This window comes from Rhodanobacter aciditrophus (assembly GCF_050026795.1).
Classification (GTDB): Bacteria; Pseudomonadota; Gammaproteobacteria; order Xanthomonadales; family Rhodanobacteraceae; genus Rhodanobacter_A.
Map to the genome: position 1 here is coordinate 509124 of NZ_JALBWP010000012.1, position 55701 is coordinate 564824.

General features: G+C 67.5%; 49 protein-coding genes and 12 tRNA genes (2 of these 61 running past the window's edge). 13 read left to right on the forward strand and 48 right to left on the reverse strand.

Annotation, left to right across the window (positions count from 1 at the left end; translation table 11 throughout):
• The 7 genes from lepB to ACQGNW_RS15410 all read right to left on the reverse strand — a co-directional run.
• Positions 1–636: the 5' portion of a signal peptidase I gene (gene lepB, locus ACQGNW_RS15380; RefSeq protein ID WP_426664108.1), read on the reverse strand. It extends 279 nt beyond the left edge of the window; the window shows 636 of its 915 coding nt (coding positions 1–636); it begins with the start codon at positions 634–636; its stop codon lies off the left edge, out of view.
• 28 nt (positions 637–664) lie between these two features.
• Entirely contained in the window at positions 665–2455 is a 1791-nt protein-coding gene (gene lepA / locus ACQGNW_RS15385) for a translation elongation factor 4 (protein ID WP_426664109.1), read from the reverse strand.
• Positions 2456–2624: 169 nt separating this feature from the next.
• A complete protein-coding gene (locus tag ACQGNW_RS15390) occupies positions 2625–4103 on the reverse strand; it encodes a DegQ family serine endoprotease (protein ID WP_426664110.1) in 1479 nt (492 codons plus the stop codon).
• 123 nt (positions 4104–4226) lie between these two features.
• On the reverse strand, positions 4227–4904 hold the full coding sequence (locus ACQGNW_RS15395) for a sigma-E factor negative regulatory protein (protein ID WP_426664111.1): 678 nt from the start codon (positions 4902–4904) through the stop codon (positions 4227–4229).
• Positions 4901–5515, reverse strand: a complete 615-nt coding sequence (rpoE, locus tag ACQGNW_RS15400) for an RNA polymerase sigma factor RpoE (protein WP_426664112.1) — start codon at positions 5513–5515, stop codon at positions 4901–4903. Before rpoE ends, ACQGNW_RS15395 begins: the two co-directional genes overlap by 4 nt.
• 180 nt (positions 5516–5695) lie before the next feature.
• Positions 5696–7909 carry a putative bifunctional diguanylate cyclase/phosphodiesterase gene (locus tag ACQGNW_RS15405; protein ID WP_426664113.1) on the reverse strand — a complete coding sequence of 738 codons (2214 nt, stop codon included), beginning with the start codon at positions 7907–7909 and terminating at the stop codon, positions 5696–5698.
• A gap of 321 nt (positions 7910–8230) precedes the next feature.
• The gene (locus ACQGNW_RS15410; protein WP_426664114.1) at positions 8231–8725 is read right to left on the reverse strand and encodes a hypothetical protein; all 495 of its coding nucleotides are present in this window, start codon (positions 8723–8725) and stop codon (positions 8231–8233) included.
• Between the two features lie 253 nt (positions 8726–8978).
• Between ACQGNW_RS15410 and ACQGNW_RS15415 the strand changes: the two genes are divergently transcribed.
• Positions 8979–11042, forward strand: coding sequence for a 3-hydroxyacyl-CoA dehydrogenase NAD-binding domain-containing protein (locus tag ACQGNW_RS15415; protein ID WP_426664115.1), 2064 nt, complete (start codon positions 8979–8981; stop codon positions 11040–11042).
• A 75-nt stretch (positions 11043–11117) separates the two neighbouring features.
• Here ACQGNW_RS15415 and ACQGNW_RS15420 read toward each other — a convergent pair whose 3' ends face one another.
• From ACQGNW_RS15420 to ACQGNW_RS15440, 5 genes are all read right to left on the reverse strand, one after another.
• Complete coding sequence (locus tag ACQGNW_RS15420; RefSeq protein WP_426664116.1) at positions 11118–11672, reverse strand: DUF2058 domain-containing protein; 555 nt, start codon at positions 11670–11672, stop codon at positions 11118–11120.
• Positions 11673–11825: 153 nt separating this feature from the next.
• A complete protein-coding gene (locus ACQGNW_RS15425) occupies positions 11826–12038 on the reverse strand; it encodes a SlyX family protein (protein ID WP_426664117.1) in 213 nt (70 codons plus the stop codon).
• Complete coding sequence (locus tag ACQGNW_RS15430; protein ID WP_426664118.1) at positions 12038–13381, reverse strand: UDP-glucose dehydrogenase family protein; 1344 nt, start codon at positions 13379–13381, stop codon at positions 12038–12040. Before ACQGNW_RS15430 ends, ACQGNW_RS15425 begins: the two co-directional genes overlap by 1 nt.
• A gap of 123 nt (positions 13382–13504) precedes the next feature.
• Positions 13505–14257 (reverse strand): FKBP-type peptidyl-prolyl cis-trans isomerase N-terminal domain-containing protein, encoded by a 753-nt coding sequence (locus ACQGNW_RS15435; protein WP_426664119.1) that lies wholly within the window; start codon positions 14255–14257, stop codon positions 13505–13507.
• A 187-nt stretch (positions 14258–14444) separates the two neighbouring features.
• A complete protein-coding gene (locus ACQGNW_RS15440) occupies positions 14445–16214 on the reverse strand; it encodes a cation:proton antiporter (RefSeq protein ID WP_426664120.1) in 1770 nt (589 codons plus the stop codon).
• Positions 16215–16383: 169 nt separating this feature from the next.
• On the opposite strand from ACQGNW_RS15440, the gene ACQGNW_RS15445 reads away from it, so the two are divergent.
• From ACQGNW_RS15445 to ACQGNW_RS15455, 3 genes are all read left to right on the forward strand, one after another.
• Positions 16384–16459 (forward strand) — tRNA-Ala (locus ACQGNW_RS15445).
• Between the two features lie 9 nt (positions 16460–16468).
• A tRNA-Glu gene (locus ACQGNW_RS15450) sits at positions 16469–16544 on the forward strand.
• Between the two features lie 39 nt (positions 16545–16583).
• Positions 16584–16660 (forward strand) — tRNA-Asp (locus tag ACQGNW_RS15455).
• Between the two features lie 121 nt (positions 16661–16781).
• Here the strand turns inward: ACQGNW_RS15455 and ACQGNW_RS15460 are convergent.
• On the reverse strand, positions 16782–17255 hold the full coding sequence (locus ACQGNW_RS15460; protein ID WP_426664121.1) for a DUF1249 domain-containing protein: 474 nt from the start codon (positions 17253–17255) through the stop codon (positions 16782–16784).
• Between the two features lie 28 nt (positions 17256–17283).
• Positions 17284–18099, reverse strand: a complete 816-nt coding sequence (ppsR, locus tag ACQGNW_RS15465; RefSeq protein WP_426664122.1) for a posphoenolpyruvate synthetase regulatory kinase/phosphorylase PpsR — start codon at positions 18097–18099, stop codon at positions 17284–17286.
• 303 nt (positions 18100–18402) lie between these two features.
• On the opposite strand from ppsR, the gene ppsA reads away from it, so the two are divergent.
• The 4 genes from ppsA (at position 18403) to ACQGNW_RS15485 (ending at position 22914) form a co-directional block, all read left to right on the forward strand.
• Positions 18403–20790, forward strand: a complete 2388-nt coding sequence (ppsA, locus tag ACQGNW_RS15470; protein ID WP_426664123.1) for a phosphoenolpyruvate synthase — start codon at positions 18403–18405, stop codon at positions 20788–20790.
• 108 nt (positions 20791–20898) lie between these two features.
• Positions 20899–21744, forward strand: a complete 846-nt coding sequence (locus tag ACQGNW_RS15475; protein WP_426664124.1) for an endonuclease/exonuclease/phosphatase family protein — start codon at positions 20899–20901, stop codon at positions 21742–21744.
• A 76-nt stretch (positions 21745–21820) separates the two neighbouring features.
• Positions 21821–21910 (forward strand) — tRNA-Ser (locus ACQGNW_RS15480).
• Between the two features lie 302 nt (positions 21911–22212).
• Positions 22213–22914, forward strand: coding sequence for a PP2C family protein-serine/threonine phosphatase (locus ACQGNW_RS15485; RefSeq protein ID WP_426664125.1), 702 nt, complete (start codon positions 22213–22215; stop codon positions 22912–22914).
• Here ACQGNW_RS15485 and dnaQ read toward each other — a convergent pair.
• From dnaQ to ACQGNW_RS15500, 3 genes are read right to left on the reverse strand one after another with little or no spacing between them, the layout of a single operon-like run.
• Entirely contained in the window at positions 22906–23649 is a 744-nt protein-coding gene (dnaQ, locus tag ACQGNW_RS15490) for a DNA polymerase III subunit epsilon (protein ID WP_426664126.1), read from the reverse strand. The genes ACQGNW_RS15485 and dnaQ overlap by 9 nt on opposite strands.
• On the reverse strand, positions 23646–24095 hold the full coding sequence (gene rnhA / locus ACQGNW_RS15495) for a ribonuclease HI (RefSeq protein WP_426664127.1): 450 nt from the start codon (positions 24093–24095) through the stop codon (positions 23646–23648). The genes dnaQ and rnhA overlap by 4 nt, the downstream gene beginning before the upstream one ends.
• A gap of 11 nt (positions 24096–24106) precedes the next feature.
• Entirely contained in the window at positions 24107–24715 is a 609-nt protein-coding gene (locus ACQGNW_RS15500; RefSeq protein WP_426664128.1) for a methyltransferase domain-containing protein, read from the reverse strand.
• A 316-nt stretch (positions 24716–25031) separates the two neighbouring features.
• Between ACQGNW_RS15500 and gloB the strand changes: the two genes are divergently transcribed.
• Positions 25032–25799, forward strand: coding sequence for a hydroxyacylglutathione hydrolase (gene gloB, locus ACQGNW_RS15505; RefSeq protein WP_426664129.1), 768 nt, complete (start codon positions 25032–25034; stop codon positions 25797–25799).
• A complete protein-coding gene (locus ACQGNW_RS15510) occupies positions 25796–27043 on the forward strand; it encodes a LysM peptidoglycan-binding domain-containing protein (protein WP_426664130.1) in 1248 nt (415 codons plus the stop codon). The genes gloB and ACQGNW_RS15510 overlap by 4 nt, the downstream gene beginning before the upstream one ends.
• A 72-nt stretch (positions 27044–27115) precedes the next feature.
• On the opposite strand, the gene ACQGNW_RS15515 is transcribed toward ACQGNW_RS15510, so the two are convergent.
• The 16 genes from ACQGNW_RS15515 to rlmE form a co-directional block, all read right to left on the reverse strand.
• Positions 27116–29020, reverse strand: coding sequence for a SurA N-terminal domain-containing protein (locus tag ACQGNW_RS15515; protein WP_426664132.1), 1905 nt, complete (start codon positions 29018–29020; stop codon positions 27116–27118).
• Between the two features lie 135 nt (positions 29021–29155).
• Positions 29156–29232, reverse strand: a tRNA-Asp gene (locus tag ACQGNW_RS15520).
• 9 nt (positions 29233–29241) lie between these two features.
• Positions 29242–29316 (reverse strand) — tRNA-Val (locus ACQGNW_RS15525).
• A gap of 19 nt (positions 29317–29335) precedes the next feature.
• Positions 29336–29608, reverse strand: a complete 273-nt coding sequence (locus ACQGNW_RS15530) for an HU family DNA-binding protein (protein ID WP_077483600.1) — start codon at positions 29606–29608, stop codon at positions 29336–29338.
• 342 nt (positions 29609–29950) lie between these two features.
• The gene (gene lon / locus ACQGNW_RS15535) at positions 29951–32437 is read right to left on the reverse strand and encodes an endopeptidase La (RefSeq protein WP_426664133.1); all 2487 of its coding nucleotides are present in this window, start codon (positions 32435–32437) and stop codon (positions 29951–29953) included.
• A gap of 296 nt (positions 32438–32733) precedes the next feature.
• Complete coding sequence (gene clpX / locus ACQGNW_RS15540) at positions 32734–34026, reverse strand: ATP-dependent Clp protease ATP-binding subunit ClpX (protein ID WP_426664134.1); 1293 nt, start codon at positions 34024–34026, stop codon at positions 32734–32736.
• Between the two features lie 172 nt (positions 34027–34198).
• Positions 34199–34822, reverse strand: coding sequence for an ATP-dependent Clp endopeptidase proteolytic subunit ClpP (clpP, locus tag ACQGNW_RS15545; protein WP_426664135.1), 624 nt, complete (start codon positions 34820–34822; stop codon positions 34199–34201).
• Between the two features lie 82 nt (positions 34823–34904).
• Positions 34905–36197: a trigger factor gene (gene tig, locus ACQGNW_RS15550; protein WP_426664136.1), complete on the reverse strand. Its 1293-nt coding sequence runs from the start codon at positions 36195–36197 to the stop codon at positions 34905–34907.
• Positions 36198–36278: 81 nt separating this feature from the next.
• A tRNA-Leu gene (locus tag ACQGNW_RS15555) sits at positions 36279–36364 on the reverse strand.
• Positions 36365–36565: 201 nt separating this feature from the next.
• A tRNA-Lys gene (locus tag ACQGNW_RS15560) sits at positions 36566–36641 on the reverse strand.
• A 14-nt stretch (positions 36642–36655) separates the two neighbouring features.
• Positions 36656–36732 (reverse strand) — tRNA-His (locus ACQGNW_RS15565).
• Between the two features lie 16 nt (positions 36733–36748).
• Positions 36749–36825 (reverse strand) — tRNA-Arg (locus ACQGNW_RS15570).
• A 24-nt stretch (positions 36826–36849) separates the two neighbouring features.
• A tRNA-Pro gene (locus tag ACQGNW_RS15575) sits at positions 36850–36926 on the reverse strand.
• 174 nt (positions 36927–37100) lie between these two features.
• A tRNA-Arg gene (locus ACQGNW_RS15580) sits at positions 37101–37177 on the reverse strand.
• Between the two features lie 278 nt (positions 37178–37455).
• Positions 37456–39411: an ATP-dependent zinc metalloprotease FtsH gene (ftsH, locus tag ACQGNW_RS15585; RefSeq protein WP_426664137.1), complete on the reverse strand. Its 1956-nt coding sequence runs from the start codon at positions 39409–39411 to the stop codon at positions 37456–37458.
• Positions 39408–40058: a 23S rRNA (uridine(2552)-2'-O)-methyltransferase RlmE gene (gene rlmE / locus ACQGNW_RS15590; protein WP_426664138.1), complete on the reverse strand. Its 651-nt coding sequence runs from the start codon at positions 40056–40058 to the stop codon at positions 39408–39410. The genes ftsH and rlmE overlap by 4 nt, the downstream gene beginning before the upstream one ends.
• 76 nt (positions 40059–40134) lie before the next feature.
• Between rlmE and yhbY the strand changes: the two genes are divergently transcribed.
• Both yhbY and ACQGNW_RS15600 read left to right on the forward strand, forming a co-directional pair.
• Positions 40135–40431, forward strand: a complete 297-nt coding sequence (gene yhbY / locus ACQGNW_RS15595) for a ribosome assembly RNA-binding protein YhbY (RefSeq protein ID WP_426664139.1) — start codon at positions 40135–40137, stop codon at positions 40429–40431.
• Positions 40431–40805: an Mth938-like domain-containing protein gene (locus ACQGNW_RS15600; RefSeq protein ID WP_426664140.1), complete on the forward strand. Its 375-nt coding sequence runs from the start codon at positions 40431–40433 to the stop codon at positions 40803–40805. The genes yhbY and ACQGNW_RS15600 overlap by 1 nt, the downstream gene beginning before the upstream one ends.
• A gap of 167 nt (positions 40806–40972) precedes the next feature.
• Here ACQGNW_RS15600 and ACQGNW_RS15605 read toward each other — a convergent pair whose 3' ends face one another.
• From ACQGNW_RS15605 to surE, 4 genes are read right to left on the reverse strand one after another with little or no spacing between them, the layout of a single operon-like run.
• Entirely contained in the window at positions 40973–41959 is a 987-nt protein-coding gene (locus ACQGNW_RS15605) for a peptidoglycan DD-metalloendopeptidase family protein (RefSeq protein WP_426664780.1), read from the reverse strand.
• A gap of 41 nt (positions 41960–42000) precedes the next feature.
• Positions 42001–42609: a YqaA family protein gene (locus ACQGNW_RS15610; RefSeq protein ID WP_426664141.1), complete on the reverse strand. Its 609-nt coding sequence runs from the start codon at positions 42607–42609 to the stop codon at positions 42001–42003.
• A 26-nt stretch (positions 42610–42635) separates the two neighbouring features.
• Positions 42636–43331 carry a protein-L-isoaspartate(D-aspartate) O-methyltransferase gene (locus ACQGNW_RS15615; RefSeq protein WP_426664142.1) on the reverse strand — a complete coding sequence of 232 codons (696 nt, stop codon included), beginning with the start codon at positions 43329–43331 and terminating at the stop codon, positions 42636–42638.
• Between the two features lie 3 nt (positions 43332–43334).
• Entirely contained in the window at positions 43335–44123 is a 789-nt protein-coding gene (gene surE / locus ACQGNW_RS15620; protein ID WP_426664143.1) for a 5'/3'-nucleotidase SurE, read from the reverse strand.
• A gap of 140 nt (positions 44124–44263) precedes the next feature.
• Between surE and ACQGNW_RS15625 the strand changes: the two genes are divergently transcribed.
• Positions 44264–44815, forward strand: a complete 552-nt coding sequence (locus tag ACQGNW_RS15625) for a Smr/MutS family protein (protein WP_426664144.1) — start codon at positions 44264–44266, stop codon at positions 44813–44815.
• Here the strand turns inward: ACQGNW_RS15625 and truD are convergent.
• The 11 genes from truD to cyoA form a co-directional block, all read right to left on the reverse strand.
• Positions 44799–45824 carry a tRNA pseudouridine(13) synthase TruD gene (gene truD, locus ACQGNW_RS15630; RefSeq protein ID WP_426664145.1) on the reverse strand — a complete coding sequence of 342 codons (1026 nt, stop codon included), beginning with the start codon at positions 45822–45824 and terminating at the stop codon, positions 44799–44801. The genes ACQGNW_RS15625 and truD overlap by 17 nt on opposite strands.
• An 80-nt stretch (positions 45825–45904) precedes the next feature.
• Positions 45905–46384 (reverse strand): 2-C-methyl-D-erythritol 2,4-cyclodiphosphate synthase, encoded by a 480-nt coding sequence (ispF, locus tag ACQGNW_RS15635; RefSeq protein WP_426664146.1) that lies wholly within the window; start codon positions 46382–46384, stop codon positions 45905–45907.
• Positions 46381–47073, reverse strand: coding sequence for a 2-C-methyl-D-erythritol 4-phosphate cytidylyltransferase (gene ispD / locus ACQGNW_RS15640; protein ID WP_426664147.1), 693 nt, complete (start codon positions 47071–47073; stop codon positions 46381–46383). The genes ispF and ispD overlap by 4 nt, the downstream gene beginning before the upstream one ends.
• Positions 47070–47408: a cell division protein FtsB gene (gene ftsB / locus ACQGNW_RS15645; RefSeq protein ID WP_426664148.1), complete on the reverse strand. Its 339-nt coding sequence runs from the start codon at positions 47406–47408 to the stop codon at positions 47070–47072. The genes ispD and ftsB overlap by 4 nt, the downstream gene beginning before the upstream one ends.
• An 18-nt stretch (positions 47409–47426) precedes the next feature.
• On the reverse strand, positions 47427–48740 hold the full coding sequence (gene eno, locus ACQGNW_RS15650) for a phosphopyruvate hydratase (RefSeq protein WP_426664149.1): 1314 nt from the start codon (positions 48738–48740) through the stop codon (positions 47427–47429).
• A gap of 42 nt (positions 48741–48782) precedes the next feature.
• Positions 48783–49616 (reverse strand): 3-deoxy-8-phosphooctulonate synthase, encoded by an 834-nt coding sequence (kdsA, locus tag ACQGNW_RS15655; RefSeq protein ID WP_426664150.1) that lies wholly within the window; start codon positions 49614–49616, stop codon positions 48783–48785.
• Positions 49613–51283 carry a CTP synthase gene (locus ACQGNW_RS15660; protein WP_426664151.1) on the reverse strand — a complete coding sequence of 557 codons (1671 nt, stop codon included), beginning with the start codon at positions 51281–51283 and terminating at the stop codon, positions 49613–49615. The genes kdsA and ACQGNW_RS15660 overlap by 4 nt, the downstream gene beginning before the upstream one ends.
• Positions 51284–52308: 1025 nt before the next feature.
• Positions 52309–52656 (reverse strand): cytochrome o ubiquinol oxidase subunit IV, encoded by a 348-nt coding sequence (cyoD, locus tag ACQGNW_RS15665; protein ID WP_426664152.1) that lies wholly within the window; start codon positions 52654–52656, stop codon positions 52309–52311.
• Complete coding sequence (gene cyoC, locus ACQGNW_RS15670; RefSeq protein ID WP_426664153.1) at positions 52656–53276, reverse strand: cytochrome o ubiquinol oxidase subunit III; 621 nt, start codon at positions 53274–53276, stop codon at positions 52656–52658. The genes cyoD and cyoC overlap by 1 nt, the downstream gene beginning before the upstream one ends.
• A gap of 2 nt (positions 53277–53278) precedes the next feature.
• On the reverse strand, positions 53279–55294 hold the full coding sequence (cyoB, locus tag ACQGNW_RS15675; protein ID WP_426664154.1) for a cytochrome o ubiquinol oxidase subunit I: 2016 nt from the start codon (positions 55292–55294) through the stop codon (positions 53279–53281).
• A 3-nt stretch (positions 55295–55297) separates the two neighbouring features.
• A protein-coding gene (gene cyoA / locus ACQGNW_RS15680) for a ubiquinol oxidase subunit II (protein WP_426664781.1) crosses the window boundary here: on the reverse strand, positions 55298–55701 show its end. It continues 487 nt past the right edge of the window; only the last 404 of its 891 coding nucleotides appear in the window; its start codon lies off the right edge, out of view; its stop codon occupies positions 55298–55300.

Sequence of the window (55701 nt, forward strand, 5' to 3'; positions counted from 1 at the left end):
ATGCTCGGTCCACACGGTGGCCCCCATGTCCAGCATCAGGCGCTCTTCGTCGCGCTGCGGGTTGCCCACGTAGGGGCCGATCTCGTCGGCCTGCACGGGCTTGCCGTTGATCACCAGGTCGGAGCCCTGGATCTCCACCGTGTCGCCGGGCAGGCCGATCACGCGCTTGATCCAGTTCTGGCTCGGCACCGGCGCATGCGGATCGGCGCAGCTGATGTCGCCGCTGCGCACCAGCTTGCCGCTGGCGTCGCGGCACAGGAACCCTGGCCAGCGGAATACGACCACGTCGCCGCGTTTCGGCTCGCCGAGATCGAGGAACTTGGTGTTGAACGCCGGCAGGCGCAGCCCGTAGGCGAACTTGTTGACCAGGATGAAATCGCCCACGTCGAGCGTGGGCATCATCGAGCCGGACGGGATGCGGAACGGCTCGGCCACGAACGAGCGCAGCAGCAGCACCACCAGCACCACCGGGAACAGCGAGCGTGCCCAGTCCACCGGCGCCGGATCGCGGTACTCGCTGCCGGCCGCGTCGAGGCGCGCCTTGCGCTTCTTGTAGAAGAACAGCCGGTCCAGCCCCCACACCACGCCGAACAGCACGGTGAGGGCGAGGAGGATCGCGGAGAAATCGAATTCCATACGGATTCCTTGGAGGTGCGGGGCGCGCTTACTTGTCCACTTTCAACACGGCGAGGAAGGCTTCCTGCGGAATCTCCACCCGGCCAACCTGCTTCATGCGCTTCTTGCCTTCCTTCTGCTTTTCCAGAAGTTTCTTCTTGCGGCTGACGTCGCCGCCGTAGCACTTGGCCAGCACGTTCTTGCGCAGCGCCTTGACCGTGGAGCGCGCGATGATCTGCGCGCCGATCGCCGCCTGGATCGCCACGTCGAACTGCTGGCGCGGGATCAGGTCCTTCATGCGCTCGACCAGTTCGCGGCCACGCCGGTCCGCGTGCGAGCGGTGCACGATCAGGCTCAGCGCGTCCACGCGGTCGCCGTTGATCAGCACGTCCACGCGCACGAACGGGCCCGCCTCGAAGCGCTCGAAGTGGTAATCCATCGAGGCGTAGCCGCGCGACACCGACTTCAGGCGGTCGAAGAAGTCCAGCACCACCTCGGCCAGTGGCAACTCGTAGGTGATCTGCACCTGGCTGGCCAGGTACTGGATCGAGCGCTGCACGCCGCGCTTTTCCTCGCACAACGTGATGACGTTGCCGATGTAGTCCGGCGGGGTGAGGATGCTGGCCACGATGATGGGTTCGCGGATCTCCTCGATCTGCGGCACCGGCGGCAGCTTGGCCGGGTTGTCCAGCGGCAGCACCGTGCCGTCGGTCTTCAGCACCTCGTACACCACGGTCGGCGCGGTGGTGATGAGGTTGAGGTCGTACTCGCGCTCCAGCCGCTCCTGCACGATCTCCATGTGCAGCATGCCGAGGAAGCCGCAGCGGAAGCCGAAACCCATCGCCTCGGAGCTCTCCGGCTCGAAGAACAGCGCGGCGTCGTTGAGGCGCAGCTTGTCCAGCGCCTCGCGCATTGCCGGGAAATCGTCGGCGGATACCGGGAACAGGCCGGCGAACACGCGCGGCTGCATGGTCTGGAAGCCCGGCAGTGGCTCGGCGGCAGGTTTGCCTGCGTGGGTGAGCGTGTCGCCCACCGGCGCGCCGTGCACGTCCTTGATCGAGGCGTTGACCCAGCCCACCTCGCCCGCCGAGAGCTTTTCCAGCTTCTTGCGCTTGGGCGTGAACACGCCCACCTCGTCCACCTCGTGGGTGCGTCCAGTGGACATCACCAGCAGCTTGTCGCCGGGCTTGATCTCGCCCTGCATCACCCGCACCAGCGACACCACGCCGAGGTAGTTGTCGAACCAGGAGTCGATGATCAGCGCCTGCAGCCGGTCGGTGTCGCGCGGCTTCGGCGGTGGGATGCGCGCCACGATGGCTTCGAGCACCTCGACCACGTTCAGGCCGGTCTTCGCGCTGATCGCCACCGCGTCGGTGGCGTCGATGCCGATCACCGCCTCGATCTCGCCCTTCACCTTCTCGATATCGGCGGTGGGCAGGTCGATCTTGTTGAGCACCGGCACCACTTCCAGGCCCATCTCAACGGCCGTGTAGCAGTTGGCGACGGACTGCGCCTCCACGCCCTGGGCGGCATCCACCACCAGCAGCGCGCCCTCGCAGGCGGCCAGCGAGCGGCTGACTTCATAGGAGAAGTCCACGTGGCCGGGCGTGTCGATGAAGTTGAGCTGGTAGGTCTTGCCGTCGCGTGCCTTGTAAGGCAGCGACACCGACTGCGCCTTGATGGTGATGCCGCGCTCGCGCTCGATCGGATTGTTGTCCAGCACTTGCGCTTCCATCTCGCGCTCGGCCAGGCCGCCGCAGATCTGGATGATGCGGTCGGCCAGCGTGGACTTGCCGTGGTCGATGTGGGCGATGATGGAGAAGTTGCGGATCAGTTCCATGGAGCGCGGGGAGCCAGCCTTGCCTTGGGTATGCCGCCGGAGCGGCGACGCGAACCCCGTATTGTCGCATGGAACCGTGAACCGCGGGTCGCCGCCGCACGCCCTTCCCGAGGCCGCGCGCGCCCGCAGGCGACACGGAGGACGTCGCCGCCCTCCGTGTCGTCCGGCATCACTTGTCGGCCGGCACGGTCAGGCCGAAGAAGCGGTTCTGGCCGTTGCGGCGCACCAACAGCAGCACGGTGGAACCGGCCTTCACGTCCTTCGTCGCGGCCCGGAATGCCGCCACGCTGCCGACCGGCTGCTGGTCGACCATCAGGATCACGTCGCCCGGCTGCAGGCCGGCCTGGGCCGCCACGTCGCCGGTGATGTCGCCGATCAGCACCCCCTGCCCCGGCTTCAGGTCCATCTGCTTGCGGGTGGCGTTGTCCAGCGGCTGCACGGTGAGTCCCAGCGCGGCGCTGCCGCTGCTCGCGCCCGGCATCGCGCCGCCGTTGTCCACCGCGTTCTGATCGCGCGGCGCCGCACCGATGCTGACCTGCAGGGTCTGCTTCCTGCCGTGGCGCAGGATCTCCACCGGCACCCGCGTCCCGGGCTTGGTCAGGCCCACCAGCGGCGGCAGGTCCGCAGGGCTGCGGATCGCGTGGCCGTCGTAGTCGAGAATGATGTCGCCGGGCTGGAGGCCGGCCTTCTCCGCACCGCTGTCCGGAGTCACCTGGGCCACCGCCGCGCCGGAGGCGTCGGGCAGCTTGTAGGCCTTCTCCATGTCGTCGCTGACCTCCTGCACCACGACGCCCAGCTGGCCGCGCGTCACGTAGCCCTTGGTCTTCAGCTGCTCCACCGCGTTCATCGCCACGTCGATCGGGATCGAGAACGCCACGCCCTGGTAGCCGCCGGTGCTGGAATAGATCTGCGAGTTGATGCCCACCACCTGGCCCTGCAGGTTGAACAGCGGGCCACCGGAGTTGCCCTTGTTGATCGGCACGTCGGTCTGGATGAACGAGGTATAGGGCTGGTCCTGGCTGCCGAGGTTGCGGCCCACCGCGCTCACGATGCCCTGGGTCACGGTGTAGTCGAAGCCGAATGGCGAGCCCATCGCCAGCACCCATTGGCCGGGCTTGAGGTTGCCCGAGTCGCCGATGCTCACCGTGGGCAGGCTGCCGCCTGCGCTCACCTTGAGCAGCGCGATGTCGTAGGTGGGGTCGGTGCCTACCACCTTGGCGTCGAGGATGCGCCGGTCCTGCAGGCGCACTATCACCTTGTCCGCGTGATCGACCACATGGTTGTTGGTGAGGATGTAGCCGTCCGCCGAGATGATGAAACCCGAGCCCAGCGAGGTGTGCGCCTGCTCCGCCGGTGACGGCATCATCGGCATGCCGAAGAAGCGACGGAACAGCTCGGCCTGCGGATCATCCGGCACGCCGCCCGGCCCGGACAGGCTGCGCACGCGGGGCTTGCCGCCGCCGCTGTATTTCGCCTCCACTTGCACCACGGCGGGCGCGTTCTTCTGCACGATACCGGTGAAATCCGGCAGGGAAGCCGCAGCCGGCGCCGGCTGGGCCCGCACGTTCGGCACGGCCAGCACCGCACCGGCCAGGGCGCAGCACACCAGCAGACTCAGGCTCGAGCTGCGCAGGATGGACGATTTCATGACGCCTCCTATGTATCGTTTCGAACAAGGGAACGGACACGCGTCGCCCGCGGCCGGGACGGACCGGGTGCGAGCTGGACTGATGGGGAATGGCGGACCGCGGAGCGCGCACGCGGCCCGATCTCACTGGGCGCTGGCGGCGCCCTGGCGTGGGGCGTCCGGCACCTGCTGCTGGGCTGGGTCGAGCAGGATCAGATAGCTGCCGTCGTGATTGTCCAGCGTGCGATAGCGCTGGACGCGGAACGGCGACATGCCGCGGGCATAGGGCGACGACAGGCCCGCGTCGACGGGCGCCCCCAGCGTGGCCGCGGCGCGCTGGCTGAGCAGGCCGGGCACCTTGCCGCTCAACCACGGTGGCACCACCGCCACCTCCGGCTGCGGCACCGCGGCCGGTGCGCTGCGCACCGGCATGCCCGGCGCCGCCTGCGCGGTCAGCGAAGCCGCGTGCCGCTCGGCATCGCCGGTCGGCTGGGCAATCATCAGCGCCGCGGCGGCAACACCGGCCGCGATCGCGCCGCCGGCCGACCAGCGCAGCCAGCGCTGGTGGCGTGGTGCGGCGGCCACAACGGCCTCCTGCTCGATCGCCAGCATCACCCGCGACACGAAGCCGGCTTCGGCCAGCGGCGGCAGCTGCCGGCGCAGACCGTCGCGGGCCACGTGGTAGCTCACCCAGGTGCGCCGCAACTCGCCGTCGTGGTCGAGCCGGCGCAGCAGGAAGCGCAACTCCTCGTGCGACAGTTCGCCGTCGATGCCGGCCGAAAGGTGCTCGCGCGCATGCTGATGCTGGTCTGACTGGTTCATGTCTGGTCCTCGCGTTCCGACAACAGCGGCCGCAACTTCTCGTCGATCGCCTCGCGGGCACGGAAGATGCGCGAACGCACCGTACCGATCGGGCAGCCCATGGCCTCGGCGATTTCCTCGTAACTCAGGCCGTCCACCTCGCGCAGCGTGATGGCCACCCTGAGTTCCTCGGGCAGCGCTTGGACAGTGGAAAACACCGAATGTTCAATTTCCTGCCGCATCAGCTCGCGTTCGGGGGTGGCGCTGTCGTGCATGCGCTCGGCGCCGGACAGGAACACGGCCTCCTCCGCATCGATGTCGTCGGTGGGCGGACGCCGCCCCATCGCCACCAGATGGTTCTTGGCGGTGTTCACCGCGATCTTGTACAGCCAGGTGTAGAACGCGCTGTCGCCGCGGAACGAGCCGATCGCCCGCCACGCGCGAATGAAAGCCTCCTGGGCGATGTCCTCGCACTCGGCATGGCTCTTCACGTAGCGCGAGACCAGCCCCACCACCTTGTGCTGATACTTGCGCACCAGGAGGTCGAAGGCGCGCTTGTCGCCGCCCTGCACGCGTTCGACCAGTGCCCGGTCCAGTTCGTTTTCGCCCGTCCGGGCCGTATCCGTCGTCAATGCCGTCTTCCGCTGCGGAGCTTGTGCCTGAACGAGCGCGCTGCTCAGACCGGGGTCGGGCGCGCAAGTTCAGCGTCGCCCCGAGTGTAACGATTTCACCCTGACGCATGGCCTGGCCAGCGTTCGCCCGCCGCAGCGCAGCCGCGGGCAACCCCTGCATGGGGGCGACGGGGGAAGCGCTCAAGCCGGCACGGCGGCCGGCTGGCCCAGCAGTTGCTGGCGCTCGGCCAGCAGCCGCTCGAAGGAGACCACCGGCAGCGGCCGGCAGAACAGGTAGCCCTGCAGCTCGTCGCAATCGTGGGCGCGCAGGAAGGCGAGGTGCTGTTCGGTCTCCACGCCCTCGGCCACCACGCTGCGGCCCAGCCGGTGCGCCATCTCGATGGTGGCGCGCACGATCGCCTCGTCGTCCGGGTCCACCCCGATGTTGCGCACGAAACTCTGGTCGACCTTGATGCGGTCAGCCGGCAGCTTGCGCAGATAGTCCAGCGAGGCGGCGCCGGTACCGAAGTCGTCGATCGCAATGCGGCAGCCGAGGCGGTGCAGCGCCTGCAGGTTCTCCACCAGGTTCGGCGCGGCCTTGATGCTGATGCTTTCGGTGACCTCCAGTTCCAGCAGGGTGGGGTCGAGGCCGGTTTCCTGCAGCGCACGGAACACCGTGGCCGGCAGTTTCGGCTCCATCAGCTGCAACGCGGACAGGTTCACGCCCAGGCGCAGGCGCAGGCCGTAGCGCTGTTCCCACTCCTGGGCCTGGCGACAGGCGGTGCGCAGCACCCACTCGCCGATCGGCACGATCAGCCCGGTTTCCTCCGCCAGCGGCACGAACACCGCCGGGCTTATCGGCCCCAGCTCGGGGTGTTCCCAGCGCAGCAGCGCCTCCATCCCCACGATGTCCTCGCTCTCGGTGCCGACCTGCGGCTGGTAGACCAGGCGCAACTCGCCGTTGCCGAGCGCATGGCGCAGGCGCGAACGCAGCGCCAGGCCATGCTCGCGCGCGTACTCCGGGCTCACCTCGTAGATGCGGCAGGTGTTGCGGCCCTGGCGCTTGGCGGCGTACATCGCCTCGTCGGCGTGCTTGAGCAGGGTTTCCGTATCGGGCGCGTCGTCGGGGAAGAAGCTCACGCCGATCGATACACCGACCTGCAGGCTGGTGCCGTTCTCCAGCTGCAGCGGCTCGCCCACCACCTGCAGGATCTTCTCGGCGATCCGCTGCACGTCGTCGTTCTTCACGATGTGCCGCAGCACCACGGTGAACTCGTCACCGGCATAGCGCGCCACCGTGTCGGAGGCGCGCACGCTGCCGCGCAGGCGGCGGGTGACCTCCTGCAGCACCTGGTCGCCGGCGGCGTGGCCATGGGTGTCGTTGATCGTCTTGAAGTGGTCGAGGTCCACGAACAGCACCGCGAAGCACTCGCCGTTGCGCACCGCCTCGCGCAGGATCGATTCCAGCCGGTCGCCGAACAGCAGGCGGTTCGGCAGGCCGGTGAGCGCATCGAGCAGGCCCTCGGCGCGCCCCTGCTCGCGCGTGAGCCCCAGCTCCAGCCCTTGCGCGAAGCGAGCCGCCGCACACCGCAGCAGCGGCTCCATGATCGCCATGTCACCGAAGCCCCGGCGGCTGCCGGCCAGCATGGCACCCAGCACTACACGGCGCTCGTCGAGCAGCGGCAGGCCCACGAAACCGGACAGCTCGAGCAGCGGCAGCAGCGGATCGGCCGGCGCACGCTGCAGCGCCTCGTTGCGGTAAAGCACCGATTCCCCGTCCAGCACGCGTTGCAGCAGCACTTGCGCCTCGACCGGCGGCCAGGCCGGCTCCGCGCCGTTCCACAGCTGCAACATCGGCGCCAGGAACTCGCTGCCCTCGTTGCGCACCGGCCATACCGCGAGGTAATCCAGCGCCAGCTCGTCGAACAGCAGCCGCGCGGTGGCATCGCGGGTGGCGCCACCACCGCTGGTGGCGAAGATGCGCGCCAGCAAGGCCAGCGCGTTCTCCGCGGCGCTGGGTGCAGGGGCGGGCGCCGCCGGCGCGGCAGCGGGCGGCAATTGCCGCCAGCGCGCCAGCAGCTCGGTTTCGATCCGGGCCGAAGGCAGCCAGCCGACAATGTCGTCGGGCAGCTGCGCGGCCTGCAGCGGGGCCTCCTCGTCGACGATCGCCAGCAGCGGCACGCCCGCGCCGGCCCCCAGCGCACGCAGCTGTTCGCAACACCGGCGCGCCTGCACGGCGTCGGGGCCGAGCACCGCCACCATCAGCTCCAGCGACTGGCGCCCCTCCAGCAGGATCGCCGCGTGCTGCGCGTCGCGGGCGCTGTGGATGTGCCGGCATCCCGCCTGGTCGAATACGTCGAAGAGGCGACGGCGCAGGTCGCGGCGGGCGGCGAGTACGAGGATGCCTTCGCTCATGCCGACCCCAGAGCCTGGTCGTGATCTCCGAGCACCCCGCGCCGGGAGCCGTTTGCACGCAGGCCAGGGAAGAACGAAAGCACGCGGGAAGAACCCATGGACACACTCGGCTTTGAGGAGCGCGGAGCGGACGTCCGTCCACGACCGGGTGATGACGCCGGCATGGAGGCAGACAGACCCGGCCCTTCGGCTTGCCTTGCCGTGGCCGCCATGCGGCAGCGCGCGGCTAGACCTGCCTGCCAGGCAGGCGCTGCGCCACGCGCCACCACCTGGCAGCCACTCGATGACAACGCGGGGTGTCTGGAGACCATGATCGGGCTCTCAACTCAGCCAGCGGCCGTCGCGCAGGCGCAGGCGCTGCGGCAACTCGGGCTCGCTGTCGATGCAGGTGATCAATTCGCCCAGTTGCTCGACCAGGGCCAGCGGTGCATTCAGCAGCACCACGCGGCGCAGGTGCCCGGTGGTTGCCCGCGCCAGCTGCCGCAGCAGGGTGAGGTCGGCCGCCGCCAGCGGCAGCTCCAGTTCCTGCAGCACGTAGACGCCGAAATGCATGCTCTGCTGCATGTAGCGCAACGCCTGGCCGAGGCGCTGCGCATCCGGCACGCGCGCATGCGCATCGCGCAGGCTCGACAGGCCCTGGCCCGGCTGCCACAGGTACACCGCCTGCCCGCTGTGGCGGGCAATGCTGCGGAAATGTTCCAGCAACGCGACGCCGTCCTCGCTGCGCACGGCCACCACCCCGGCCGGCGCGGCCAGGATCCGCTCGAAGACGTCATGACCGGAGGATGGCAAGGGCATGTCCATCATCGATGTCATCGTGGCTCCCTGGATCGTTCGGTGCGGGCTGGCGGATTGGTGCGCCACCGGCCGGCCCCATGGCGCATTCTCCACGGTTTGCGCCCATTCTGGGACCTGCCCGCCGCCATGGAGGGCGAACCGCTTCACATTCGACCGCTCGGGGATCCCGGAAAGTGTCGCAAGTCCGTGCGCAGCGCCGTCCGGCCACATCTCGCATTCGTCCGGACGGGACGGTATGGTTCAGGCTTCGTCCACCACCTCCCCCTCGCCCATGTTCGAAGGATTGCGCTTCAACCACTGGAAGACGAGCCTGGACGAGCACGGCATCGTCACGCTCACCCTCGACCGCGCCGGCAGCAGCGTCAACGCGATCAACCGCGCCGTGCTGGACGAGCTGGGCCAGATCGTCGAGCGCCTGGCGATCGAGCAGCCGGCCGGCGTGATCGTGCATTCCGCCAAGCCCGCCGGCTTCGCGGTAGGCGCGGACATCAGGGAATTCGTGGAGTACGCGAGACAGGGCAGCGTGCTGGAGAACATCGAGAACGGCCAGCAGGTGTACGAGGCGCTGGCCCGGCTGCCCTGCCCCACGGTGGCGGCGGTGCACGGCGCTTGCATGGGCGGCGGCACCGAGCTGATCCTGGCCTGCCGCCAGCGCATCGCCGCGGACGACGACCGGACCCGCATCGCCCTGCCCGAGGTGATGCTCGGCATCCACCCCGGCTGGGGCGGCAGCGCGCGCCTGCCGCGGCTGATCGGCGCACCCGAGGCGCTGCCGCTGATGCTGACCGGCAAGTCCCTGTCGGCCAGGCGCGCGCTGGCGCTGGGCGTGGTCGACCGCGTGGCACCGCCCGACGAGTTGCTGGCCGAGGCGCGCGCCCTGCTGCGCCGCCCGCAGCCGCGGCCGTTCGCGCGGCGTGCCAAGGCCTGGCTCACGAACTGCTGGCCGGCCCGGCAGATCCTCGCGCCGATGGTGATGAAGCAGACCGCCGCCAGGGTACGCAAGGAGCACTACCCCGCCCCGTTCGCGCTGATCGACGTGTGGCAGCGCGGCGGCGGCGATATCCGCCAGCGGTTGAAACTGGAAGCGCGCTCGGTGGCGAAGCTGGCGGCCACGCCCACCGCGCACAACCTGATCCGCGTGTTCTTCCTGCAGGAGCGGCTGAAGAGCCAGGGCGCCGGCACCGAACACGGCATCCGGCGCGTGCACGTGGTGGGCGCCGGCGTGATGGGCGGCGACATCGCCGCCTGGATCGCGCTGAAGGGCTTCGAGGTGAGCCTGCAGGATCGCGAGATGAAACTCGTGCAGCCCGCGCTGGACCGTGCCCGCCAACTTTACGGGAAGAAGCTGAAGACGCCGGAAAAGATCGAAGCCGCCATCCAGCGCCTGCGTGGCGACGTGGAAGGCACCGGCGTGAAGGATGCCGACCTCGCCATCGAGGCGATCTACGAGAACGCCGAGGCCAAGGAAGCGCTGTACGCCGCCATCGAGCCGCAGTTCCAGGCGGCGGAGATCCTGGCCAGCAATACGTCCAGCATTCCGCTGGACGAGCTGCGCAGGAACCTCAGGGCGCCACAGCGCTTCCTGGGCCTGCACTTCTTCAACCCGGTGGCGCAGATGCCGCTGGTCGAGGTGGTGCGCCACGACCGGCTCGACCCGGCCATCGAGAAGCGCGCACTGGCGTTCTGCAAGGCCATCGGCAAGCTGCCGGTGGCGGTGAAAGGCACGCCCGGCTTCCTGGTGAACCGCATCCTGATGCCCTACCTGCTGGAGGCGTTGCGCCTGTACAACGAGGGCGTACCCGGCCCGGTGCTGGACAAGGCGGCGAAGCAGTTCGGCATGCCGATGGGACCGATCGAGCTGGCCGACACCGTGGGCCTTGACGTGTGCGTCTCGGTGGGCAGGGAGCTCGCTCCGTTCCTCGGGCTGGAGCTGCCGCCGGGGCTGGAGGGCAAGCTCGACGCCGGCAAGCGCGGCAAGAAGGATGGCCAGGGCCTGTACGTGTGGCAGGACGGCAAGCCGATCAAGCCGGAAGTCGATCCCGACTACCAGCCTTCGCCCGACCTGCAGGACCGCATGATCCTGGCGCTGGTCAACGAAGCGGTGGCCTGCCTCGCCGACGGCGTGGTGGACGACGCCGACCTGCTCGACGCCGGAGTGATCTTCGGCACCGGCTTCGCGCCGTTCCGCGGCGGCCCGATCCAGTACGTGCGCAGCGAGGGCGCGGGCATGATCAAGGCGAAGCTGGAACGACTGGCGCAACGCCACGGCGCCCGCTTCACGCCCCGGCAAGGCTGGGACCACCCGGCGCTCGCGACCGGCGTCGACGCGATCTGAGCGCGCGCGTCGCCTGCGGCAGCGCCCGGCACCCGGCCCGGGATATCTGGTCGAGTCCGGTGCGAACGACCCGGCCTACCAGACCAGGTCGTCGGGCACGCCGTCGTCGCCGCTGCCAGCGGCATCGGGATCGACCAGCAGCGCCAGCTGGTGGGCGTCGATCGCCCGCACCTGTTCGGCGACCTCGCGCGCGACCAGCAGGTAGCGTCCGGCCTGCTGCACCACGCCAAGTTCGCCCCCGTTGAGCGCCGCCAGCTGGGCCGCATCGACGTGGATACGGCGGATCTTGCCGCCGTACTCGAAGTTGCGCACCAGCTCGGTCTCGGCCTTGTTCAGGACCTTGCCGTCCAGCAGCTGCTGGATCCGCTGCTTGCGTTCGCGGCGCAGGCGCGCCTGCTCCTCGGCCTCCTGCTGGGCCCGCTTGCGCTCGTTCGCTTCCGTCTGGGCGCGGATCGCATAGGCCTTGGCGAGGTCGATGTCCTCCTGGTTGCGGCGAGGCGCCGGCGGCTTGCCGCCCTGGCCTTGCGGCCTGTCGTCCGGCCGACGCTTGCGTTCGGCGCCGTGCTTTTCCTCGCGGATTTGCTTGACAAGGCCGCTCTTCAGCAGCTGGTCGCGCAGGGATTCACCCATGATCCTGGTTCCGATGATGCTCGATGCTGTTCATTGGCGATCGTCCATGATCGCGGAAATCAAACGGGCGGCCATCCTTGGCCGCACTCTTCAATCACTGGCGATCGTCCATGATCGCGGAGGTCAAACGGACGGCCATTCCTGGCCACACTCTCAATAGTGCGGCGGCGGCGGTTCGCTGTGCGGGTCGGGCGCCGAGCCCAGCCGCACGCTCTGCAATTCCTGGCGCAGCAGGTGCAGCAGGCGCTCCAGCTCGACGATGCGCATCGCCTGCTCGGCATCGGCCGCCGCCAGCGCCTGCACGGTGTCGTCGATGAAGGTCAACCGCACCTCGAGGTCGGCCAGGCGCTGTTCGATCGCGTCCATCAGCGGGGCGCCCGCAGGCTGCGTCCGCGGCCGATGCCGTAGTAGGCCAGGCCCGCGTCTTCCACCGTCGCAGGGTCGTAAAGGTTGCGGCCGTCGAAGATCGCCGGTGTTTTCAGCTCGGCTCGGATGCGCGCGAAGTCCGGACTGCGGAAGGCCTTCCATTCGGTGACGATGGCCAGCGCGTCCGCCCCCTGCAATGCATCCCAGGCGTGCTCGCACAGCACGAGGTCCGCGCGCTCGCCGTAGATGCGCCGGGTTTCCTCGCGCGCCTCCGGATCATAGGCCTGCACGCGTGCGCCGGCTGCCCATAGCGCCTCCATCAGGCGGCGGCTGGAGGCTTCGCGCATGTCGTCGGTGTTCGGCTTGAACGCCAGGCCCCACAGCGCGATGGTCCTGCCGGCCAGTTGGCCGTCGAAATGGCGCGCGATCAGCTCGAACAGCTTGGTCTTCTGGTCCTGGTTCACCGCCTCGACCGCGCCGAGCAGACGGGCGTCGTAGCCCACGCCTCGCGCGGTGCGCTCCAGCGCCTGCACATCCTTGGGGAAGCAGGAGCCGCCGTAGCCGGCACCGGGGTAGATGAAGTGGTAGCCGATGCGGGGATCGGCGCCGATGCCCTGGCGCACCAGCTCCACGTCGGCGCCCACGCGCTCGGCGATGTTGGCGATCTCGTTCATGAAGCTGATCTTGGTCGCCAGCATCGCATTGGCGGCGTACTTGGTGAGTTCGGCCGAGCGCTCGTCCATCACCACGGTACGGTCGTGATTGCGGTTGAACGGCGCATACAGCTTGCGCAGCGTGGCCACCGCGCGTGCGCTGGAGCTGCCGATCACGATGCGGTCGGGGCGCAGGCAGTCCTCCACCGCGTCGCCTTCCTTGAGGAATTCAGGGTTGGAGACCACATCGAACTCGACGTTCGCGCCGCGCGCGGCCAGTTCCGCCGCGATCGCCGCGCGCACGCGGTCGGCGGTGCCCACCGGCACGGTGGACTTGTTCACCACCACGGCATAGCGGTCCAGATGCTGGCCGATGGATCTGGCCACGCCCAGCACGTACTTCAGGTCGGCGCTGCCGTCCTCGTCGGGCGGCGTGCCCACCGCGATGAAGATCACCTCGCCGTGCGCGATCGCCGGCGCGGCGTCGGTGGTGAAATCGAGCTGGCCGGCGGCGTGGTTGCGTCGGACGAGGGGCTCCAGGCCCGGCTCGTAGATCGGGATCTCGCCGCACCCGAGGCGTTCGACCTTGGCCGCGTCGATGTCGACGCAAACCACGTGATTGCCCATTTCGGCGAGACAGGCGCCGGTGACCAGACCGACATAGCCGGTGCCGAAGATCGTGACTTTCATCGTGCTGCCGATTCCTCTTCCAACGAACGCGCATTCTAACCGCGGCGGTGCCGTCGTGGTCGGGCAAAGCAAGAGGGCGCGAATCGCTTCGCGCCCTCTTCGGTACCGCTGACGGAGCCGCGCTTACTTGGCCGCGGGAGCGGCGGGCGTCGGCTTGGTGCTGACCAGGGTCACGTCGAAGATCAGCGTGGCGTTCGGCGGCATCGGCGGCTGCGGCTCGGCGCCGTAGGCCAGGTTCGCCGGAATGAACAGCTTGTAGTGGCCGCCCACCTGCATCAGCTGCAGGCCTTCGCGGAAGCCCGGGATCACGCCGGCCAGCGGGATGTCGGCCGGACCCGGCGGATTGTGCTTGGAGGAGGCGTCGAACACCTGGCCGTTGATGAAGCTGCCGGTGTAGTCGATCTTCACCGTGTCGTTCGGACCGGGACGGGCGCCGGTGCCCTGGGTGATCACCTGATACTGCAGGCCCGAGGCCGTGGTCTTCACGCCCGGCTGCGTCTTGTTCTTGGCGAGGAAGGCATCGCCCTCGGCCTTGTTCTTGGCCGCCAGCTTGGTCATCTCGGCCTCGTACTTGGCCTTGATCTTGGCCATGAAGGCATCGTGCACCTGCTTGGCCTCGGCCTCGCTCATGGTCGGCTTCTGGCCGGACAGCGCAGCCTTCACGGCATTCGCCACGGCGGTCGGATCCAGCTCCTCGCGCATGATCGGCGGAACCTGGGAAGCAATCTCCCAGCCCACCACGTAGCTGGCCTTGGCCTTGTCGACCGTGCCGGCGGCGGCCTTGGTGGTCGTCTGGGCGGCGTAGACACCCGCCGACATGCCCAGCGCCGTGGCCATTGCGACCGCGGTCAGCGTGGGACGCAGAAAATGCTTCATTCGAAACTCCCTCGTGTTGGATATGCCGGTGCCGCCGGCCGGGCCCCCACTGCGGAGGCATGGTCGCCCATTGTGGGACGGCCGCGCCGGGCTTGCAATCGGGTCCGGATGGGACAGCCAGGCCGCGGAAAGGTTCAGCAGCGGCCCGGCGGGAAAGGCCCCGCCAGGCACGCCCGACGGCGCGTTCTCAGGGAGGATCGCCCTGCCCCGGCGGCTCCGGCTTGTCCAGCGTCTCCTTCAGCGCGGCCTGCAGCCGCGCGTGCAGTTTCACCAGCGCGCGCCAAAGGACCACCGCCAGCACCACGCCGGCCACCAGCAGCGACAGCGCCACCCCGAACGGCGGCAGGATCGCCGAACCCAGCGCGCCGACCAGCAACGCCAGCGCGAGCAGGGTGGCCAGCGGAATCAGCCGCGCCAGCACGCTGCGGATCGCATGCGTGTAGGCACCGGCAAAGCGCTCGCGGATACCCAGCTCTGCCAGCAGCATGCCAAGCGCCTCGGCCTTGCGGTACACCGCGATCAGCATCGGCAGCGACAGGAACAGCGCACAGGCCCAGATCAGCGTATGGCGCAGGTCGCGATGGATGCCGAACTGCGAGAACCAGCCCCAGCTGTGCGCGTTCACGTACGCGCCGATCACGAACAGCGTGACCACCAGCAGCACGTTGACCGCTATGTGCCACAACAGGCGGCGCAGCATTGCGGCCAGCACCGCGTTCTCGTTGACCGGCCGGAGGTTCTCCAGCCAGCCGCTGTAGCTGTCGACCAGCAGCCGCAGGGAGCGCGGCGTAATGCGCGACAAGCCATCGGCCAGCCGGTCGGCCGAACGGTTCAGGTACGGCGACGCCGCCATGCACAGCACCGACACCGCGACCGCGATCGGATAGAGAAAGTCGCCGATCGCACCCAGCGACAGCCCCAGGGTGGCGATCACGAAGGAGAACTCGCCGATCTGCGCCATGCCCAGGCCCGAGCGCAACGCGGTGCGCGCGTCGTAACCCACCACCAGGATCCCCAGGCTGCAGGCCAGCGTCTTGCCCGCGACCACGACCGCGGCGACCACCAGCGCCGGCAACGCGTACTGCCACAGCATCGCCGGATCGATCTTCAGGCCGATCGCCACGAAGAACAGCGCCGCGAACATGTCGCGCAAGGGCTCGACCAGGTGCAGCACACGCCCCACGCTGCGCGCCTCGGCCACCACCGCACCGGCGAGGAAGGCGCCCAGCGCCACGCTGAAGCCCATCCACGCCGCCAGCAGGCTGGCGCCGAAGCAGATGCCGAGCACGCTCACCAGCAGCGTCTCGTCGCGGCCGAAGCCGGCCACGTAGTCCACCAGCCGCGGCAACAGCAGCAGGCCCAGGATCATGCCCACCACCACGAACAGGCCGAGGTGGCCGATCAGCGCGAACGCGGTGTCCGCACGGACGGTGCCGCCGATCGCCACCGCGGTGAGCAGGGTGAGCATCACGATGGCGAGCACGTCCTCGGCCACCAGCAGCCCCACCACCAGCTTCGCAAACGGCTGCTCCTGCCTGCCGCCCTCCTTCAGCGTCCGCGTGGCAACCATGGTCGAGGACAGCGCGATGATCGCGCCGAGGAACAGCGCATCAATGCCCTTCCAGCCGAACAGGCTGCCCAGGCCCACGCCGATCCACAGCATCAGGCCGACTTCCAGCACCGCCACCGCAAGCACGCCGATGCCTACCTCGCGCAACTTGCGCACGCTGAACTCCAGGCCCAGCGTGAACATCAGCAGCACCACGCCGAGGTTGGAGATGTCGTCGATCGCACGCGGATCGGCCACCAGCATGCCCGGCGTATGCGGGCCGATCAGCACGCCGGCCAGGATGTAACCGAGCAGCACCGGCTGGCGCAGGCGCTGGAACAGGATCGTGGTGGCGCCGGCAACGAGCATCACCATCGCGAGGTCGCGGATGAAGCCGATCTCGTGCATGTCTTCCTCTCGCTGTGCCCGGTCGGAAAGCTTAAACGATGCCCTGCGCGGATCGCGGTCGATGCCCGGCTAGCGTCGCCAGCCCGGCCTCGACGACCACGTGAAAATTTCTTGAAAAAAAGCTTGACGGATATGCGACCCACACCTATTCTTTGCGGCTTCCAGCGGCGGGGCCATAGCTCAGCTGGGAGAGCGCCTGCATGGCATGCAGGAGGTCGGCGGTTCGATCCCGCCTGGCTCCACCAACCTAACCCGTCCCCATCGTCTAGAGGCCTAGGACATCACCCTTTCACGGTGGCGACCGGGGTTCGAATCCCCGTGGGGACGCCAAGGTCGGAACGCGTTGTACGTTGCCTGGAAACCAAATGTGGAGCGGTAGTTCAGTCGGTTAGAATGCTGGCCTGTCACGCCGGAGGTCGCGGGTTCGAGTCCCGTCCGCTCCGCCACGATCAAGCAGAAGAACCGCCCCTCGGGCGGTTTTTTTGTTGTTCGGGTATCTGTGCGTTCGTCCATGAGCGCGAAGATCAAGAAGCGGCCATCCATGACCGCACTCTTCAGAAAAAGCCGCTACGACCCAACGCTCACCATCGGCTTCAGCGTACCGGTCGAATGCCCCTGCTCCGCCAGGTACTCCAGCCAACGCGCAAGGAAACCGTTCATCTGCAGGCGATGCTGGAACACCGTGTGCGCCGGCGCGAACGGGCCGAGCACCTGCCACAGGTGCCGGCCGGGATGGCAATGCAGCGCTTCGGCCACATGGGCATCGGTGTACATCCGCAGCTGCGCCGACGGCGCGCGATGGCCGGTATGCGCATCGACGAAGCCATAGGTGAGCTCCAGCTCCAGCGTGTAGGGATGCCGCTCCTGCACCGCCAGATGCACGTTGAGCCCATCGTCCACGTCCGATACGTACTGCCCCGGTGCCAGTTGCTGCGGCGCGAACAGCCGCGTCAATCGATGGTAGTTCTCCGCGTACAGGCCCATCAGGAACTCGAAGCGTCCCGGCAACAGGCTGTGGCGGTCGTCGAGTACGGCACTCATGGCGGACGCTGGCTACTCCGGTGCGGTTTCAGAACATGGTGCGCTCGATGCCGAGGTTCGCGAAGATCTTGCTCGCGATCTCCTCGATCGATACGTGCGTGGTGTTGAGGGAGGGGATGCCGGCCTGGCGCATCAGCCTGTCGGCCTGCTCCAGTTCCCATTTGCACTGCTTGAGCGTGGCGTAGCGGCTGCCCGCCCGGCGCTGCTCGCGGATCTGCGCCAACCGTTCCGGTTCGATGGTGAGGCCGAACAGGCGGTCACGGTACGGCCGCAGGCGCGACGGCAATTCCAGTTTCTCCAGGTCTTCCTCGGTCAGCGGATAGTTGGCGGCACTGACGCCGTAATGCAAGGCCATGTACAGGCAGGTCGGCGTCTTGCCGGAGCGCGACACGCCGACCAGGATCAGGTCGGCCTGCGCATAGTCCACGTCGATGCCGTCGTCGTGCGACAGCGCGTAGTTGGTGGCGTTGATGCGCGCCTCGTACTTGTCGAAATCCACCAGTCCGTGCGAACGGTTCACCGCACCGGAGCGCTTGGCCCCCAACTCCGCCTCCAGCGGGCCGATGAACGGCGCGAACACATCCAGCATCAGCGCGCCGCTGCCGGCCACGATGTCGCACAGTGCGCGGTCGGCCATGGTGTTGACCACGATTGGTCGCTCGCCGCTTTTCGCGTAATGCGTCTTGATGCGCAACGCGGCCGCCTCGGCCTTGTGCGCATCGTCGATGAAAGGCAGGCGATGCTTGTCGAAGCGCAGCCCCTCGAACTGCGCGAGGATGCTGTTGCCGATCGTCTCCGCGGTGATGCCGGTGGAGTCGGAAATGAAGAAAACCGTGCGCTGCATGAAGAGTCCGAAGGTCGAGGCGCCTGCCTGTCGCGCACCTTAGCGCAAGGCTCGAAAGCTGTCGCCGCCGGCCCGGCGGGCCAGCGGCGCGAGAGCCGCCCCGGGCCGCGAGGCGACGCGGTCGCCGCCCCCACACACCGACTCCCGCCTGACTGGTATGCAGTTGGCGCGGCGCCGGATGGCATTGGTCTTCTTGTGCCGCGCACCATCGACAGCGGACAATACCAATTCTTTGTGGCCCGCTTCGTGCCTTCGCCGCGCGACCATTCCACTATCTGCAGCGCTTCCTTCAGGAGATTCCCCTTGAACCACCTGGTGCTTTGGCTCGACCAACTGCGCATGACCGACCTCGGCAAGGTCGGCGGCAAGAACGCCTCGCTCGGCGAAATGATCGGCAACCTGGCCAAACTCGGGGTTTCCGTACCCGGCGGGTTCGCCACCACGGCCGACGCATTCCAGCAGTACCTGGAAAAGAGCGGCGTGGCCAGGCGCATCGCCGAGCGCCTTGCCGACCTGGACGTGGACGACGTGGACGCGCTCACGAAGGCCGGCAAGGAAATCCGCGAGTGGGTCATCGAGACTCCGTTGCCCGCCGAGCTCGATCAGGCGATCCGCGACGCCTACGCGAAGTTGTGCAAGGACACCGGCGCCGACGACATCGCCGTGGCCGTGCGCTCCTCCGCCACCGCCGAGGATCTGCCCGACGCCAGCTTCGCCGGCCAGCAGGAAACCTTCCTCAACGTGGTCGGCATCGACGACGTGCTGCACAAGGTGAAGGAAGTCTTCGCCTCGCTGTACAACGACCGCGCGATCGCCTACCGCGTGCACCAGGGCTTCGCCCACGCAGAGGTGTTCCTCTCCGCCGGCGTGCAGCTGATGGTGCGCTCGGACGTGGGCGCCTCTGGCGTGCTGTTCACGCTCGATACCGAGTCGGGCTTCCGCGACGTGGTGTTCGTCACCGGCAGCTACGGCCTCGGCGAGATGGTCGTGCAGGGCGCGGTGAACCCGGACGAGTTCTACGTGTTCAAGCCCACGCTGAAGGCAGGCAAGCCGGCGGTGCTGCGCCGGAGCCTCGGCGCCAAGCAGCTGCGCATGGTGTATTCGAACCAGCCCGGCGAGCGCGTGAAGACCGAGAGCACGCCGGACGAGCTGCGCAACAGGTTCTGCATCAGCGATGCCGACGTCGAGGAGCTGGCGAAGCAGGCGTTGGTCATCGAGCAGCACTACGGCCGCCCGATGGACATCGAATGGGCGAAGGACGGCCACACCGGCAAGCTGTACATCGTGCAGGCGCGCCCGGAAACGGTGAAGTCGCGCGCCCAGGCCACCCAGCTCGAGCGCTTCCACCTCAGCGAGAAGGGCAAGGTGCTGGCCGAGGGCCGCGCGATCGGCCAGAAGATCGGCGCCGGCAAGGCGCGCGTGGTGCGCTCGCTGGCGGACATGAACAAGGTGCAGGCCGGGGACGTGCTGGTCGCCGACATGACCGACCCCGACTGGGAGCCGGTGATGAAGCGCGCCAGCGCCATCGTCACCAACCGCGGCGGCCGCACCTGCCACGCGGCGATCATCGCGCGCGAGCTGGGCGTGCCCGCCGTGGTCGGTACCGGCAACGCGCTGGAACTGATCCCCGACGGCGCCGAGGTCACCGTGTCCTGCGCCGAGGGCGACACCGGCACGATCTACGCGGGCCACCTGAAGTTCGAGCGCATCACCGCCGACCTCGGCGCGATGCCCGAGGCGCCGCTGAAGATCATGATGAATGTGGCCAACCCCGAGCGCGCGTTCGACTTCGGCATGCTGCCGAACGCCGGCATCGGCCTGGCCCGCCTGGAGATGATCATCGCCAGCCACATCGGCGTGCACCCGAAGGCACTGCTGGAATACGGCAAGCAGGACGCCGAGACGAAGGCGAAGATCGACGAGCGCATCGCCGGCTACGCCGGCCCGGTCGAGTTCTACGTGGACCGCCTCGCCGAGGGCATCGCCACCATCGCCGCCTCGGTATACCCGAAGCCGGTGATCGTGCGCATGAGCGACTTCAAGTCCAACGAATACGCCAACCTGCTCGGCGGCTCGCGCTACGAGCCTCACGAGGAGAATCCGATGATCGGCTTCCGCGGCGCCAGCCGCTACGTCGATCCCAGCTTCGCCGAGGCGTTCGGGCTGGAATGCAAGGCGGTCAAGCGCGTGCGCGAGACGATGGGGCTGGACAATGTGTGGGTGATGATCCCGTTCGTGCGCACGCTGGACGAAGGCCGCAAGGTCGTCGAAGTGCTGGCGAAGAACGGCCTCAGGCAGGGCGGCAGCGTCAATGGAGAGCAGAACCTCAAGATCATCATGATGTGCGAGGTGCCTTCCAACGCCCTGCTCGCCGAGGAATTCCTCGACATCTTCGACGGCTTCTCGATCGGCTCCAACGACCTCACCCAGCTCACCCTGGGCCTGGACCGCGACTCGTCGATCGTTGCCGGCCTGTTCGACGAACGGAATCCCGCGGTGAAGAAGCTGCTGTCCATGGCGATCCAGACCGCACGCACCAAGGGCAAGTACGTGGGCATCTGCGGCCAGGGCCCCAGTGACCATCCCGACCTCGCCGAATGGCTGATGGACCAGGGCATCGAGTCGGTGTCGCTGAATCCCGATACCGTGGTCGACACCTGGTTGCGGCTGGCGAAGAAGAAGGCCGGCTGATCCGATCAAGCGCGACCGACCAGGCGCGCACCGGCTTGCCCGGTGCGCGCTTGCGTTTCTGCCGCCCGGGCTTCTACGCTGCTTTCCACTCCTGCCGCCGAAGCCGCCATGCGCCGATTCCTTTCCGGGGCTTTCGTCCTCGCCGCCATGTTCGCCTTCGCCTCGCCGCTGGCCGCACAGACCTTGCGGGTGATGAGCTTCAACGTCCGCACGCTCTCGGCGCACGACGGCGCCAACGGCTGGGAGCACCGCCGCGACCTGATGGTGCGCACGATCCGCGAACAGCATCCCGACGTGATGGGCACGCAGGAGTTGTTCAGGCAACAGGGCGACTACCTCGTCGCCAAACTGCACGGCTACACCTGGTTCGGCATCGGCCGCTACGGCGACGAGCGCGACGAACACATGGGCGTGTTCTACCGCCGCGACCGGCTGAAGCTGCTCGATTCCGGCAACTTCTGGCTCTCCGACACACCCGACAAACCCGGCAGCATCAGCTGGGGCCACCCGCTGCCGCGCCTGGTGACCTGGGCGAAATTCGAGGATCGCGCCAACCGCCGCGTGTTCTACTTCTACAACACCCACTTCCCCTACCGCGAGCAGGACGTGATGGCACGCACCCGCGCCGCGCAGGAGATCGCCTCACGCATCGAAAAGCTGCCTGCCGGCACGCCTGTGGTGCTCACCGGCGACTTCAACACCGACGCCGCCAGTTCCGCCTATACCACCCTCACCAGGGTCCTGGTCGACGCCCGCGCCGCCGTGGCCCACCCCAGCGGCCCCGAGAACACCTTCCACGATTTCACCGGCATCGCCAGGGAACGCATCGACTGGATCCTGGAACGCGGTTTCACTCCGCTGGCGTATGCCACCGTCACCACCCACGTGGGCAAGCGCTATCCCTCGGACCACTTCCCGGTCGCCACCGAACTGGCCTGGAAACCCGCCCGCTGAAGCGATTCCGCGCGCTTGTCACGGCGTCGGCCAGCACGTAGAATTGCCGGCTCGCGCAGACCACGCGACCCCTTTCGGAGAGGTGGCAGAGTGGTCGAATGTACCTGACTCGAAATCAGGCGTACGTGCAAGCGTACCGTGGGTTCGAATCCCACCCTCTCCGCCAGACACAAAAACGCCCCCTCGTGGGGCGTTTTTGTGTCTGGCGGAGAGGGTGGGTGAAAGAAGCCACGCGGGTGATTCGGCGCATCCCGCGCCTCTCCCTTCGGGCCATCGGCTGCGCCGATGTTCGCTTCGGCATCCTGCCTTCGCGAGCGACAAATTCGTCCGGAACGAATTTGGACAGCCGAAGGCTGGCCCCGTAGCGCGAAGGGGTGAGCCCCATGGATGGGGCGAACAATCCCACCCAATCGCCGTACGCGGCTTTGTGCTTTTGCACCCACCCCCAACATCCGCCATGCTTCCCCCATGATCGAATTCGGACACGGCACCCACGTCGGCTTGCGCCGCACGCGCAACGAGGACACCTACTACGCCGATGCGGCGCTGGGCCTGTTCCTGGTGGCTGACGGCATGGGCGGCCATCTGCACGGCGAAGTGGCCTCGGCCCTGGTGCGCGACAGCGTGGTCGATCTGGTGACCCGCGGGCACAGTCTGGCCGAGGCGATCCGCGGCGCCGACGAGCACCTGCTCGCGCAGATGCACGAGGGCGCCGACGTGATGCCGATGGGCAGCACGATCGTGGCGCTGCGCCTGAACGAGGACGGCTACGAGGCGGCCTGGGTGGGCGACAGCCGCATCTACACCACCGGGCGCGAGCTGCGTCAGATCAGCCACGACCATTCGCTGGTGCAGGCGCTGGTCGAGGCGGGGCAACTGGATCCGGCGCACACCGCGCGGCATCCGCAGCGCAACGTGCTGACCCAGGCGCTGGGCGTCACTGCCGCCTCCCAGCTGCACATCGGCATGGCGCACGGGCGCGTCACACCCGGCGTGGGTTTCCTGCTTTGCAGCGACGGGCTGACCGAAGACCTCGACGCGGCCACAATCGCGCGCACGGTGGCACGCACCGACCTCGCCGCGCAGGAGTGCGTCGACCAGCTGCTGCTGGGTGCGCTGGATCGCGGCGGCAAGGACAACATCACCGCGATCCTGGTGCGCTCAAGCTGAGCCTACTTCCGCAGGCGCATCGGCCGTCTCCAGCCTGCGCCAGAGGCTGACGCCGCCGGCACTCTTGTCCAGCGCGTCAAGGCGCTGCTCGTGCAGGGCCGACTCCTCGGCGGATGCCCGAAGCACGCACGGGCGCCCGCGCAGCACCAACGGCGCGGCAACCGCCGTGTCGATCGCCGATTCCTGCGGCTGCTCGAAGGCCAGATCCAGCGCCACCTGGCCCGAGGTCATCGCCAGATAGACATCGGCCAGCAGCTGGGCGTCGATCAGGCCGCCATGCAGGTCGCGCCGCGAATTGTCCACGCCGAGACGCTTGCACAACGCATCCAGGCTGTTGCGCTGGCCGGGATAGCGCTCGCGCGCCATCGCCAGCGTGTCGAGCACGCTGCAGCGGTCGCCGATGCGGCCGTAGGCTTCGCCCAGCCGCGCCAGTTCGGCGTCGATGAAACCCACGTCGAAGCTGGCATTGTGGATGACCAGTTCGGCGCCGTCGATGAAGGCGAGAAACTCGTCCACGCGCTCGGCAAAGAGCGGCTTGTCCTGCAGGAAATCGTCGCGGATGCCGGTGACCTGGCTGGCGCCCTCGTCCATCGGCCGCTCGGGATTGAGATAGGTCTGCCAGTGGCGGCCGGTCAGGCGCCGCCCCACCATCTCCACGCAGGCGATCTCCACCAGCCGGTGGCCCTGGCGCACTTCCAGGCCGGTGGTTTCCGTATCCAGCACCACCTGCCTCATGCGCGGTTCCTGTGCTGCTCGGCCTGCTTGCGCGCGGCCTGGTCGACGCGTTCGTTCTCGATGTGGCCGTCGTGGCCCTTGACCCAGTGCCAGCGCACGTGATGCCGTCCGCTGGCCACGGACAGGCGCTCCCAGAGGTCCTGGTTCTTCACCGGCTTCCGGTCAGCGGTGCGCCAGCCGTTCGCGCGCCACTTCGGCAGCCACTGTTCGATGCCCTGCATCACGTAGCGCGAATCGGTGGTAAGCACCACGGCACAGGGTCGCGTCAGCGCTTCCAGCGCGCCGATCGCCGCCATCAGCTCCATGCGGTTGTTGGTGGTATCGGCTTCGCCGCCAGCCAGCAGGCGCTCGCGGCCCTTGGCGCGCAGCAACGCCGCCCAGCCACCTGGCCCCGGATTACCGAGGCAGGCGCCATCGGTGAACGCTTCCACTTCGTCGGTCGTCACGCAGGGTTCCTTCAGGACACGGAATGTCGCCGTGTGCCCGGCGACAGGCGCGCGTTCACCGGCGCATGCGCCGGCAGCGGCCGCAGTTTCAGAGGGATGGCGGCGCGCCGCTGCTTGCGCGCCAGCAGCAGGTAGCCGCCGCCCCAACGGCTGTCGCTGCCCGTCGGCCGTGGGTCGCCCGGCCAGGGTGCGCCCAGTCGGCGCAGGCTTTCGATCTCCAGCCCGGCCCGCCGCAATTGCTGGTGCAGGCGCCACGGCCATTGCAGCGACTGCCGCTGTCCGCGCGCGCGCCAACAGAACCACGGCGCCCAACCGCCCAGTGGATGCACTGCGGTCACCGCCAGCAAGCCACCGGCCGCCAGCACCCGGCAGGCTTCGGCCAGCAGTGCGGCGACCTGCGGCGCAGGCTCCAGCGCATGCTGCAGCCAGACAAGGTCGAACGCCTCGTCGATGAAAGGCAAGGGTTCGTCGGGGTTGCCGAGCAAATCGCCGCGGTAGCCGTCCCGCGCCAGCCACAGCCGGGTCCATGTCACGCCGGGCAAGGGCGGTACCGCATCGTCGTCGGCCACGCCGATGCGCAAGGCTCGCCGCCCCGTCTCGCGCTGCAGCAATGGCGCCATGCTGCGCCATTGTCCGCTGCGCAATCGCCTCAAGGGGGCGCTGGAATGAATGTCCTGATCGCGTTGAAGCGCCATGCACTGGATCCGGCTCCGGTGGTTCCGGGCTCGGTCGTCATCGAAATCCAGCCTGCAGTGTAGCGTTTGATGGTGCCGACGGTGTCGCAGGCTTCAGGGGACGTGCCGCACATCGCTGAATCGCCGCCCTGCGCATTAACGGCATGCTAACGAGCCGCCGGGGAAGGCTGTTTATAGTCGACGGCTTCACGCATGCCGGGATGGCAGCGTCTGCCGTTCGACCAACGCAGCGGAGCACGCCATGCATCTCGTACCGCTACCGGCACTGGCCGACAACTATATCTGGCTGCTGCACGACGACGCGGGCCACGCCATCGTCGTCGATCCCGGCGACGACGCGCCGGTGGAGCAGGCGCTGGCCGCGCGCCGGCTGCAGCTGCAGGCGATCCTGCTGACCCACCACCATCACGACCACGTCGGCGGAGCGCTGGCGCTGCGCGAGCGGCACGGCGTACCCGTGTATGCACCCGAGGACACGCGCATCGAAGCAGCCACTGTGCGCTTGCACGACCGCGAACGCATCACCCTGGCGCAGCCGCAGGCCAGCTTCGAGGTGATCGCCGTGCCGGGGCATACGCTGAGCCACGTGGCCTACCACGGCGAGGGCGTGCTGCTGGCGGGCGACACCCTGTTCAGCCTGGGCTGCGGCCGCCTGTTCGAAGGCACGCCTGCGCAGATGCTGGCCTCGCTGGACCGCCTCGCAACGCTGCCGGCCGACACCATGCTCTGCTGCGGGCACGAATACACCGCCGCCAACGGCCGCTTCGCCCACGAGATCGAGCCGGACAATGCCGACCTCTCGGCGCGCCTGCGCGAGGTGACAGCCCTGCGCGCGCAACAACGCCCCAGCCTGCCGGTATCGATGGCCAGCGAATTGGCGGCGAATCCCTTCCTGCGCACCGACACATCTGCCGTGATCGACTGGTGCCGACGGCAATCTGCCGAGTCCGCGGATCGCATCAGCCGTTTTGCGGCCCTGCGCAAGGCCAAGGATGCGTTCCGCGCATGAACAGCCACCTGTACGCAAAGCGCCTGTTGCCACTCGCGCTCTCGGCCCTGCTTGCCGCCTGCGCCACCACACCGCCAACGCATCCCGAACCGGCACCACCTCCGCCACCCGTCGCGTCGGCCGCCGTCGGGGCGACACCGCCCGCCGCGGCCGCCGCGCCGGCACCGGAAGCGGGCAACGTCTGGGACCGGCTGCGCGGCAGCTTCGCGATGGCCGACTGCGATGCCGATCCCGCGGTGCTGGCTTGGGCGCGACGCTACACGCGCAGCCCGCAGCGCTTCGAGGAGGAAGTGCGCGCGGCACTGCCTAAGCTCACCTACGTGCAGCAGGTGGCGGCAGAGCACGACGTGGCCGGCGAGTTCGCACTGTTGCCGTGGATCGAGAGCGGCTTCCGCCCGATCCCCGGTCGGCGCGGCCGCCCCGCCGGCATGTGGCAGATCATGCCGGCCACGGCCACCGCGATGGGCCTGCGCGTGGACCGCCACTACGATGGCCGCCTCGACGTGCAGGCCTCCGCCGATGCGGTGATGAAACTGCTCAGCCGCTACCACGAGCAGTTCCACGACTGGCGCGTCACCGATTACGCATACAACGCCGGCGAGTTCTGGGCCCGCAAACTGGTGGAGCAACACGGCCTGCCGCCGGAAACGCCGGTGATTCCCCGCTGGCCGGTACGCCGCATCACCCGCGAACACCTCACCAAGCTGCTCGCGATGGCCTGCGTGGTGCGTGAACCCGACCGCTTCCACGTCAGCCTGCCCACGCTGACGCCCAGCCAGCACCTCGTCTCGGTGCCGCTGCCGCACTCGATGCCGCTGGCGCGCGCCGCCGACCGTGCCGGCATGCCGCTGGATCAGCTGAAGAACCTCAATGCGGCCTTCCGCAACGACATCGCCGACACCAGCGCCGCCTCCTATCTGATGATGCCGGTCAACCATGCCCGGCAGTTTCGCGATGCGCTGCTGGACCAGGCCGCCACCGCCAGTGCCGACCGCCTGCCCGACGCCACACTGCAGCCCGGCATCGGTGCCTCCGGCGACGACGTGACCGCCATCCCCGTCGACACACCATCTCCGCGGCAGTCCCCTGCCAGCGTGCGGATGCACCGCGTGAAGTCCGGCGAAAGCCTGTGGCAGCTGGCCCGCCACTACTCGGTGAGCGTGGGCGAACTGCAGCGCTGGAACCACCTGCGCGGGCAATCCATCAAGCCCGGCCAGGTGCTCAAGGTCAGCGCGTCGCGCTGAATCCGCGGTGCTCCGGAACGACGAAGGCGGCCCAGGGCCGCCTTCGTCGTTCAACCCTGCGATCGCCGGAGCTTACATGCGGTCCTTGGCGATCTTTATCTCGGTGCTGTCGCGCAGCGACTTGATCAGCTCCTGGGTCGCCACGGCACCGTAGGCCTGGGTCATCTGCTGGCGCAGCGTGTCGCGCTCCGCGGGCGTGACCTTGCCGAGATCCGCTCCCTGCACCTTGTCTACGGCGAGCAGCGCATAGGTGCCGTCGTGCATGTCCACCGCGGCGTACTGCGGCTTGCCGTCTGCGGGATGCGGCAGCAGGAAGGCCTGCTTGCGCAGCGCCGCCGGCACGTCGGGCTGGATGCGCACCATGTCGGCGACATCCTTGACGCTGGCATTGGCGGAGGCCGCCACGGCCGTCAGCGCCTCACCCTTGCGCAGGCGCGCCAGCAGGGTGTCGGCCTGCTGTTTCGCGGCGACCTGGATGCGCTGGTCGAGGATGGTCTTGCCGATCGCGTCGTGCACCTCGGCCAGCGGCTTGGCAGCGGCGGCCACATGCCTGGCCACGCGGATCACCACGGCATCGTCGTTGCCAAGTTCGATCAGGTTGGAGTTGTTGCCCTGCGCCAGCACGTCGTTGCCGAACGCCGCCTTGATGACCTTGGGGTTGGCGGCGATGCCCTCACCGCCCTGGCGCGAGAACAGGCCGGTGGTCTTGATCGGCAGACCCAGCGCCTGCGCCGCCGGTTCCAGCGAGGATGGATTCTGATAGGTGTTGTCGGACAGCTTGCCCGCGACCTCGTTGTACTTGCGGTCCTTGTCGCCCGCGGTGGCCTCGGCCAGCAGCTGGTCGCGCACCTCGGCGAAGGACTTGGCTTCGCCGCTGCGGACGTCGCGCAGCCACAGGATGTCGTAGCCGTCGGGGGTCAGCACCGGCTTGGAGATCTCGCCCTTCTTCAAGGCGAACATCGCGGTGTCGAACGCGGCGTTGGTCACACCCTTCTGCAGCCAGCCGAGATCGCCACCCTGGCGCTTCGAACCCAGGTCGTCCGAATCCTGCGCGGCCAGCTTGGCGAAATTCTCCGGCGTGGCTTCGGCGGCGATCTTGTCGGCCTTAGCCAGCGCAGCCTTCTGCTGATCGGGTGTGGCGTTGGCCGGCACATTCACGAGGATGTGCGACACCTCGCGCTGTTCGGGCTGCACGAAGCGCTGCTTCTCGCTCTCGTAGCGCTTCATCAGGTCGGCGTCGCTTGGCGCCGCCTCCGGCTTCAGGTCGGCGCCGTTCACTTCGATGTACTGCAGCGACACCTGCTCGGGGTTCATGTAATCCGCGATGTGCGCCTTGTAGTAGTCCGCGATCTGGGCATCGGTGACGGTGGCGTCGGCCGGCTGGGGCTTGGGCAGCACGGCGTAGCTGATGTCGCGGCGCTGCATGCGCAGATTGAGGTAATGGTCGATTTCGGCGTCGGTGACGATGGTGCTGGCGTCGATCGCGTTCGGCAACGCCTGCGTGGCCAGCGACGCGGTCACGTCGTTCTGGAACATTTCCGGCGTCTTGCGCTGCTCGGCCAGCAGGGTGCGGTAGGTGTTCGGATCGAACTGGCCGTTGACCTGGAACGCGGGGATCGCCGCAATGTAATCGCGCACCGCCTGGTCGGGTACGCGAATACCCCAGTCCTCGTTCGCCTTCAGCAGCAGTTGCTGGTCGATCATGCCGTCCAGCACCTGCAGTTTCATCGCCGGCTTCTCGAACGCGTCCGGATCGAAGCTGTCGCCCTGCTCGGCGCTCAACTGCTGGCGCAGCTGGTTCATGCGATCCTGGAAGTCCTGCTGGCTGATCTCGTGCTTGCCCACCTTCGCCACGTAGGTATCGGCGCGGGATTCGATATATCCCTCGATGCCGAAGAACGTCATCGCGAAGGTCGCCACGCCGAGAAGGACGACGGCCGGCCATCCGTGCATCTTGTTACGCATTGCCTGCAGCATTGCCTACCCTTCCTGCCAGTGTTGATCTGCGCACGCGGCGCACGTTGCATGAACCGATTCGGACGCCTGTCGCGGCGGATTCCCGGAGACGTGGTCCAAACGACAAGGGCGCCACTGGGGCGCCCTTGCGAACCGTGGCGGAGCGGACGGGACTCGAACCCGCGACCTCCGGCGTGACAGGCCAGCATTCTAACCGACTGAACTACCGCTCCACAGTTTTCTGGTGGGTGCTGTAGGGATCGAACCTACGACCATCGCCTTGTAAGGGCGGCGCTCTACCGCTGAGCTAAGCACCCGAAACCGAGCGTCAGCCGCTCAGTTTAGGGCGTCCTTGAGCGTCTTGCCAGCCTTGAAGGCGGGAACCTTCGAGGCCTTGATCTTGATCGTCTCGTTGGTGCGCGGGTTGCGACCGGTACGGGCGGCACGCTTGCGCACGGTGAACGTACCGAAACCGACCACCGACACGTCCTCACCCTTCTTCAGCGACTTCTGCACGACCTCGAAGAACGCTTCGAGCGCGCGACCGGCGTCGGCCTTGGTCAGTTCTGCCTTGTCGGCGATGGCATTGATCAGATCGGTTTTATTCATTGAAAACTCCCTAGTACGTTTTGCGGCAGGCTCGCCCCGTGGCATGGGCTCGCGCAGCCGCCGTGGATGGTGGTACCCGCTTGGCGCCGTAACGCAACCCCGCATCGCGGACACGTGCAGCAGGCGCCGGGATTGCGGTTTCGCCTTTATACCAGTGCCTCGCCAAACACCGCAATACAAGCTGCAGCAAGGTTTTCGGGCCATACGCAGCGGCGACGGGAGGTTTGTCGGCGACTGGGTCACAAAAAACGCCCACGACGCCTGCGGGTTTTCCGGCATGCGCGAAAACGCAAGACGCCGCGAGCCGGGAAACGGCTCGCGGCGTCTTGTCTGCGTCCGACATCAGTGCGGTCGCGCGTGAGATTCCGCCTCGTCGACTTCCGACTGTTCCTCGCGCTCGGCGCGCGACGCGGTTTTCGGCTCGTTCGGCTGCAGCGGGTGCTCCAGCGCGATGTCGAGCACTTCGTCGATCCAGCGCACCGGGTGGATCTCCAGCGAGGCGGTAATGTTGGCCGGCATGTCGGCCAGATCCTTCTTGTTGTCCTCGGGGATGATCACCGTGGTGATGCCGCCGCGATGTGCGGCCAGCAGCTTCTCCTTGAGCCCGCCGATCGGCAGCACGCGGCCGCGCAGCGTGATCTCGCCAGTCATCGCCACTTCCGAGCGTACCGGCACCTTGGTCAGCGCGGACACCAGCGCGGTGCACATGCCGATGCCGGCGCTCGGGCCGTCCTTCGGCGTGGCACCCTCCGGCACGTGCACGTGGATGTCGAATTTCTGGTGGAACTCCGGATCGATTCCCAGTCGGTCCACGCGCGCGCGTACCACCGACAGCGCGGCCTGGATCGACTCCTTCATCACGTCGCCGAGCTGGCCGGTATGCACCAGCCGACCCTTGCCGGGCACCACCGAGGCTTCGATGCTGAGCAGCTCGCCGCCCACCTGGGTCCAGGCCAGACCGGTAACCAGGCCGACTTCGTTCTGCAGCTCCTTGCGGCCGAAGTCGAACCGGCGCACGCCGAGGTAGTGGTCGAGGTTCGCCGAGTCCACCACCACCGCTGCCACGGCCTTCGCCTTGCCCTTCGCGGATTTTGCCGCCGGCTTCGCCTTGCCCTTGGCCTTGCGCACCTCGCCCAGCGTGAGTTCCTTCACCACCTTGCGGCAGATCTTGGAGATCTCGCGCTCCAGGTTGCGCACACCGGACTCGCGCGTGTAGTAACGCACGATGTCGCGCACCGCCTCCTCCGCCACGCTCAGCTCCTCGGGCTTCAGCCCGTTCGCCTTGAGCTGCTTGGGCAGCAGGTACTTCTGCGCGATCGCCAGCTTCTCGTCCTCGGTGTAGCCGGGGATGCGGATCACTTCCATGCGGTCCAGCAGCGGGCCCGGGATATTGAGCGAGTTCGCCGTGGCGATCCACATCACCTCGGAGAGGTCGAGATCCACCTCGAGGTAGTGGTCGTTGAACGCGTGGTTCTGCTCGGGGTCGAGCACCTCCAGCAGCGCCGACGACGGGTCGCCGCGGAAGTCCATCGACATCTTGTCGATCTCATCCAGCACGAACAGCGGGTTCCTGCTGCCGGCCTTGTTGAGGTTCTGCACGATGCGACCTGGCATCGAGCCGATGTAGGTACGACGGTGACCGCGGATTTCCGCCTCGTCACGCACGCCGCCCAGCGACATGCGGACAAACTTGCGGTTGGTGGCCTTGGCAATCGACTGGCCGAGCGAGGTCTTGCCCACGCCGGGCGGACCGACCAGGCAGAGGATCGGCCCCTTCATCGCCGACACGCGGTGCTGCACGGCGAGGTATTCGAGGATGCGGTCCTTGACCTTCTCCAGGCCGAAATGGTCGGCGTCCAGCACCTGCTGTGCCAGCGCGAGGTCCTTGCGCACCTTGCTGCGCTTCTTCCACGGCACGCCGACCAGCCAGTCGAGGTAGTTGCGCACCACCGTGGCCTCGGCCGACATCGGCGACATCTGCTTGAGCTTGCCGAATTCCTGGCGCGCCTTGGCCAGCACCGCCTTGGGCATGCCGGCGGACTCGATCTTCTTCTGCAGCTCCTCGACCTCGTTCGGGCCTTCCTCGCCTTCGCCCAGCTCCTTCTGGATCGCCTTCATCTGCTCGTTGAGATAGTACTCGCGCTGGCTCTTCTCCATCTGCGATTTCACGCGGCCGCGGATGCGCTTCTCCACCTGCTGCAAGTCCATCTCGCCGTCGACCAGCCCAATCAGGAGCTCCAGCCGCTCGCCCACGTCGGCGGTCTCAAGCACCTTCTGCTTGTCGGCCATGCGCACCGACAGGTGCGCGGCGATGGAGTCGGCCACGCGCGAGGGGTCCTCGATACCGGACAGGCTGGCTAGCACTTCCGGCGGCAGCTTGCGGCTCTGCTTCACCAGCTGCTCGAACAGCGAGATCAGCGTGCGCGAGACAACGTCCAGTTCGCGCTCCTTGGCGCTGTACACCGGCTCGATCACGCGCGAACGCGCCACCAGCATGCCGCCATCCTCGTGGCAATCCTCGATCATCACCCGCGACTGGCCCTCGACCAGCACCTTCACCGTGCCGTCGGGCAGTTTCAGGAGTTGCAGCACACCGGCGAGCGTGCCGATCTGGTGCAGGTCGCCGACCGCCGGATCGTCGATGTCCGGGCTCTTCTGCGCCACCAGAAGGATCTGCCGCTCGCTTTCCATCGCGCGCTCCAGCGCACGCATGGATTTGTCGCGTCCCACGAAGAGCGGGATCACCATGTGCGGATAGACCACCACGTCGCGCAGCGGCAGCACGGGCAGCGCGTCGGGGACGGCAGGCGTAGGGGCATTCTTGGCCATTGAGGGGGTTCTCGCGGAAATCCGGTGGGGCAGGCCCGACACTGCGCCGGGCGCCATGACACGTCAAGTGGTGGCGAACCGGGGGTTACTCAAGCGACGCCGACCTGGTGAACGCCAGGCCTTGCGGACATCACTGCTCGCAAGGATCAAGCCGGCGGCCGTCCATGCCCCCCTGGGCGCCTTGCGATCATCCACGGTCGCCGAAGCCAGATGGGGGGCCATCCGGCCGCTCCCCACAGACAAAACAAAACGGCTCCGGCGCGTGCGCCGGAGCCGTTTCGCGAAACCTGCAGCGATCAGGCGGCGTCGCCGCCTTCGCCCGCCGCACGCTGCTGCAGGTTGCCGCGGTAGATCAGGTAAGGCTCAGCCTGGCCCTCGATCACCGCATCGTCCACCACCACCTTGCTGACGTGCTCCAGCGAAGGCAGCTCGTACATGGTGTCCAGCAACACCTGCTCAAGGATGGTGCGCAGGCCGCGAGCGCCAGTCTTGCGCTTGAGCGCCTTCCTGGCGATCGCCTGCAGCGCCTCGGGACGGAACTCCAGCTCCACGTCCTCCATCTCGAACAGCTTCCTGAATTGCTTGGTGACGGCGTTCTTCGGCTCGGTGAGGATCTTCACCAGCGCGGCCTCATCCAGCTCGTCGAGCGTGGCGACCACCGGCAGACGGCCGACGAATTCGGGAATCAGGCCAAACTTCACCAGGTCCGCCGGCTCCACGTCGGCCAGCACCTTGCCGAGGTTCTGGGTGCGCTCCTTGCTGCGCACCTCCGCGCCGAAGCCGATGCCGGTACTCTCGGAGCGCTGCTGGATCACCTTCTCCAGCCCCGCGAACGCGCCACCGCAGATGAACAGGATGTTCTTGGTGTCCACCTGCAGGAATTCCTGCTGCGGATGCTTGCGGCCGCCCTGCGGCGGCACCGAGGCCAGCGTGCCCTCGATCAGCTTCAGCAGCGCCTGCTGCACGCCCTCGCCTGACACGTCGCGAGTGATCGACGGGTTCTCGCTCTTGCGTGAGATCTTGTCGATCTCGTCGATGTAGACGATGCCCGACTGCGCCTTCTCGACGTCGTAGTCGCACTTCTGCAGCAGCTTCTGGATGATGTTCTCGACATCCTCGCCCACGTAACCGGCCTCGGTCAGCGTGGTGGCGTCGGCGATCGTGAACGGCACGTTGAGCAGGCGGGCCAGCGTCTCGGCCAGCAGGGTCTTGCCCGACCCGGTGGGACCGATCAGCAGGATGTTGGACTTGCCCAGCTCGACGTCGTCGCCCTTCTGGCGCGACTCCATGCGCTTGTAGTGGTTGTACACCGCCACCGCCAGCGCCTTCTTGGCGCGGGCCTGGCCCACCACGTACTGGTCCAGCGACTCGCGGATCTCCTTGGGCTTGGGCAGCTGGGTGCGGCCGGAGGCGGCCTTCTCCTCCAGTTCCTCGCGGATGATGTCGTTGCACAGCTCAACGCACTCGTCGCAGATGAACACGGACGGGCCCGCGATCAGCTTGCGCACCTCATGCTGGCTCTTGCCGCAGAAAGAGCAGTAGAGAATCTTCCCGCCGTCGCTGGAACGTCCCTGCCGGTCGTCGCTCATACTTTGATTCCGCTGGTGAAACTGTGGGTGGTTCAGGTTGCGGCCCGAGAATAGCACAGGGCTCCGCGTCTGCCCGCAGACGCGGAGCCCCTCAACTCAGGCCGTGGCCGTGATGAGCGCGGCCATGGATGGCCGCCCATTTGATCTTCGCGATCAGGGACGATCGCAAAAGTTAAGCCGACTTGACCGTGTCGACCGCGCGCCGGTCGAGCACCGCGTCGATCAGGCCGTACTCGCGGGCGGCCTCGGCGCTCATGAAGCGGTCGCGCTCCATGTCGCGTTCGATCCGATCCAGCGGCTGGCCGGTATGCTGCACGTAGATGTCGTTCAGGCGACGGCGCAGGTACAGGATTTCCTGGGCCTGGATCTCGATGTCCGTCGCCTGGCCGCGGGCGCCGCCCGACGGCTGGTGGATCATCACGCGCGAGTTCGGCAGCGAATAGCGCTTGCCCTTGGCTCCGGCCATCAGCAGCAACGACGCCGCACTGCAGGCCTGGCCGATGCACATCGTGCTGACGTCGGGCTTGATGTACTGCATCGTGTCATAGATCGCCAGCCCCGCCGTAACCGCGCCGCCCGGGCTGTTGATGTACAGGTGGATATCCTTGTCAGGATTCTCCGACTCGAGGAACAGCATCTGCGCGACCAGCAGATTCGCCACCTGGTCGTTGACCTCGCCGACCAGGAAAATCACCCGCTCCTTCAGCAGGCGCGAGTAGATGTCGTAGGAGCGCTCGCCGCGGGCAGTCTGCTCGACGACCATCGGCACCAGGTTGAGGTTCTGAATCTGTTCCATGGTCTTTGCGCTCTCTGGTTATGTGCCTTGAGTATGCCATCGGGCCCGGCAGACGCCAGACCCGTCGGGCGGCGCCTGACGATCAGGCACCTGCGGGGCGCATCACCTCGTCGAAGCCGAGATCCAGGTTGGTGGTGTTGGCGTGATCCGCCACCCATTCGGCCACCTGGTCTTCCATCACGCGGTTCTGCAGCCCGGACATCAACTGGGGGTCACCGTTGTAGAGTTCAATGACCTTCTCGGGCTCCTCGTAGGTCGAGGCGATCGCGGCAAGCTGCTCCGCCACGCGCTTGCGGTCGATCTTCAGCTCCTGCCTGCGGGCGATCTCGCCCATCAGCAGGCCCGCGATCACGCGCTTGCGCGCCATTGGCAGCGCGGCCTCGACCAGCTGCGGCGGCGGCTGCTGGCCACGCGGCACGCTGCCGGCCGCCATCGCCTGCGCCTCGGACTGCACCATCAGCTTGGGCACATCCAGCGTGGCATGCGCATCGGCCAGCTTCTCGGCCACCTCGGACTTCAGCCGCCCCATCAGCGCAGCCTTCAGCTCGCGCTCGAGATTCGCACGCACTTCCTTGCGGAAATGCTCCAGGTCGCCATCGGCAATGCCGAACAGCTTGGCGAATTCGGCGTCGACCTCCGGCAGCTTCGGCTCCTGCACCTTGATGATCCTGAAGCTCACCTTGGCACTCTTGCCGGCCAGGTTCTCGTTGCGGAAGTCCGCCGGGAACTCGATGTCGGCCTCGTAGTTGTCGTCGGCCTGGCGGCCGGTCAGCGCTTCGTCCAGCGCCTTGAACAGGTTGCCGGAGCCCAGCACGCTTCCCGCACGCTCCAGGCCCTCGGCCGGGAAACGGTAATCGCCGACTTGCGCGGCATACTCGAACATCACGAAATCGCCGTCGGCCGAGGAGCGCTCGACCAGCTCGAAGCTGCGGCGCTGCTGGCGCAGCGTTTCCAGCATCTTGTCCACGTCGCCGTCGGTCACGACCGCCAGCGGGCGCCTGATCTCCAGCGCGGACACGTCGATCGCGGGGAATTCGGGCATCACCTCGAAGGTGGCGGTGTAGGCGATCTCGCCGTTCTCCGGCTTGCCGGTGGTGTCGATGGCGGGGTTGGCGACCGGCTGCAGCTTCTCCTGCGTCACCGCCTCGCGCAGCGTGCTGCCGATCAGGTCGGACAGCACCTCGCCGCGCACCTGCTCGCCGAAACGCTGCTTGATGACCGCCACCGGCACCTTGCCCGGGCGAAAACCCTTCAGACGCACCGTACGCCCCAGCTCCGCGATGCGCGCGCTCACCTGCGTCTCGTAGCGCTCAGCGGGAAACTTCACCGTGAGCTTGCGCTCGAGCGTGCCGATGTTCTCAACCGAAACCTGCATGTCGACTCCTGGAACCTGAAGTTGTGGCGCCCGATGGGCGCCATGGCGGCAACCGTTCGGCGCCGGAAAACCATCGCGAATTGGTGCGAAAGGCGGGACTCGAACCCGCACGGGGGTTACCCGCCAGAACCTAAATCTGGTGCGTCTACCAGTTCCGCCACTTTCGCCTTGCCACGCCCGGCCTTCAAGACGGAAACGGTGCTTTCGCCACGCCCGCTCCGCCGCGGCCTAAGTCGATGATTACCCTGCGCTAAAGCGGTTCATTGTACGGTCGCGCCGAGCCGCAGCACAAGCATGCGGCCCACACCGGACACGCCCGCATCGCCCAAAAGCGAAACGCCGACCACAGGGGTCGGCGTTTCGCGTATTGGTGGGCCGTGTAGGATTCGAACCTACGACCAATTGATTAAGAGTCAACTGCTCTACCAACTGAGCTAACGGCCCTGAAGCTTCAATTTTGGGGTGGACGATGGGATTCGAACCCACGACAACCGGAATCACAATCCGGGACTCTGACCAGCTGAGCTACGTCCACCATAAACACTTGTCAGTGGTGCGCCCGACAGGACTCGAACCTGCAACCGTCGGCTTAGAAGGCCGATGCTCTATCCGGTTGAGCTACAGGCGCGGACGCCTACGGCAGAACACGCTGTGGTCGGGGCAGAGGGATTCGAACCCCCGACTTTTGCGTCCCAAACGCAACGCTCTACCAGACTGAGCTATACCCCGAACGAGCCCGCGACAGCCTTCATCAACGGAGCCTTGAAATGCTACGGGTGACCACGCCATCCGTCAATCCGCAAGCATCGCTCAGGGCACCATGCCCACCATCCCACGGCACTGGCGAACCGCCCGCCCCGGGAAGCATGGCGAAGCGCGAACGCCTCACCATGCAGTACAAAATGGCGCGCCCGGAGAGATTCGAACTCCCGACCACCTAGTTCGTAGCCAGGTACTCTATCCAACTGAGCTACGGGCGCGCACTGAACTTGCCACTCCGTCAGCCGGTTTCCCGAACTGCCGAAGCGAGGAGCGGAATTATTCAGGGTCGTGTCGAGAAGGTCAACACTTTTCGTGAATTTTTTTTCACGCGCTTCGTCTTCGCCCTGCCATCCCGGCATTGCGCCACGCGCCGGATCAGCGTGCATGGTCATGGCGACGCGTTTCCAGCGATACGCAAACAACAGAGGGAGCGGTCATCTCCGCTCCCTCCGTCCGATTCGTCGCCGCAGCGGATTTGGACGTCCAGACGTCCGTATCAGATGTCCAGGCCGGAACGATTCTGTGTCGCCGGATCGCCCACCTTGCCCACCGTGGAGTCCCCGCCCTTGGGTGGCGGCGGGGGTGGCGTGGGGCCGCCGCTGGCATTGCGGTTCCAGTCGGCGGGCGGCCCGGGCTGGCGACCGGCCATGATGTCGTCGATCTGGTGCGCGTCGATGGTCTCGTACTGCAGCAACGCCTCGGCCATCGTGTGCAGCTTGTCGATGTTGTCGGTCAGCAGCTGCGTGCTGCGCGCGTAGGCGCGGTCGAGGATGCCGCGCACCACCTCGTCGATCTTGCTGGCGGTTTCGTTGGAGATGCTCTTGTGCTGGGTCACCGAGCGGCCCAGGAACACCTCGTCCTCGTCCTCGCCATAGGTGATCGGACCGAGTTCGTCCGACAACCCCCACTTGGTGGCCATGTTGCGCGCCATCTTGGTGGCGCGCTCGATGTCGTTGGAGGCGCCGGTGGTGACCTTGTCGGCGCCGAAGATCAGTTCCTCGGCCACGCGACCGCCGTACAGCGAGCAGAGCTGCGACTCGATCGCCACCTTGTTCATGCTGTACTTGTCACCTTCCGGCAGGTACATGGTGACGCCCAGCGCGCGGCCGCGCGGGATGATGGTCACCTTGTAGACCGGGTCGTGCTCCGGCACCAGGCGCCCCACGATGGCATGACCGGCCTCGTGATAGGCGGTGAGCTTCTTCTCGTCCTCGCTCATCGCCATCGAACGGCGCTCGGCGCCCATCAGGATCTTGTCGCGCGCCTTGTCCATGTGGCTCATGCGCACTTCGCGCGCGTTCTCGCGCGCGGCGAACAGCGCCGCCTCGTTGACCAGGTTGGCGAGATCGGCGCCGGAGAAGCCCGGCGTACCGCGCGCGATGGTCATGGGATCCACGTCGCTGGCCACCGGCACCTTGCGCAGGTGCACCTTGAGGATCTGCTCGCGGCCCTTCACGTCGGGCAGGCCCACCACCACCTGGCGGTCGAAGCGGCCCGGGCGCAGCAGCGCGGGATCGAGCACGTCCGGCCGGTTCGTCGCGGCGATCACGATGATGCCTTCCGAGCCCTCGAAGCCGTCCATCTCCACCAGCAACTGGTTCAGCGTCTGCTCGCGCTCGTCGTGACCGCCGCCCAGGCCGGCGCCGCGATGGCGCCCCACCGCGTCGATCTCGTCGATGAAGATGATGCACGGCGCGTGCTTCTTGGCCTGCTCGAACATGTCGCGCACGCGGCTGGCGCCCACGCCCACGAACATCTCCACGAAGTCCGAACCGGAGATCGAGAAGAACGGCACCTTGGCCTCGCCGGCGATGGCCTTGGCCAGCAGGGTCTTGCCGGTGCCGGGCGGGCCCACCATCAGTACGCCGCGCGGAATCTTGCCCCCCAGCTTCTGGAACTTGCCCGGGTCACGCAGGAACTCGACCAGTTCGCCCACTTCCTCCTTGGCCTCGTCGCAGCCGGCCACGTCGGAAAAGTTGACCTTGATCTGATCCTCGCCCTGCAGCTTGGCACGCGAACGGCCGAAGCTCATCGCACCGCGCCCGCCACCGCCGGACTGCATCTGGCGCATGAACCAGATGAACACGCCCACGATCAGCAGCACCGGCAGCCAGCTGACCAGAAGGCCCAGCAGCGAAAAGCCCTCGGCCGGATCCTGGCGCACCTCCACGCCCTTGTCCTGCATCTGCTTAACCACCTGGTTGGTGGAGAAGCCCAGCATCGGCGCCACGGTGCGGTAGGAGCTGCCGTCCTTCAGCTTGCCGCTGATGCTGGGCGGCGAATCCGCGCTGATCACGGCACTGGAAACGTTGCCGTTGGCCACGCTCTGCACGAAGCTCGAGTAGGCCATGTTCGACGAGCCGCCGCCGTGCGGATTGAAGCTCTGGAACACGGTGAACAGCACCACCGCGATGATCACCCAGAGCAACACGTTTTTTGCTGTTTCGTTCATGCAGGGTTCCCGCCCGGTTGCGCCACGGCGGCCTTGCGGCCGGTCGCCAGCGCGTATACCTCGCGTGAACGTGCACGCGAGGCCTTTGGTTTACGCATCGTCACGCGCGAGAAGTCCGCGCGCAAGCTGCGCAGGTAATCGTCGAAGCCGGCGCCCTGGAACAGCTTGATCAGGAACGCACCACCCGGTTTCAGCCACTGCCGGGAAAAATCCAGTGCCAACTCAGCCAGTTCCATTGCCCGGATCTGGTCGGCCAAGGCCACGCCACTCATATTGGGGGCCATGTCCGACAGTACAAGATCGACCTTCTGCCCCGCCAGCCGCGCCTCCAGTGCCCGCAGCACGCTTTCCTCGCGGAAATCGCCCTCGAGGAAATCCACCCCGGCGATGCCCTGCATCGGCAGGATGTCGAGCGCGAACACCTTGCCCTGGTCGCCCAGCCGCTGGCGCACAAGCTGTGACCAACCGCCCGGCGCCGCGCCCAGGTCCACCACGGTCATGCCGGGCTTCAGCAGGCGGTCGCGGTCGATCAGCTCTTCCAGCTTGTAGACCGCGCGCGAGCGCACGCCCTCGGCCTGCGCCTTCTTCACGTAGACGTCACTGAAATGTTCGCGCAGCCAGCCGGCGCTGCTCTTGCTGCGGCTCATGGGACAGCATCACTGCAGGGGAATCGGGGCGCATGATACCCTTTGCCGCTCACTCCCCGCGAATCGAAGCCGCCGCATGGCCCTCTCCCCCTCGCAGATCCGCTACCTGCGCAGTCTCTCCCATGGCCTGAACCCGGTCGTCCTGCTCGGCAACAAGGGCGCCAGCGACGCCGTGGTCAAGGAACTGGGCCAGGCGCTGGAGATCCACGAGCTGGTCAAGGTGAAGCTTTCCGGCGGCGACAAGGAAGAGCGCCAGGCGCAGCTCGATACCCTGCTGGCCGGCACCGGCGCCGAGGCGATCCAGCAGATCGGCCACGTCGCCGTACTGTTCCGGCGCAATGCCGACGAACCCAAGATCGCACTGCCGCGCTGATGGATCTCAACCTCGAACTACCGGAGGGTTACCTGTTCGTGCGCAGGGTCGGCGAACACGGTGTCACGCTGATCGATCGCGAACTCACCGACAGCTTCCTGCTGGCGCCCGATCGCGTCGTCGAGCACTGGGAGGTGCGCGAGGCCGGCGCGCTCGACGCCACGCACGTCGACGCCCTGCTCGCCCTGCAGCCGGAGCTGGTACTGCTGGGCACCGGGACGCGCCAGACCTTTCCCGCCGCCGCGTTCATCGCCGGTTTCCTGCGCAAGGGCATCGGTATCGAGGTGATGGACAACGCGGCAGCTGCGCGCACCTACAACCTGCTGGCCGGCGAAGGGCGGCGCGTGGTCGCCGCGTTCATGCTTCCGGCCTGATACGGCGGGATTCAAGCGCAGCGCCAGAAGCCGCTCGAACAGCCTTATTTGACGGCAGGGAAAATGCTCATGCACTTTCCCGACTCGCCGAACCCGGACCAGCCGGGCTCGGCTCCGCCGGTCAATCGCGAAGGTGATGGACCGGCTGGCGATTCATCACTGGATCGCTACTTCGCCGGCAGGTAGTCCAGCGGGTCGACCGGGTTGCCGTCCTTGCGGATCTGGAAGCCCAGCTCGACGCGCGAGGCCCCGCTGGAACCCATCCGCGCGATCTCCTGGCCGGCGCTGACGCGCTGGCCTTCCCTTACCAGCCGCGTGCTGTTGTGCCCGTAGGCCGACAACAGGCTGTCGTTGTGCTTGATGATGACCAGCTCGCCGTAGCCGACCAGGCCATTGCCGCTGTACACCACCACGCCGTCGGCCGCCGCCCGCACCGGGTCGCCGACCTTGCCGGCGATCTCGATGCCGGGCACCGCATCGCCGGGCGTGAAACGCTTGATGAGCTGTCCGTCGGCCGGCCAGCGCCAACTCACCCCGCCCGCCGCGCGCGAGCCGCCGCTCGCCACCGTCGGGGTCGCGGCGTGCGGCGGCACGACCGCCTTGGGCTCGCCAGCCACCGGCACCTCGGTGCTCACGGGGGGCGCCGCGGCGACTGCCACGGACGGCGCATGCGTTGCCGTAGCCGCTGCGGCGATCGCTGCCCCGCGCGTCGCCGACGCATGCGTGCCGGCCGGCACCGGCGCCGGGGACTGCGCGGGTACGCTCTGGAATACCGGCGCGGCAGGCGCCGAAGCCGGGTTTGTCGCCTTCCGGACAGTTGCCGCCACCGCGTGCGCCGCCGACGCGCCGTTGCCGACCGGTGGCGACAGGCGCAAGCGCTGGCCCGGCCAGATCGTGTAGGGCGCGGCGATGCCGTTCCACTTCGCCAGGTCGCGGAAATCCACGCCCTTGCGGAAGGCGATCGAGTACAGGGTATCGCCCTTCGCCACCTCGTAGCTGCCGCCCGGAATCGGCGTGCGCGCCGCAACGGGCGCGACATGGCTGCTGCCATGGCCCGCGGCCGGTTCCACCACCACGGTGCTGCATGCAGACAACGCCAGCAAAGCAGCCACAAGCAGTGAGGGGGCAAGGAGTCGATTCATGCGCGCCAGCATAGCGATGCCTCCCTGTTTTTTCATGCGAGGCGATGGCCGCGTCATCGCCGCCAGAACCACCACGCCAGCAGCAGGCCCAGCAGCGCCAGCACGGCCCAGCCGATCCACTCGATGTACTTGTGCAGCAGCTGTCCGGCGCGCTCGCCGAACAGCCGGATCAGCAGCGCCAGCAGCCACACCCGCTTGCCGCGGCCCAGCGCCACGCAACCGAGGAAGGGCAGCACCGGCACGCCGACGATGCCCGCGGCCCAGGTCACGAACTTCATCGGCACCACCGGTTGCAGCGCGGCGAGGACCAGCACGCCGTAGAGTCCCCAGCGATGCTCCGCCATCTGGGCCCGCAGGCTCGACACGCCCTGTTCGATCGGCGTCAGCAGATGCAGCGCGCCCAGCAGCGGCTTCAATGCCTCGAACGCGAAGTGTCCCAGCGCGTAGCCGACCAGCGAGCCAAGCAGCGAGAACGCGAGGCTGACGTTGGCATAGAAGAACGCCCGATGCCGCTTGCCCAGCATCATCGGCGCCAGCATCACCTCCGGCATGATCGGGAAGATGAAGGCCTCGATGAAGCTGAGCCCGCACAGGTAGCGGATCGCGTGGGGATGGCGCGCCCACACCAGAGTGCGGGCATAGAGCTTGCCGAACAGCCGCATCTAGCGGACTTCCTTCGCGGCACGCATCAGCCGATGCCGCCGAGCAGCGGCACGAAGCTGACCGCGCCGAGTTCCTCCTGGGCGAAGTCGCCTTGCCCGTCGCCCCGCAGGCGGATCAGCACCTGGCGGCTCGGAGACCCCACCGGAGCCACCAGCACGCCGGTGGGACTGAGTTGCTGGAGGATGCGGCTGGGGATGGTGTCGCCCGCGGCGGTGAGGATGATCGCGTCGAACGGCGCCTCGTCGGCCCACCCCAGCTTGCCGTCGTCGTAACGCGAACGGATGTTGGCGAGGCCGAGCTGGCGGAAGCGGCGGCGGGCCTGGCGCAGCAGCTCCTCGATGCGCTCCACCGTGTAGACCTGTTCCACCAGCGCCGCCAGCACCACCGCCTGGTAGCCGGAACCCGTGCCGATTTCCAGCACCCGGCCGGGTTTCTCCCGGCGCTCGTCGAAGTGTTCGAGCAGCGCCTCGGTCATCCGCGCCACCACCCAGGGCTGCGAGATGGTCTGGCCGTGGCCGATCGGCAGCGCGGTGTTCTCGTAGGCGCGCGAATGCAGCGCCTGGTCGATGAAATGGTGACGCGGCACATTGCGGATCACGTCGATGACCCGTGGATCGCGGATGCCGCTTTCGCGCAATTGCACGGCGAGCCGGTCGCGCGCACGTTGCGAGGTCATGCCCTCGCCTTTCAGTGCCGCAGGAGGCAGCGGATGCATGCTCATCGCTCAAGCCGCCTTGTGGCCGGGGCCGGCCATGTCGTCGCTGAGCGTCTGCATCCAGCTGCTGACCTTCTCCAGCGCCTGGAACCGGGTGAGATCGACGTGGATCGGCGTCACCGACACGTAGCCGCGGCGCACCGCGTCGAAATCCGTGCCGGGGCCGGCGTCGTCCACCTCGCCCGCCGGACCGATCCACCACACGGGACGCCCGCGCGGATCGGTCTGCGCAATGCATGGTGCCGCGCGATGGCGCCGCCCCAGCCGGGTGACCTCGAAGCCGCGAATCTCCGCCCACGGCCGGTCCGGCACGTTGACGTTGAGGATGGTGTCGGCCGGCAGCGGGTCGACCAGCAGCCGGCGCATCAGCAGCAGCACCGCGTCCGCCGCCGAGTCGTAATGGACGCCGCGATGGTCGTGGCTCACCAGCGACACCGCGATCGCCGGCAGGCCGAGGAAGCGCCCTTCCATCGCCGCCGACACCGTGCCGGAATAGATCACGTCGTCGCCGAGATTGGCCGCGTTGTTGATACCCGACACCACGATGTCGGGCTCCTCGTCGAGCAGGCCGGACAGCGCCAGGTGCACGCAGTCGGTGGGCGTGCCAGCCACGCGGTAGCGGCCGTCCTCCATGTGCAGCACGCGCAGCGGCGCGTCGAGTGTCAGCGAATTGCTCGCGCCGGAGCGGTCGCGGTCGGGCGCCACCACCGTCACCTCGCCCACTTCGCCGAGACGCCCGGCAAGCACCTGGATGCCTTTCGCATCCACGCCATCGTCGTTGCTGACAAGAACTCGCATGCTGATCCGTGTTGAGTCGACCGCAGCGCATCGTCGTCCGCGACGTGCGCACCCCGTAGCTTCCCGAGTTTACCGGAGCGACCCTGCGGTTTCACGGATCGGCGGCACGCGCCAGGCCCGCCGCTTGCTAGCATCGGGGCATGAAACGCCATCCGCCCGCGCCGGTCAGCGAAGACGATGCCCGCCTGTTCCGCGAGGCGATCGGCGCGGTGCGCCGCATCGATCCGGTCGCCGCACCGCCGCCGGCACCGAAGCCCGCGCCGCTGCCGCGCATGCTCGAGGCCGACGAGGCGGCGGTGCCGGGCGAGTTGCTGGACATGGCCTTCGATCCGGCCACGCTCGAAGTGGGCGAGGAGCTGGGCTACCTGCGCGACGGCTACTCGCCGAAACTGCTGCGCCAGCTCAAGCGCGGCCAGTTCAGCGTGCAGGACGAGATCGATCTGCACGAGATGAACGCCGCCGCCGCGCAAGCCTCCATCGCCGGCTTCCTCGCCGAGGCGCGGCAGCACGGGCTGCGTTGCGTGCGCATCATCCATGGTAAGGGGCTGCGTTCGAAGGCCGCCGGCCCGGTGCTGAAGGCGCTCACCGACCGCCTGCTGCGCCGGCGCGACGACGTGGTCGCCTTCGCCTCGGCGCGCCCGGCGCAGGGTGGCACGGGCGCCGTGGTCGTGCTTCTCAAGCACCCACCGTAACGGCAAGTTCCCTCGCCACCACCGTCGCATACGCGCCCGCTGGCAATTCGAATGACAACTCCAGCGCGTCGTCCGCCAGCCAGCGCCAGCGCAGGTCTTTCGGCAGCAGGCGCAAGGGGCGGCGCTCCTGGTCCATGCGCGCGGCGGCGATGCCCTCCGCCAGGTCGGCGTGCGCGGCGGCGACCTCGCGCTCCAGCACACCCGCCTCGCCCGCAGTCGGCGGTTCGCCCTGCCCCCACAACGGGCCGGAGGGATGGATGTCGCCGCTGGCGAGGCGCTGCGCCAACGCTTCCGTGTACGGCTCGGGTCCGAACCAGGAGCGCGAGCCGGCCAGCGACCAGATCTCGCCGTCCAGCGGCGCGTCCCACGCGCCACGCTCGACGCGCGCTGCGAGCACGCTGTTGAAGATCTGCGAGCGCGCGGCGGAAAGCAGGAAGCCGCGCTTGTCGCGATCCACCCGGCGCCCCGCGAACATCGCCCGCGCCTGCGCGAGGTTGCCGCCTTCGCGGCCGAAGCGCTGCTCGCCGAAATAGTTCGGCACGCCGCGGGCGGCGATAGCGGCCAGCGTCTGTTCGGCAAGCTCGCGCTCGCCCTGCACCTCGCGCAATGTCAGCACGAAGCGGTTGCCGCGCAAGGCGCCGCGCTTGAGCTTGCGGCCATGGCGCGTCGCGGCCAGCACCGTTGCCTCGGCATGGGGGAAGGCCGACCAGTCGGGATCGGGCTTGCCGGCAAGTTGTACCGAGAAGGTTTGCCGAGTGACTGCATTCCGGTCCTTCAGGCCGGCGTAGCCCACCGCCAGCGGCGGCACGCCGGCGAATTTCGCCAGTTCGCGCGCCAGCCAGTCGGTGTTCGCGCCGCGCTTTTCCACCCACAGCAGCGCGTGCTCGCCGCTGCCGTCGGCGTCGTAGCCCAGGATTTCCTCGACCACGAAGTCTTCGGGGGTGCTGCGCAGGCGGGCCGTCAATGGAGGGACGGCGCCGTGGGCGAAAGGGAGTTCTTGGGTGGTCATGGCGTGGCAGGTATCCGGATGTTCACTCCCTCACACTGCGCCCTATCTGGTCAGCGAGGCAAGGAAACCCGCATGTCGCATCAACGGTGTTCCAGCAGCACGCACGCCTGGGCGGCGATGCCTTCGCCGCGGCCGGTGAAGCCAAGCTTTTCGGTGGTGGTGGCCTTGATGCTGATCTGGTCGAGCCGGCAGCCGAGGTCGGCGGCGAGGTTTTCGCGCATCGCCTGCGCGTGCAGGCCGATCCTGGGCGATTCGCAGATCACGGTGACGTCGGCGTTGCCCAGCGTGTACCCCTGCTGCGCCATCAGCGACGCGGCGTGACGCAGGAACTGGCGGCTGTCGGCTTCGCGCCAGCGCTCGTCGGAGGGCGGGAAGTGCTTGCCGATGTCGCCCAATGCCAGCGCGCCGAAGATGGCGTCGCACAGCGCGTGGATCACCACGTCGCCATCGGAGTGCGCAACCAGGCCGCGTGCGTGGGCGATGCGCACGCCGCCCAGGACGACGTGGTCGCCCACGCCGAACGCGTGCACGTCGAAACCGTTGCCGATGCGAAAGCTCATGCCGTCCTCGCCAGCAGGAATTCGGCCAGCGCGAGATCCGCCGCCGTGGTGACCTTGATGTTGTCCTCGGCGCCCTCGACCAGCAACGGGCGGAAGCCGGCCAGTTCCATCGCCATCGCCTCGTCGCTGACCGGCCGGCCGTCGAGCGCCACCGCGCGCAGCGCGGAGACGAGTTCGCCACGGCGGAACATCTGCGGCGTGAAGGCCCGCCAGCGCTGCTCGCGCGGCTCGGTGGCCAGGCTGTGCCCGTCTTCGTCCGCGCGCTTGAGCGTGTCGCGCAGCGGCGCGCCAAGCAGGCCGCCGTCAGCCTGGGCGGCCCGGTCGACCAGGCGCGTGATGTCGGCTTCGCGCACGCAGGGGCGCGCGGCATCGTGCACCAGCACGAAGTCGCCGTCGCCCACCTCGGACGGCAGGGCATCCAGGCCCGCGAGCACCGAATCGCTGCGTTCGGCGCCGCCGACCGCGGTGCTCACCTGCTTGCCGTGCAAGGCCGTGATGCCGGGCCAGTGCTCGTCCTGCGCACCCAGCACCACCAGGAGTCCGGCGATGCGCGGGTGCGCGGCCAGCCGCTCCAGCGTGTGCACGATCAGCGGCTTGCCGGCCAGCGGCAGGTATTGCTTGGGGCAGTCCGCGCCCATCCGCGTGCCACGTCCGGCGGCCGGCACCACGCACCACAAGAGCCTGCTCATGGCTGGGCATCGCCCGGATGCGCCGGCGGTGGCAGCGGCAGCGTGCTGCTGGCGCCCGCGGGCTGGTTGTCGACCTGGTAGAACGTCTCGCCGGGCTTGATCAGTCCCAGCTCGGTGCGCGCACGCGCTTCGACTGCCTGGTCGCCGTGCTTGAGGTCGGTCACGTCGGCGGCCAGCGCCTGGTTGCGCTGCTGCAGGCGCGCGTTCTCGTCGGTCTGCTTCTTGATCGACAGGCGCAGCGCGTCCACCTCGTGCATGCCGCCGTGCGCGGACCACAGTTTCAGCTGCAGTCCGATCAGCAGAAGCAGCAGAACCAGGGCGATCCAGCGCAGCATGGGCGGAGACGCGCCGGGTCAGCCAGGCAGGTGGTCGAGGCTCACGAACGCGGCGCGTCCCGCATAGCGCGCCGCCGAACCCAGCGCTTCCTCGATGCGCAGCAGCTGGTTGTACTTGGCCACGCGGTCGGTGCGGCACAGCGAACCGGTCTTGATCTGCGTGGCGGTGGTGGCCACCGCGATGTCGGCGATGGTGGTGTCCTCGGTCTCGCCCGAGCGGTGCGAGATGATCGCCGCATACCTGGCGGCATCCGCCATGGCGATGGCTTCCAGCGTCTCGGACAGCGTGCCGATCTGGTTGACCTTGATCAGGATGGCGTTGGCGATGTGCTTCTCGATGCCTTCCTTGAAGATCGCCGGGTTGGTGACGAACAGGTCGTCGCCCACCACCTGGACGTTCTTGCCGATGGTGTCGGTGAGCAGCTTCCAGCCGGCCCAGTCGCCTTCGGCCATGCCGTCCTCGATGGTGACGATCGGGTACTGCCGGGCCCAGCCGGCCAGCACGTCCACCCACTGCTCGGGCGTATAGACCTTGCCCTCGCCTTCCAGGTCGTACTTGCCGTCCTTGAAGAACTCGGAGCTCGCCGCGTCGAGGCCGAGCAGGATCTCGCTGCCCACCTTGTAGCCGGCCTTGTTCACCGCTTCGAGGATGGTGTCCAGCGCCTCGATGTTGGAACGCAGGTTCGGCGCGAAGCCGCCTTCGTCGCCCACCGCGGTGTTCAGGCCCTTGCCCTTCAGCACGCTCTTCAGCGCATGGAAGATCTCCGCGCCGGCGCGCAGCGCCTCGGCGAAGCTGGACACGCCCACCGGCAGCACCATGAACTCCTGCACGTCGACGTTGTTGTCGGCATGCGCGCCGCCGTTGATGATGTTCATCATCGGCACCGGCAGCGCGCCGGGCTGGCCGGTGGTGCCGTTGATGCCGGCCAGGTACTGCCACAGCGCCTGCTTGCGCTGCGCGGCCACGGCATGGGCGGCGGCCATCGACACGCCGAGCAGCGCGTTGGCGCCCAGCTTGCCCTTGTTCGGGGTACCGTCGAGCTGGATCAGCTTCGCGTCCAGACCGCCCTGGTTGGCGGCGTCGAAGCCCTTCAGCGCACTGGCGATGGCACCGTTGACGTTGCCCACCGCGTGCTTCACGCCCTTGCCGAGGTAGCGCGCCTTGTCGCCGTCGCGCAGCTCCACCGCCTCGCGGGTGCCGGTGCTGGCGCCGCTGGGCACCGCCGCGCGGCCGAAGCCGCCGCCGGCCAGGGTGACCTCGGCTTCCAGCGTGGGGTTGCCGCGCGAGTCGAGGATTTCACGGGCGTGGATGCGGGTGATGTCGGTACTCATGCGGCTGCAATCCTTCAGATGTTGGGGATGGGCTATGCGGGCTTACAAAGTGTGTTCCAGGAAGCCGTGGCGTTTGGTCACGGCATCCAGTTCCATCAATGTTTCGAGCAGGGCTTCCATCTTGCCCAGCGGCCACGCGTTGGGACCGTCGCTGAGCGCCTTGCTGGGATCGGGGTGGGTCTCGGCGAACAGGCCGGCCACGCCCGCGGCCACCGCCGCGCGCGCCAGCACCGGCACGAACTCGCGCTGGCCGCCCGAACTGGCACCCTGGCCGCCCGGCAGTTGCACCGAGTGGGTGGCGTCGAACACCACCGGGCAGCCGGTCTCGCGCATCGCGCTGAGGCTGCGCATGTCCGAGACGAGGTTGTTGTAGCCGAAGCTGGCGCCACGCTCGCAGACCAGGATGTCCTCGTTGCCCACGGCCCTGGCCTTGGCGACGACGTGCTTCATGTCCCAGGGTGCGAGGAACTGGCCCTTCTTGATGTTCACCGGCCTGCCGGCTCGGGCCACGGCCTGGATGAAGTCGGTCTGCCGGCACAGGAAGGCTGGCGTCTGCAGCACGTCCACCACCGCGGCCACCTCGGCGAACGGGGTGTATTCGTGCACGTCGGTGAGCACCGGCACGCCGATCTGGCGCTTTACTTCGCCCAGGATGCGCAAACCCTCTTCCATGCCCGGGCCGCGGAAGCTCTCGCCGGAGGAGCGGTTGGCTTTGTCGAAGCTGGACTTGAAGATGAAGTTCACGCCAAGCCTGGCGGTGATTTCCTTCAGGGCGCCGGCCGTGTCCAGCTGCAACTGTTCGGACTCGACCACGCACGGCCCGGCGATCAGGAACAGCGGATGCTCCAGGCCGACCTCGAAGCCGCACAACTTCATGCCACGTGCTCCCTGGCCAGCTTCTCGCCCGCCCGCACGGCCTTGTACTCGCGCGCGGCGCGCACGAAACCGATGAACAGCGGGTGGCCGTCGCGCGGCGTGGAGGTGAATTCCGGATGCGCCTGGCAACCGAGGAACCACGGGTGCTTCTGCTGCGGCAGCTCGACGATCTCCACCAGCAGGTCGTCCATCGACTTGCCGGAGATCACCAGGCCCAGATCCTCGAACGACTGGCGGTAGCGGTTGTTGAACTCGTAGCGGTGGCGATGGCGCTCGCGCACCACTTCCTGCCCGTACAGCTCGCGCGCCAGCGTGCCCGCCTTGAGGCGGCATTCCTGCGCGCCGAGGCGCATGGTGCCGCCGAGGTCCGAACGCTCGCTGCGCTGTTCCACCTCGCCGCTGGCGGTAGTCCACTCGGTGATCAGGGCGATCACCGGGTTGGGCGTGTTGCGGTCGTTCTCGCTGGAGTCGGCGTCGGCGAGCCCGGCCACGTGGCGGGCGAAATCCACCACCGCCGCATGCATGCCGTAGCAAATGCCAAAATACGGCACGCCGTGCTCGCGCGCGTACTTCGCCGCCAGCACCTTGCCCTCGAAACCACGCTTGCCGAAGCCGCCGGGCACCAGGATCGCATCGGCGTGGCCGAGCACCCTGGCGGCACCCTCGGCCTCGACCTGCTCGGAGTCGATCCAGTCGAGGTTCACCCGTGTCTGCTGCTTGATGCCGCCATGGCGCAGCGCCTCGCCCAGCGACTTGTAGGCGTCCTTGTGCTCCACGTACTTGCCGACGATGGCCACGGTGACCTCGTCCTTCGGGTGCACCACGGCATCCACCGTGCGCTGCCAGCCGGAGAGGTCGGCCGGCTTGGCGTCGAGGCCGAGCTTCCGCACCACGATGTCGTCCAGGCCCTGACCGTGCAGCCACAGCGGGGTCTTGTAGATCACGTCCACGTCCACCGCGCTGATCACGGCGTTCTCGGCCACGTTGGTGAACAGTGCGATCTTGCGGCGCTCGCCCTCGGGCAGCGGCTGCTCGCTGCGGCACAGCAGGATGTCCGGCTGGATACCGATCGAACGCAGCTCCTTCACCGAGTGCTGGGTGGGCTTGGTCTTGATCTCGCCGGCGGCCTTGATGAACGGCACCAGGGTGAGGTGCATGAACAGGCACTTCTCGGGGCCGTGTTCGATGCGCAGCTGGCGGATCGCCTCCAGGAACGGCAGCGACTCGATGTCGCCCACCGTGCCGCCGATCTCCACCAGCGCCACGTCGAAGCCGCGGGTGGCCTCGTGGATGCAGTGCTTGATCTCGTCGGTGATGTGCGGGATCACCTGCACGGTGGCGCCCAGGTAGTCGCCGCGGCGCTCCTTGCGGATCACGCTCTCATAGATCTTGCCGGTGGTGATCGAGTTCTTGCCGGTAAGCCGGGTGTGGACGAAGCGCTCGTAGTGGCCGAGGTCGAGGTCGGTCTCGGCGCCGTCGTCGGTGACGTAGACCTCGCCGTGCTGGAACGGGCTCATGGTGCCCGGATCCACGTTGATGTAGGGATCGAGCTTCATCATGGTGACCGAGAGGCCACGCGCTTCCAGGATGGAGGCCAGCGACGCCGCGGCGATGCCCTTGCCAAGCGAGGACACCACACCGCCGGTGACGAAAATCAGGGGGGTCATGGGATGCAGCCGTGCTGGAAATACGCATTCTAGCGGCAGACGGCCCCGGCCGCGAGATGTCGCGGGGGCCCGGATTCATAATGGAATTGCGGTTACGCGGTTCGTTTCGCCTTGGGGGAGGCGAATAGTTGCCCAGCCGGTTCGCAAGGATCAGAGCAGTTTCTGAGCCGCTGCCGCAGCCCGAGTTCCTTTCTCTTTGTGTGCCCAAAGAGAAAGGAACCAAAGAGAAACGGCACCCCGATGGCGCGCCCTCCGGGCCTCCTGCCCTGCGGGTGCGCGGGTGGGCTCCGGGGTTTTTCGACGGCACATCCTGTGCCGGCGAAAAACTGGCCCGCATCCCTGCGGGCCATCCTGCGGACTTTTCCTCCGCCCACCCGCCGCGCCATAGGGGCCCCGGGTAAAGCAGCGCGCTCCCGGCGCGCAGAAGCAACAGCAAGATCAAGAGCACCCCACCCCGCCCCTCCCCTGCACGCAGGGGAGGGAGCCACAGCCTGCAAGCTTGCGGGGCTTCGCTGTTGCTGTTGCTTCTGGCGCGCAGGAAGCGCGCCTGCTTTTCCGGGGCCCCTCGGCGGCGGTGAGCCGTGGACGACAAGGCCGCGCAGCGGGCATCGCCATGGAGGGCGATGCCTTTTCGACCGGTCAGGAAGCCCGGCCGAAAAGCCCGGCCACGGCTCACGGACTTGCCGGGCAGGACGCCCGGCAAGCGCCGCCGCGGGGTGTCGTTTTCTCTTGGCTACTTCTCTTTGACTCCGGGCATCCTGCCCTCCGCCCTTCGGGCCGGCTTCGCCGTTCGCACACGCTCCTGCGTGTGCGTGGACAAGCAAGAGAGAAGTAGCTCGGGCCGCGGCAGCGGCTCGAAACCACTTTGTCCCTTGCGAAAGCACACGAGCAAGGGCCCCCCTCACCCCAACCCTCCCCCCACCGATGAAGCTGTTGGGGGAAAGGGAAGCCGCGCGCAGCGCCCAAACAAAAACCGGCGGCCCCTCGCGGAGCCGCCGGCGACAGGGCAAGCAGGAGTGCAAGCCTCAGCCGTGCGCCATCCCCGGCATCATGAAGGCGTTCATGTTGTGCAGCACCCACAGCGAGCCGATCACCACGATCGCGATGAAGACCAGTGCGCAGACGGCAACCATCAGGTTCTCGCGCTGTTCCGGGGCGATGCCCATGTGCAGGAAGAAGCCGAGCTGCACCAGCACCTGGGCCACGCAGAACACCATAAGGCCCGGCACGATCAGGTGGTGCGGCACCGCGCCGGTCATCACGCAGCCAAAGGACAGCAGCGTGAACGCGATCGACAGGCCGAAGCCCACCATGTAGGACTTCAGCGAGCCGTGCTTGCCGCCATGGGCGGCTTGTTCGTGAGCGTGCGACATCACAGCACCCCGTGCAGATAGACAAAGGTGAACACGCAGATCCAGATCACGTCGAGGAAATGCCAGAACAGGCTGAGGCAGGACAGGCGGCGCTTGACCACGCCGTCCAGGCCGTAGCGGCGCACCATGTCCATCATCACCACGATCCAGATCACGCCGCAGGTGACGTGCAGTCCGTGCGTGCCGACCAGGGTGAAATAGGCCGACAGGAAGGCGCTGCGGTCCGGGCCCGCCCCCTCGTGGATCAGGGCCACGAACTCGTGGATCTCCATGCCCACGAAGGCCGCGCCGAACAGGAAGGTGACCATCAGCCAGGCCAGCACCTTGTCGCGGCGACCGGCGTGCATGTTCAGCATCGCCATGCCGAAGGTGAAGCTGGAAACCAGCAGCAGCATGGTCTCGCCCAGCACGTACTTGAGATCGAAGATCTCCTTGCCGGTGGGACCGCCCGCGTAGGAGTGGGCCAGCACGGCGAACGTGGCGAACAGGCACGAGAAGATGAGGCAGTCGCTCATCAGGTAGGTCCAGAACCCCAGCAGGGTCCTGGAGCCGTCGTCGTGATGGGCGTGGTCGCCGTGGCCGGCGACGTCGTGGCCGGCGGTGATGACGGAGGTATTCATTCTTATGCCACCTTCTGCTCGGCGGGAGCGGCGCCCACCTGGTCAATCAGCCTGGACAGCGGCACCAGCCGCTCGCGCTCGATCTTCTCGACCTCGGCGGCAGGCACGTAATAGTCGACGTCGCGGTCGTAGGCCCGGGCGATGAACGAACCGACCATGCCCGCCAGGCCCAGCACTGCCAGCCACCAGATGTGCCAGATCAGTCCGAAGCCCAGCAGCGTGGCAAAGCCGCCCATGATCACGCCCACGCCGGTGTTGCGCGGCATGTGGATGTCGGCGTAGTGGGCGTGGCGCGGGTAGGCACGCTTGTTTTCCTTGTCCGCCCAGAACTGGTCCAGCTCGGTGATCCGCGGCTCCACGGCGAAGTTGTAGAACGGCGCCGGCGAGCTGGTCGACCACTCCAGGGTACGGCCGCCCCACGGATCGCCGGTGAGGTCGCGGTTGCTGTCGCGGTTGCGGATGCTCACCGCGATCTGCAGCACCGTGAAGCCGATGCCCGCCATGATGATCACCGCGCCGACGAAGGCCACCACGAAGTACGGCTGCCATGCCACGTTGTCGTAGTGCTGCATGCGACGGGTCGCGCCCATGAAACCCAGCAGGTACAGCGGCATGAAGGCCACGTAGAAGCCGACCAGCCAGCACCAGAACGACCACTTGCCCCAGCGCTCCTCCAGCTTGAAACCGGTGGCCTTGGGGAACCAGAAGTTCAGCGCGGCCAGGCAGCCGAACACCACGCCGCCGATGATCATGTTGTGGAAGTGCGCGATCAGGAACAGGCTGTTGTGCAGCACGAAGTCCGCGCCCGGCACCGCCAGCAACACGCCGGTCATGCCGCCGATCACGAAGGTCACCATGAAGCCGATCGTCCACAGCACCGGTACGGTGAAGCGGATGCGGCCGCGGTACATGGTGAACAGCCAGTTGAACACCTTCACGCCGGTGGGGATCGAGATCACCATCGTGGCGATGCCGAAGAACGCGTTGACGTTCGCGCCCGAGCCCATGGTGAAGAAGTGGTGCAGCCACACCAGGAAGGACAGGCCGCCGATTGCCACGGTGGCCCACACCATCGATTTGTAGCCGAACAGCGGCTTGCCGGAGAACGTGGAGATGATCTCGGAGAACACGCCGAAGCACGGCACCATCAGGATGTAGACCTCGGGGTGGCCCCAGATCCAGATCAGGTTCACGTACATCATGGCGTTGCCGCCGAGATCGTTGGTGAAGAAGTGCATGCCGAGATAACGGTCGGCGCCCAGCAGCGCCAGCGCCACGGTCAGCGCCGGGAACGCGGCCACGATCAGCACGTTGGTGACCAGCGCGGTCCAGCTGAACACCGGCATCTTCATCAGCGTCATGCCGGGGGCGCGCATGCGCAGGATGGTGACGATGAAGTTGATGCCGGTCAGGGTCGTTCCCAGGCCCGACAGCTGCAGCGCCCAGATGTAGTAGTCCACGCCCACGTCGGGACTGAACTTCAGCTCGGACAGCGGCGGATAGGCCAGCCAGCCGGTGGTGGAGAACTGGCCGACGAACAGCGACAGCATGATCAGCACCACGCCCGACGCGGTAAGCCAGAAGCTCAGCGAGTTCAGGAACGGGAAGGCCACGTCACGCGCACCGATCTGCAGAGGTACGATCAGGTTCATCAGGCCCACGATGAACGGCATCGCCATGAAGAAGATCATGATCGTGCCGTGGGCGCTGAAGATCTGGTCGAAATGGTGCGGCGGCAGGTAGCCCTGGGCGCCGCCCGCGGCCAGCGCCTGCTGGCCGCGCATCATGATCGCGTCGGCGAAACCGCGCAGCAGCATCACCAGCGCCAGGATGACGTACATGATGCCGATCTTCTTGTGGTCCACCGTGGTGAACCACTCGTTCCACAGATAACCCCACTTGCGGAACCAGGTGATGCCGCCGAGCAGGGCCGCGCCGCCGAGGGCCACCGCCAGCAGGGTGCCCATCACGATCGGCTGGTCGAACGGGATCGACGAAAGGGAAAGCTTTCCGAACATGGCTTACTCCGCAGCCTTGGCGTGATCGTTGTGCGAAGCGGCGACGGCGACGCCGCCGTGCATCGGCATGCCCTGCATCGGCTGTCCATCGGCAGGCTTGCCGCCCATGTCCTTGTGCAGGATGTCCTCGAACAGGCCGGGCGCGACCGTCGCGTAGTACGACACCGGCACCTTCTCGCTGGGTTGCTCCAGCGTGCGGTAGGCGGGCAGGTCGAGCGTGGCCGCGCTGGCCTTCGCCTTCGCCAGCCAGTCCTGGAAGCCCTGCTGCGAGGTGGCGATCGCCTTGAAGCGCATGTCGGAGAAACCGGCGCCGCTGTAGTTGGAGGACAGGCCGTCGTAGTCGCCCGCCTCACGCGCGATCAGGTGCAGCTTGGTCTGCATGCCCGCCATCGCGTAGATCTGGCTGC

Excerpts from the sequence above, each read along its gene's own strand:
- ACQGNW_RS15395 (WP_426664111.1), bottom strand. The coding sequence starts at position 4,904 with ATGAACCAGTCAGACCAGCATCAGCATGCGCGCGAGCACCTTTCGGCC.
- ACQGNW_RS15460 (WP_426664121.1), bottom strand. The coding sequence starts at position 17,255 with ATGAGTGCCGTACTCGACGACCGCCACAGCCTGTTGCCGGGACGCTTC.
- clpX (WP_426664134.1), bottom strand. The coding sequence starts at position 34,026 with ATGAGCGACGACCGGCAGGGACGTTCCAGCGACGGCGGGAAGATTCTC.
- gloB (WP_426664129.1), top strand. The coding sequence starts at position 25,032 with ATGCATCTCGTACCGCTACCGGCACTGGCCGACAACTATATCTGGCTG.
- ACQGNW_RS15615 (WP_426664142.1), bottom strand. The coding sequence starts at position 43,331 with ATGAGCATGCATCCGCTGCCTCCTGCGGCACTGAAAGGCGAGGGCATG.
- surE (WP_426664143.1), bottom strand. The coding sequence starts at position 44,123 with ATGCGAGTTCTTGTCAGCAACGACGATGGCGTGGATGCGAAAGGCATC.
- ACQGNW_RS15405 (WP_426664113.1), bottom strand. The coding sequence starts at position 7,909 with ATGAGCGAAGGCATCCTCGTACTCGCCGCCCGCCGCGACCTGCGCCGT.
- tig (WP_426664136.1), bottom strand. The coding sequence starts at position 36,197 with ATGCAGGTTTCGGTTGAGAACATCGGCACGCTCGAGCGCAAGCTCACG.
- ispD (WP_426664147.1), bottom strand. The coding sequence starts at position 47,073 with ATGAGCAGGCTCTTGTGGTGCGTGGTGCCGGCCGCCGGACGTGGCACG.
- ACQGNW_RS15605 (WP_426664780.1), bottom strand. The coding sequence starts at position 41,959 with ATGCTGGCGCGCATGAATCGACTCCTTGCCCCCTCACTGCTTGTGGCT.
- lon (WP_426664133.1), bottom strand. The coding sequence starts at position 32,437 with ATGGCCAAGAATGCCCCTACGCCTGCCGTCCCCGACGCGCTGCCCGTG.
- ACQGNW_RS15420 (WP_426664116.1), bottom strand. The coding sequence starts at position 11,672 with ATGGGTGAATCCCTGCGCGACCAGCTGCTGAAGAGCGGCCTTGTCAAG.
- ACQGNW_RS15475 (WP_426664124.1), top strand. The coding sequence starts at position 20,899 with ATGCGCCGATTCCTTTCCGGGGCTTTCGTCCTCGCCGCCATGTTCGCC.
- yhbY (WP_426664139.1), top strand. The coding sequence starts at position 40,135 with ATGGCCCTCTCCCCCTCGCAGATCCGCTACCTGCGCAGTCTCTCCCAT.
- ppsR (WP_426664122.1), bottom strand. The coding sequence starts at position 18,099 with ATGCAGCGCACGGTTTTCTTCATTTCCGACTCCACCGGCATCACCGCG.
- rlmE (WP_426664138.1), bottom strand. The coding sequence starts at position 40,058 with ATGAGCCGCAGCAAGAGCAGCGCCGGCTGGCTGCGCGAACATTTCAGT.
- clpP (WP_426664135.1), bottom strand. The coding sequence starts at position 34,822 with ATGGAACAGATTCAGAACCTCAACCTGGTGCCGATGGTCGTCGAGCAG.
- ACQGNW_RS15390 (WP_426664110.1), bottom strand. The coding sequence starts at position 4,103 with ATGAAATCGTCCATCCTGCGCAGCTCGAGCCTGAGTCTGCTGGTGTGC.
- ACQGNW_RS15410 (WP_426664114.1), bottom strand. The coding sequence starts at position 8,725 with ATGACATCGATGATGGACATGCCCTTGCCATCCTCCGGTCATGACGTC.
- ACQGNW_RS15500 (WP_426664128.1), bottom strand. The coding sequence starts at position 24,715 with ATGGCGCCATTGCTGCAGCGCGAGACGGGGCGGCGAGCCTTGCGCATC.
- ACQGNW_RS15610 (WP_426664141.1), bottom strand. The coding sequence starts at position 42,609 with ATGCGGCTGTTCGGCAAGCTCTATGCCCGCACTCTGGTGTGGGCGCGC.
- ACQGNW_RS15415 (WP_426664115.1), top strand. The coding sequence starts at position 8,979 with ATGTTCGAAGGATTGCGCTTCAACCACTGGAAGACGAGCCTGGACGAG.
- ACQGNW_RS15600 (WP_426664140.1), top strand. The coding sequence starts at position 40,431 with ATGGATCTCAACCTCGAACTACCGGAGGGTTACCTGTTCGTGCGCAGG.
- ACQGNW_RS15510 (WP_426664130.1), top strand. The coding sequence starts at position 25,796 with ATGAACAGCCACCTGTACGCAAAGCGCCTGTTGCCACTCGCGCTCTCG.
- ACQGNW_RS15625 (WP_426664144.1), top strand. The coding sequence starts at position 44,264 with ATGAAACGCCATCCGCCCGCGCCGGTCAGCGAAGACGATGCCCGCCTG.
- dnaQ (WP_426664126.1), bottom strand. The coding sequence starts at position 23,649 with ATGAGGCAGGTGGTGCTGGATACGGAAACCACCGGCCTGGAAGTGCGC.
- truD (WP_426664145.1), bottom strand. The coding sequence starts at position 45,824 with ATGACCACCCAAGAACTCCCTTTCGCCCACGGCGCCGTCCCTCCATTG.
- cyoD (WP_426664152.1), bottom strand. The coding sequence starts at position 52,656 with ATGTCGCACGCTCACGAACAAGCCGCCCATGGCGGCAAGCACGGCTCG.
- cyoC (WP_426664153.1), bottom strand. The coding sequence starts at position 53,276 with ATGAATACCTCCGTCATCACCGCCGGCCACGACGTCGCCGGCCACGGC.
- lepA (WP_426664109.1), bottom strand. The coding sequence starts at position 2,455 with ATGGAACTGATCCGCAACTTCTCCATCATCGCCCACATCGACCACGGC.
- ACQGNW_RS15515 (WP_426664132.1), bottom strand. The coding sequence starts at position 29,020 with ATGCTGCAGGCAATGCGTAACAAGATGCACGGATGGCCGGCCGTCGTC.
- ftsB (WP_426664148.1), bottom strand. The coding sequence starts at position 47,408 with ATGCTGCGCTGGATCGCCCTGGTTCTGCTGCTTCTGCTGATCGGACTG.
- eno (WP_426664149.1), bottom strand. The coding sequence starts at position 48,740 with ATGAGTACCGACATCACCCGCATCCACGCCCGTGAAATCCTCGACTCG.
- kdsA (WP_426664150.1), bottom strand. The coding sequence starts at position 49,616 with ATGAAGTTGTGCGGCTTCGAGGTCGGCCTGGAGCATCCGCTGTTCCTG.
- ACQGNW_RS15430 (WP_426664118.1), bottom strand. The coding sequence starts at position 13,381 with ATGAAAGTCACGATCTTCGGCACCGGCTATGTCGGTCTGGTCACCGGC.
- ftsH (WP_426664137.1), bottom strand. The coding sequence starts at position 39,411 with ATGAACGAAACAGCAAAAAACGTGTTGCTCTGGGTGATCATCGCGGTG.
- ACQGNW_RS15660 (WP_426664151.1), bottom strand. The coding sequence starts at position 51,283 with ATGACCCCCCTGATTTTCGTCACCGGCGGTGTGGTGTCCTCGCTTGGC.
- ACQGNW_RS15530 (WP_077483600.1), bottom strand. The coding sequence starts at position 29,608 with ATGAATAAAACCGATCTGATCAATGCCATCGCCGACAAGGCAGAACTG.
- ACQGNW_RS15435 (WP_426664119.1), bottom strand. The coding sequence starts at position 14,257 with ATGAAGCATTTTCTGCGTCCCACGCTGACCGCGGTCGCAATGGCCACG.
- ACQGNW_RS15440 (WP_426664120.1), bottom strand. The coding sequence starts at position 16,214 with ATGCACGAGATCGGCTTCATCCGCGACCTCGCGATGGTGATGCTCGTT.
- ispF (WP_426664146.1), bottom strand. The coding sequence starts at position 46,384 with ATGAGCTTTCGCATCGGCAACGGTTTCGACGTGCACGCGTTCGGCGTG.
- cyoB (WP_426664154.1), bottom strand. The coding sequence starts at position 55,294 with ATGTTCGGAAAGCTTTCCCTTTCGTCGATCCCGTTCGACCAGCCGATC.
- ACQGNW_RS15485 (WP_426664125.1), top strand. The coding sequence starts at position 22,213 with ATGATCGAATTCGGACACGGCACCCACGTCGGCTTGCGCCGCACGCGC.
- ACQGNW_RS15425 (WP_426664117.1), bottom strand. The coding sequence starts at position 12,038 with ATGGACGCGATCGAACAGCGCCTGGCCGACCTCGAGGTGCGGTTGACC.